The organism is Acinetobacter sp. WU_MDCI_Abxe161 (assembly GCF_025514355.1).
Lineage (GTDB): Bacteria > Pseudomonadota > Gammaproteobacteria > Pseudomonadales > Moraxellaceae > Acinetobacter > Acinetobacter pittii_E.
The window spans coordinates 1-50576 of sequence record NZ_JAHPTU010000019.1 but is presented as its reverse complement, the minus strand read 5'-3'; the positions used below and the strand labels follow the sequence as shown (position 1 = coordinate 50576).

Below are 50576 nucleotides of genomic sequence, written 5' to 3'. Positions count from 1 at the left end.
AATCAATCAATGAAAATTATTTCGATTAATCAATCAGTAAAAATCCACACAAGTTGTTCTTCAATTCTCTTAATGATTTTTCTGCTCTTCGTCAGAGACAGAATTCAACGCAATACTAAGCTTTCATCTTAACCCTGTAAGCTAAGATATTCTCGTGTATCGCGTCGGGATGAGTGCATTATAGGGAAAAAAAACTGGTACGCAAGCACTTTTATAAATATGCTCGCTCGACCGGTTCTTTTTCAGCCAAATAAAATCTCAAAAATACACAACTGACTGATTTATATAGTTAATTTATTTTTGAAGAGTTTTAATCTTTATATCTACTATCTTTATAGGCTGTTTTGGTACGTTTTGATGCATACCATAGTTTGATGTAGGGACCTGAACAATACGGTCAACCACATCCATTCCTTTAATTACTTTTCCAAAAACTGCATAACCAGGATTACCCGCAGAACGATTTAAAAAATTATTATCTGCAACGTTTATAAAAAACTGACTAGTAGCTGAGTCAGGGCTTGCTGTACGGGCCATTGCCAAAGTTCCTCGTGTGTTAGCAATTCCATTTCCAGCTTCATTTTTGATAGGTGCTCGCGTAGTCTTTTCCTGCATATTTGCAGTAAGCCCACCGCCTTGCACCATGAAACCAGGAATTACACGATGAAATATCGTATCTTTATAAAAGCCCGACTTTATATAGTCTTTAAAATTCTTCACACTGTTTGGTGCTTTATCATCATAAAGTTGTATTTCAACGTTGCCTAAGTTCGTTTGCATTTCAACTAAAGTGTCAGCCCATACTGAATGACTGCTTATACCCAAACAACATAACATTAATAATTTTTTCATATCTTCCCTACAACAAAATGCCAAACTTAATGAAGGGTAAATTTAATCATCTATATAAAAGAATTCTAGTGAGTATTTATTATCTTTTATTTAGTGCTTTTATATTTTGGATTAAAGTATTAGTCCACGTTCCACGTGAAACATGGACTAAGCTTTTATTTAACTATTTTTATCCCAGAACTTTCTGAAGTTTTTACTGATCTCGATGGTATAGCGTTTTGCCTTTTTCGAAATAGGTGTCAAATTTATAAAACCATGGGTTTGATCCGGATATTCTTCATAATGCATTTTGACGCCATTTTGTCTTAGCTTATAGCTATAAATTTTTGCTTCGTCATGCAGTACGTCATGACCAGCCGTAATCACAAAAGCTGGTGGATTCTTTTTCAAATTACCATAGGTTGGAGAAATAATTGGATCATCTAATTCTACATTATGCTGAATTGCATAATATTGAGTGACATAATTAATATCGCTATCCGTCAAAACTAATCCTTCGTTATAAGCATAAAAAGAAGGATGTCGGCTTTTAAAATCAACTGTAGGATAAATGAGAAGCTGTGCTTGTGGAGCATAAGGTTTGTTTACTGATCGTTGAGCTACAACCGTACTGATATTTCCGCCTGCACTATCCCCTGCTACAGCAATACGATTTTTTAATATTTTTAGCTGTCTACGATTTTGATAGACCCAAGCCAATGCATCTTCGCAGGATTGAATTAAATGTTGAGGTGAGACTTCTGGGGCAAGAGGATAATCAATGCTGAGTACTTGTACTTTTGCGTATTTCGCCAATATGCGGCACACCTCATCATGAGTATCTAATCCACCCACGACAAAACCTCCTCCGTGATAGAAAACCAGTAGAGGTAATTTTTTATTAGGTGCCGGGTGATAGTGTCTTGCGAAGATAGTTCCGCTTTGAAGAGGTAAGCGAATATCTTCTACAGAATCAACTTCTGTTGATTTCTGACGGATAGCCAACATTTGTGTATCAAATTGGCGTCTAGAATCAATAGGATCTGAACCAATAAAACCGATACGTCCCTGTTTAATTTGTACGGCCATCATACATTTAGTAAATGAGTCGAGATCTGGGTATTGGTAGGAATATCCAAGAATTTTGGCAAGTGATTCTTGAGCCAAACGAGGTAACTTATCAAGAGCTCGAGCAGCAGGCCCTTGGCCCTTATCTAGCAATGTTTGAATTTTTTGATTAAATGCTGTCATGCCTATCTCCATGAATTCCTTTTATCCTTCATATTTTCTACAGAATTCTTTGTCGTTTGACTATATTCGCATACAACTCATGTAATCAAGATACAAAGGTAAAAACCAATCTACGCTAATCTGATTTATAGCAAATGTCATTAACAAATCTGTCGTTTAAAACAGGACTTTTTTGCCAATTATTGTTAACAAGACAAAGGAGATTGTGCTATGTCAGCAAAACTAGTTGTTACTTTGTTAGCAACCAGTCTTTTAACTGTAGGCTGTGTTGCTTATACAGATGACCCTTATTATCGCGGTGGTTATGATTACCATGATCATGATGATGATCGTTATGACCGTAACGATGGACGTCGATATAGTGATTGGGAGCGAAAACGTTGGGAAGAGCGTAAAAGAATATACGAACAACAACGTAAAGATGCTCGCGAACAGGACAAGAATCGTCGGGATTGGGAAAAAAGACATCGTGAATGGGAAAAAAAACGCTTAGAAGATAGAGATCATGACCATCGAGATTATCGTCATGATGACTAATCTCATTACTATATAAAAAGCCCCAAAGAGATAAGGCCTTTTGGGGCTTTTTTGAGAATTCTAAATTCTCTTAATTATAGAGTAATGAGTAGCAGCTCACTTCATACATAAATCGGCATCTTAAATATATGACTCTATAATTTTTTAACTGTTCTTATCGCTAAGAATTACTGCGCTGTCGCAGAACCTGAAACAGAACCAGAAGCACCAGCATCAACTTGACCTGGTTGTGCTTGACCAGAAACACCAGCATCTACACCTACACCAGCTTGTACGCCAGATGGGCTAGCGCTAGTTTGAGCAGAACCTGATGCGTTTAAACCAGCTTCAGATGCACAACCAACAGCTGTAAAAGCAACACCAGCAAGTACTACAGAGATAAGACCTAATTTTTTCATAATCGCTTTCCTTTCATTACGACAAACATTTAAATGCAAAGTTCATCTTCGCGCTGCCTATAATTCACAATTTTTTTTTCTGGCGTGCGTATCATTGGTTGTCTTTTGTAGTAATAGAAGTACAAATTGTGCAATTTTTTATTAAAATCTCTTCCTTAGCCTCACCTCTACCTTTTATATGGAAGCCACAACTTAAGCTTTTGTTTAATTTTATCAATTTCTAATTTTTATCTTAGCCTTTTACTCTAGTCAAAAATTTTCTCTTTATAGAAACGCTATATAAGGTGCGTAGAATGTTACAGAGACTTTTTACTTAAAAATGTCTTATCCCATCGAAAAAAGCCGGGTATAGACCGCGGCTTTTTTGATTTTTTTTTAGCGCTTCACCTTAAATTATGGCCATTGCATCTCGCCTTTTACAACTTTTGCGCCTAGCTCAAGGCTATCCACACTCTTTAGTGTTGGATATTGTTTTTGCATGAGCTGACTGAGCTCACCCGCATTTTTACTTACTTTAACCGCTTTCTCATAGCTCTTGAGATAGTCGATAGAAAAGTTAACTGCATCTAAACCTTGTGGAGCTCCCTCAACCATATGAGCTGGAACAACTGTTTGAGGTTGCAATGCTTTAATATTTTCTAAAGTTTGAATCACTTCATTGCGGTCTTTAACTTTTGGTGTATCCGCCATCCATAAATGAATGCCTGAAGAGACAGGAATACCCCCTACTACTGCTTTAGAAGAAGGAATCCATAAATAAGTAAGTTCTTTCTTACCTTTAATTTCGATTGACTCATTTTCTAACTTTAAAGTTTTAGCAGTATAAACTTGAGGCACAATAATTTGGCTAGGCGCATTTGCACCCATTTGTGGACCCCAATATTTCACTTTAAGCGCTTGAGTATCTTGGATATGTTTAACAGTTTCCGGCGTTGCGACAATTTGTACATTTGGGAAGTATTGTTTAAATACATCTAAACCAAAGTAATAGTCCGGATCGCCATAACTTACGAAAATTGTCTTTAGTGTTTTACCACTATCCAAAATATCCGCAGCAATACGTAATGCTTCAGATTTTGAGAATTGCGCATTCACCAATAGAACTTCTTTATCGCCTTCAATTAAAGTAGAAGTCACACCGAAATGTTCGGGTTTAGCCAAGAAACTTTGGATTTTCAAATCTTGCGCAAAAGCTGAGGAAGTTACTGTTAAAGCAGTAGCAGTTGCTAGGGCTGAAGCAGTTAATTTAAAAAATTTCATTATGTATTCTCCAATTTCATGAGAAACACTTTAAATTGCAATTCCTGTAAGGTAAATGCACTAAATTAAGATAAACTGTTGCATACATTGTAATAATGATAAAGCATATGGACACATTAAAAGCCATACAAGTCTTTGTTTCTATTGCTCAGCATGGCAATTTAACCAAAGCAGCAGAACACCTAAATTATTCACGTGCCATGGTTTCTCGTTATCTTGAGCACCTAGAACACACATTCTCAACTCGACTATTTCAAAGAAATACCCGAAAAATATCTCTCACCCCAGCAGGTGAAAAAGCCCTGCTCTACTGCGAGAATATTTTACAACAACAACAACTTTTACAAGAGCTAGCCGCACCTGAACAACATAATGGTACGATTCGTTTTACCTGTGGTTTATTTTTATTTCAATTAGGGGTTGGAGAATGTATTCGCCAATTTAAACAGCAACATCCGCATATTCAATTTGATGTATATCTGACTGAAAATACGATGGACTTAATTGATGCACAGGTCGATTTAGCCTTACGTATAACACAAAAAGTTGCAGACGGATTAATTGCGAGACCAGTCTGTCAAATCGAGTCCGTTTTCTGTGCTCATCCTGATTATTTAAAACAGCACAGTCCCCTCTCCCATCCAAGACAACTGATTCAACATGACTGTTTAGCTCACCATAGCCAACATCAATTTTGGACTCTTTTTGATAATGAACAGCAGCCTCAAAACTATCCTTTGAACGTTACCTTTAAAAGTAATGATGTAAATGCTGTTTATGACATGTGTGTACATGCTCAAGGGGTGGCGATGCTACCTACTTTATTAGTTAAAAAAGATTTAAAAGAAAAACGATTAGTTCCTTTATTTAAAAACTTTTCAGCTCCTGAGTTAAGCTTATCGGTGGTATATGCTTCAAGACAACATTTACCCAAAATAACGCAAGAATTTATTGCTTTTATGATCGAAAATTTAAATTTTTACTTAAAACCGCAAAATTAAAAGTTTTAAATTGCCGTGTACGCTTGAATTTTTAGGCAATGCCCATACTTCATCCCTATTAATGAATTACAGCATATGCATGGCAGTTCAGGTTTTACCCAGTAAATGCTGATGCCAAAAGGACTGTACATGTTTAAAAACCCATTTAAACGGAGATCATCAATGGCTAATGAGCAAAATGAGCAAGCTCAAGACATTCAACACGAGCAAGCAGAGCAATCTAATGAGCAAACTCAGGCTGAAGGTGTAGAGCAAGCAAACGACGTTACCGTTGAATCTTTACAAGCGCAAATCACCAAATTAGAAGAAAGCCTAAAACTTGAAAAAGCACGTACTGCGAATGCAGTTTACGAAGCACAAAAAAGTGTAGAGCGTATTCAACGTGAGTCTGACAAGCATAAAGAGACTGTGCTTGAAAAATTTGCAAAAGAATTACTAGATTCTGTTGATAATTTAGAGCGTGCAATTCAAGCAGCTGGCGATGAAGAAACACCAGTACTTGAAGGTATTAAACTGACCTTGAAGTCGCTGTTAACCACACTTGAAAAATTTGGTGTTGTAGAAGCTGATACAAAAAATGGCTTCAATGCAGATTTACATCAAGCTGTAGGTATTGACCCAAATGCTAAAACGAATGAAATCGGTAGCGTTTTACAAAAGGGCTATACATTAAACGGTCGCTTATTGCGCCCTGCTATGGTTATGGTCGGTCAATAAATAATTTTTTGAGAGTTTTTAGATTTTTTTTCGCTAAAACGCTTGAAAAAAATAGATTCACTCTCATATCGGATAACAAGCAAAAACATTGCAAAAGAATTTTTGAGGAAAACGTCACATGGCAAAAATTATTGGTATTGACTTAGGTACTACCAACTCATGCGTTGCTGTACTTGAAGGCGATAAAGTAAAAGTAATCGAAAACGCTGAAGGCGCACGTACAACTCCATCGATCATTGCTTATAAAGATGGCGAGATCTTAGTTGGTCAAAGTGCTAAGCGTCAGGCAGTAACTAACCCGAAAAATACATTATTCGCTATCAAGCGTTTAATTGGTCGTCGTTATGAAGATCAAGCGGTACAAAAAGATATCGGTCTTGTACCTTATAAAATCATCAAAGCAGACAATGGCGATGCTTGGGTTGAAGTAAACGATAAAAAATTAGCACCTCAACAGGTTTCTGCTGAAATCTTGAAAAAGATGAAGAAAACTGCAGAAGACTATTTAGGTGAAACAGTTACTGAAGCAGTTATTACTGTTCCTGCTTACTTTAACGATGCTCAACGTCAAGCAACTAAAGATGCTGGTAAAATCGCTGGCTTAGACGTTAAACGTATCATCAACGAACCAACTGCTGCTGCACTTGCGTTCGGTATGGACAAAAAAGAAGGCGACCGTAAAGTTGCAGTTTACGACTTAGGTGGTGGTACTTTTGATGTATCAATCATTGAAATCGCAGACCTTGATGGCGACCAACAAATCGAAGTTTTATCAACAAATGGTGATACTTTCCTTGGTGGTGAAGACTTTGATAACGCGTTAATTGAATTCTTGGTTGAAGAATTTAAGAAAGAACAAAGTGTGAATTTGAAAAATGATCCACTTGCGTTACAACGTTTAAAAGAAGCTGCTGAAAAAGCAAAAATCGAGCTTTCTTCATCTAACGCAACTGAAATCAACCTTCCATACATCACTGCTGATGCAACTGGTCCTAAACACTTAGTGATCAATGTAACACGTGCGAAACTTGAAGGTTTAGTTGCTGATTTGGTTGCTCGTACAATTGAGCCTTGTAAAATCGCTCTTAAAGATGCTGGTCTTACGACTTCTGACATCTCTGACGTAATCTTGGTTGGTGGTCAGTCTCGTATGCCACTTGTACAACAAAAAGTACAAGAATTCTTTGGTAAAGAACCACGTAAAGACGTAAACCCTGACGAAGCAGTTGCAATCGGTGCTGCGATTCAAGGTGCAGTATTGTCTGGTGACAAAACTGACGTTCTTTTATTAGACGTAACACCATTAACTTTAGGTATTGAAACAATGGGTGGTGTATTAACACCAATCATTGAGAAAAACACGACGATTCCTGCGAAGAAATCACAAGTGTTCTCTACTGCTGCTGACAACCAGCCTGCTGTAGACATTTCTGTTTACCAAGGTGAACGTAAGATGGCTCAACAAAACAAATTGTTGGGTAACTTCCAATTAGGCGACATCCCACCTGCTCCACGTGGTGTGCCACAAATTGAAGTATCTTTCGACATCAATGCTGATGGTATCTTGAAAGTTTCTGCTAAAGATAAGAGCACTGGTAAAGAGCAATCGATCCAGATTAAAGCAAACTCAGGTTTGTCTGATGCTGAAATCGAAGCAATGATTAAAGATGCTGAAGCGAATGCTGAAGAAGATCGTAAATTTGAAGAACTTGCAAAAGCTCGTAACGAAGCTGATGCATTAATTTCAAGCTCGAACAAAGCAGTTAAAGATCTTGGTGATAAAGTTACTGAAGATGAAAAAACTGCTGTGAGCACTGCAGTTTCTGAACTTGAAACAGCAACTAAAGAAAACGATGTTGAAGATATCAAAGCGAAAACTGAAGCTTTACAAAACATCTTGATGCCTATCACTCAACGTGCTTATGAACAAGCACAACAAGCTGGTGGCGCTGAAGGTTTTGATCCAAATGCATTCCAAGGTGGCGATGCGGGTCAACAAAAAGCAGATGATGGCGTTGTAGATGCTGAATTTACTGAAGTTAAAGATGACAAAAAATAATTTGTTTCTTTAATAAAAAACCGCGCTTAGGCGCGGTTTTTTATTAGTTACAAAAAATAACAATACATTTTTCAGTATATTTTTAAATTGTTTAATGTCAAAAAGATCAATCATAAAAATTAAGTTATTAATTTTAATTAAGATTTTTTTATTAAAAAACCACTGCTATTTATTACATTAATTATTCCATTATTGCCAAATCTAAAAACTTCTTTTGTAATTTTTTTATCAAGATCACACACCTTACTAATCTATTGAAGCTTTTATCATTTTGACGAATTAAATTAACTAGCTAACAATAAGATTTATTTATATTTTTTATTTTGCCATGAAAAAATTTCTATGGTGGGGATTGAGCTTATGCTTATGCATGGGCTTACAAACAATGCTATTTGCTCAAAGCAACCTTTCAATCAGCTCATCTCAAGAACCTTTAAAATATCGAATTGCCTTTATTGATCCGCGGTTTCAAATCACCAAAGAACAATTTATTGAGGTAAGCCAACAAGCGGCTGAAATCTGGCAAAAAGAGACTGGGAAAACCTATTTTATTTACGATTCACAGGCTCAACTGTCAATTAACTTAATTTATGATGACCATCAAATGATTAAAGATGAGCAGCAAAACAGTTTGAATACACTTTTGCAAAAGCAGGAAATATGGCGTTTTAAAAATGAGGAAATTATTTTAAATAAACAAGAGGTTGCACAACTATCAACTGATTTGAATAAGAAAAAGATAAGTCTAAGAGCTGAGTTTGAACAATATCAACAAGACGTAATACGCTTTAATCAAGGAGAATATCAGCACTATCGGGCCGATAATTTAAAAGAACGGCAAAAACAACTAGAGCAAAAATCAGAAAGTATAAAAAATGAATCAAACGATTTAAATTCTAAAATTCAAATACTTAATACAAAAATCAAGGAATTAAATCAAGAGCAAAGTGATTTAGCTGCTTTAAAAACACAATTTAAACTAGAACAAAAAACCAATATTCAGCCCTTCCATAAAGGCTTATTCAGTCAAAACCAAATTCAGATTTATGGTTACGCCTCATTAAATGATTTACGTTTGACCCTTGCTCACGAACTTGGCCATGCTTTAGGCCTAAAACATACTACTGATCCTAAATCTTTAATGTACCCCTATTTAAAAGAGCAAGACATTCATAATTTTAAATTAACAGATTCTGATTTAGATTTATTAGGGTCAATTTATAGGACTAATTAAGGAAAATCATTAAAGTTAAATGATTAAAAAAACTAAACAAAACTAGATATATTAAATTTTTTCTAAAAAACAATTTGGCATTTAGTAAAAAATAATGAGACTAAAGTCTCACTTATTTGTCTGAATTGTACGTTTTTTGATTGATTTTTCATTTTATATTCTTATAATACGTTTTTTTTCAAATCTCCCCTTCGATTATGCGTTTAACATCTTTGTTATTAGGCGTAGCCTTCGCTTTTTCTAATTTTCAGGCTAATGCTAATCTTGCTACCCCAGCTCATACTCAAATCCAGCAACAAAAAGGTCAGCATTTGACTTATAAAATTGCTGAAGTTGATCCACGTTTTGGTTTAAGCCAAGACCAATTAATTCAGATTAGTCAACAAGCTGCGGACATTTGGAAGCAAGGGACTGGTCAGGATTATTTTACTTATGATCCAAATGCAAAGTTAGAAATTCGTTTAGTTTACGATAATAGCCAAAGTCGTTCTGAACAGCGTCAAAAAATCGCTGCACAGTTCCAACAAGAACAGCAACGTGTAATTGATGAACAGCAACAAATTAAGCAATTGAAGCAATCTTTAAGTCAAACCCAGTCTGACCTTGAAAATAAAAAGCAGATTTTGAATGGCAAATTGAAAAATCTTGACCAGCAAATGATGCAACTTAATCAAGGTAAATTAGCACCTGAATATAGTGCTAAATCTCTGGCTAAAACCCAAAAAGACTTGCAAAAACAAACTGTAGCTTTGAAAAAAGAAATTGCTGCATATAACCAGCAAGCTAAAGATTTAAATGTCAAAGTGACTCATTTTAATCAAATTAATAATGAGTTTAATAATTCATTGAACCAATTTAAGCAAAATGCTCAAGCGGATGTCTTTAAAAAAGGTATCTATAACGGCAAACAAATTGTGATTTATGAGTTTAAATCTATTGATGATTTACGTTTAACGATTGCTCATGAGTTAGGTCATGCGCTTGGCTTAAAACATAGTGATCAACCAAATGCATTGATGTACTCAGTACGTAAAGATGGTGACAAAAAAATCACTGGACTTACGGATGCTGACCGTGATCTATTAAGTGCTTTACCTCAATAATTAAAAGCTTGATATAAAATGATGTATCTATTTCTGGATAGATACATCGAAATTGGTATCAAAGTCATGTTATTGTGGTTATAAGAGCTAACGAAAATAGAATGGAGATCAAGATGAGTTATTATCATATCCTGATTGAAGTAAATGATCATATCAGCACAATTGAACAGACAAGAGATATTGAACTGTTTGATATTATTGAAATTAAACCATACCTCCATTCTATTCTAATTCCTTTTTTCAATGAGCATGAAATCGAGCTTGAAGATGAAAATATCGAATATAAAGATATTCTGCATCTTGAAGTAAAACAAACTCTGTTACCGATTGAACATTTAATTGAAGAAGAACAAAAGCAGTTACCAAGTGATACTGATGTCACCATTACTGCCTATGAAATCTTTAATGACCGTGACTTAAGCCAAGATGTTACTTCGGTTATTTTTGATATTTTGGAAGCGGTTAAATTAGAGTAGTAAGCTTACATAATTGTCTATAAAAAGGTCTGCATAAGCAGACCTTTTCTATTATTTTCAATTTATTGCATCATTTTTTGCGCTTGTTCTTGACGGAATGCGCGTAAAATTTGTTGCCCTGCCCGTCCGGTTGGATTTAAACCTAAACGAGTTTGCTCCTGACGAATAGCCACACGGGTTTTATCACCAATAAGGCCATCAACTGCACCAATATCATAGCCACGATTAATTAAAAACTGTTGGATTTCACGACGCTCGGCACGTGAAGTTCCTGGATCATCAGTTGGCCAAGATGAAACAAATGGACCAGCACCTCTTAAACGATCAGATAAATGGGCAATCGCAAGTCCATAACTTTCCGCAGCGTTATAGCTGTAAATAGCATCAAAATTCTTAAATACTAAAAATACTGGACCATTTACTCCTGCAGGTGCCATTAAACCCGCTGAAGTACTGCTAGATAAAGCCCCTTGAACAAGTGGAGAACCATCAATTCGAGTAACGCCTCGTGCACTCCAGCTACTTAAAGATTTCTTTGAACGTCGCCCTTCTCCATCAATTGACATACCTTGAGGCACTTTTACTTCAAAACCCCATGGCATTCCGGTTTGCCAACCTGCTTTATTTAAGAAATTAGCCGTTGAAGCCAGCGCATCAGCTGTACTAGAAACTAAGTCTCGACGACCATCTCCATCAAAATCAACCGCTAAACGTTCATAAGTAGACGGCATAAATTGGGTATGACCAAATGCCCCCGCCCATGAACCCTTTAATTGATCTTCGGTTAAGTCACCACGTTGTAAAATACGCATAGTGGCAAAGAATTCAGTACGGAAATAACTTTGTCGACGACCTTCGCAACTTAAAGTTCCGAGTGCTTGCAATAAAGGATATTTTCCAGAAATTTCACCAAAATTACTTTCCACGCCCCACACTGCTACAATTGTTTCTGGTGGCACACCATAGACTTGAGAAGCACGGTTTAAAACATCTCGATGTTGTGCCAGTTTTTGTTTTCCAAGCTCAACACGCTCTTCATCAACTAGACCAGAAAGATAATCCCAAATAGGCGTCGAAAATTCTGGTTGATAATTTAATTTATCAATAACGGAATAATCTGGAGTTAAATTTTGGGTATATCGATCATAAGTCGTACCAGACACACCAGCAGCAATGGCTTGAGAACGTAAATTTGCCAAACAGCTTTGGAAATTATTATTAGGCGTATAATCTTCGCTCGTCACTACAGGAACAGTAGCACTACTAGATATTGTAGAACCATTAATTACGAGCTCTGCTTGAGCCTGAGTCATCGCCAAAAATACAGAGCCAACAATACAAGAAAAACGTCGCATATTATCCTAGTTCAATTTTTAAATTTAAATTTGTAAGTACCATACCATTATGAGTCCAAAATTTCAGAGAGAAAACGTAAATTTGAATTCATAATCTCTACTTTAAATTCATTCCGCATGTTTTAAATTCAAATTTTCTGCTTTATTTTTAAATTTAAAAATTCCTTAATCCAAATTATAAGTTTTGAATTCAAAAAATAACCTCAGGTTTAAATTCAAAAGTACTTCTTTAAATTTAAACCATAAATATTTCTTTTTTGTGGATAACTTTATCCACAATACGGCAAAAAGCTTCTATTTCTTAATACTATTCCATATTCTCTTATTATTTATTAAATATTATGACCCAACACCATCACAGCAATTCGCACTTTTAAATTTAAAATCAGCCCAAAATTTTAAATTCAAAACACCATATCAATAGACCACTAGTTTTGAATTTAAAAACCCACTCAACTTTCTCATTTAAATTTAAAAAACACCTTTGTGGATAACTAATTTTAAATTCAAAAACACCATGGGCAGCTATTTTAGGTTTTAAATTCAAATTATAGTAGCTTTTTTAAATTCAAAAGTTCCAATTAAAGTTATCCACAACACCAAAATATGTGAGTTCTCTTATTTTTAAATTTAAAAGACAAAAAAAGCGATCCGAAGATCGCTTTTTTTGAGTTAAAAATATTTTAGAGGTGCATATCTGCTGTTAAAGCGAGTGGTTCTGGTAAAATTTTTGCCAATTGACGGCATAAAGTCGTCAATTCATTACTATCCACAGGCATTAAAGTGATATGACCTAATTTTCGGCCAGCACGTTCTGACTTATTATAAAGATGGAGATGAGCACCATTTAAGGCAAGCACATCTTCAGTTTTAGGATGTTGACCAATAATATTGATCATAACCGTTGGGCGAATAACTTCTGTTGAGCCTAGTGGTAAACCTGCAACAGCTCGAATATGGTTTTCAAACTGTGAACAAACAGCACCTTCAATTGACCAGTGGCCTGAGTTATGCACACGCGGTGCCATCTCATTTGCACATAAACCTTGTTCAGTCACAAACAATTCTAGAGTCAGCACGCCTACATAGTTGAGATGATTCAACAAACGAGTAATGTAGTCTTGAGCTACAGGCTGTAAAGCTTCACTGTTCGGCGCAGGTACAATTGAGTGCGATAAAATACCGTTGTGATGATGGTTTTCAGCCAATGGCCAAGTTTTTACTTCACCATTTTGACCGCGCACTGCAATAATTGAAACTTCGCGAGAGAATTTAACAAAGCTTTCAGCAACTAGACTTTTTGCAGGACCAAGTTCAGCCCAAGCAGTATCAATCTGGTCTTCTGAACGAAGTACAAACTGGCCTTTGCCATCATATCCACCAGTTGCAGTCTTAAGTACAATCGGCAAACCAAGCTCAGCAACAGCCTTTTTCAAGCTTTCTAGACTATCTACTGCACGATACGGCGCAACAGGAATAGCAAGCTCATCAAATAATGCTTTTTCTGACAAACGATTTTGCGCAGTTGCTAAAGCAACACGAGGAGGGTGCAATGCTTTGGTTTGTGTTAAAACATCCACATCTTCAACAGGCGTATTTTCAAACTCAAGACTAAAAACATCAGCACTTTCAATAAACTGCTTTAAGCCTTGCTCATCTTGGCTAGAAAAGACTTGACCTAAAACACCTGCAGGACAATCTGTATTTGCTTCAAAAAAAGTACACTGAATATTTAATGGTAACGCTGCTTGAGCCATCATTCGGCCCAGTTGCCCACCACCAAAAATACCGATAGTTTTATCCATCTCAGCCTCTTACACCTGACCCGGAATATTTTTGCTTGCAACTTTATCAGTTTGCGCAGCGCGGAAATCAGCAACATTTTTTGCGATTTCAGAACGAGTTAAACCTAAGATTTGTGCAGCCATAATTGCTGCATTCGTCGCACCAGCCGGACCAATCGCCAAAGTTCCCACTGCAATACCTGCTGGCATTTGTACGATTGAAAGTAAAGAATCTACGCCATTTAAAATTGATGATTTAACTGGTACACCTAAAACAGGTAAATCAGTTTTTGCGGCACACATTCCAGGTAAATGCGCTGCACCACCAGCACCAGCAATAATTACTTGAATACCGCGATCACGCGCAGTTTCTGCATATTCAAATAAACGATCTGGAGTACGATGAGCAGATACCACTTCCGCTTCAAATGGGACACCAAGCTGTTTAAGCATATTGGCTGTGTTTTCGAGAGTTGCCCAATCAGATTGAGAACCCATAATAATTCCAACGAGAGGTTGAGCGTCTTGTGCTGCGGCCGCATTCATTGCTAATGTTCCAGAGACAAAAGTAAAAGAAGATAAATCTCGACGAGAGCCAAGTTTTAAATGGTTCGGAAGCCCGTTATTATAGACTGATTTTTCATCTCACGAAAATTTAACTGACCAGCTCTGCGAATATTTTTATTCCCATAGAAAAATTGTCATGGTTTAACGGTGACACTTTCTCAAATTTTATTCATATTATTTAAATATCCTGCAAAATCATCAAAGATCTGGAAGAGTAAGAGCTTGTATTAAATAATTGATTCTCTACAAGCTACTACAACTTATTGGCTTCTAAATACGAAATAAACACAACCAAATAGACATAACATCGCCCATAAATAATCAAGTTTAAATGGCTGTTTAAACAAGAAAATCATAAATGGTACAAACACAACCAGCGTGACCACTTCCTGAGTGATCTTCATTTCACCGAGTAACCAACCTTGTGCACTCAGTATACGAGTAGCTGGAATCATAAAACTGTATTCAAGTAAGGCAATAATCCAACCGAATAGGATTGCTTGCCAAATGGGAGCATGGTGTAAAAATTTGAGATGCCCGTACCATGCGAGCGTCATAAAGCAATTAGAGATAATTAAGAAAGCAAAAGCTAAAACCGTTGGGCTCAAAGGCACATCCTTCATCATCACGATGATTTAAGAATTAATATGGATCAAAATATTATAAAAGATAAAACTGTAATTCAGCTTAAATCCAAAAAATAAAGCTGGAGTTTTATTAGGGCCTCAAACACATAGAACAACAACGATTTTTGACTATCTTTTCGAGTTTAGCCTTGCTATCGTTGCTGGCAAATTTATCAATAATGCACACACAGCAATTCATATTAATGGTGTGTACAAAAGCAGTGGAGAAGGCGAGCAATGCATCTGCATATCTTGGGTATTTGTGGCACTTTTATGGGCTCTTTAGCACTTTTAGCTCGTGATTTAGGGCATAAGGTAACTGGTTCCGATTTAAATGTTTACCCACCAATGTCTACCCAGTTAGAAAACGCAGGCATTACACTCATGCAAGGCTACGACCGTAGTCATTTACAGCCTCATCCAGACTTGGTTATTGTCGGAAATGCCATGAAACGTGGTATTGATGCCGTTGAATATATGCTGAACGAAGGCTTGCCTTATATTTCTGGCCCACAATTCCTTGCCGATCATGTTTTACAAGGTAAACACGTGCTTGGTGTAGCGGGTACTCACGGCAAAACAACCACAACGACTATGTTGGCTTGGGTACTTGATCAGGCGGGATTAAATCCAGGCTTTTTAATTGGTGGGGTTCCACTTGGCTTTAGTGAAAGTGCTCGTTTAGGTGGTGGCAAATACTTCTGTGTTGAAGCCGATGAATATGACTCTGCTTTCTTTGATAAACGTTCTAAGTTTGTTCACTATCATCCGAAAACGGCGATTTTAAACAACCTTGAATTTGACCATGCTGATATTTTTGATGACCTAGCAGCAATTCAAAAGCAGTTCCATCATCTTGTGCGTACCATTCCAAGTGAAGGCCGTATTATTGCGCCAATTACTGAAACTCATATTGATGAAGTACTTGAAATGGGCTGCTGGACACCCGTGATTCGTACCAGTTTAGAAGCAAATGAAAAAGCGGCTTTATCGGCTGAACTCATTTCAATTGATGGTAGTCATTTTAAAGTACTTGAAAATGGTAATGTGGTTGGCGAAGTGAAGTGGAGCATGACAGGGCAACATAGCGTAGCGAATGCTTTGGCAACGATTGCAGCTGCTCAGCATGTAGGTGTTACGCTTGAACAAGCTTGTGAAGCTTTGTCTAACTTTGGCGGTGTAAAACGCCGTATGGAGTTACTCGGTACAGTTAATGGTATTGAGGTTTATGATGACTTTGCTCACCACCCAACTGCAATTGACACCACTTTAGATGGCGCACGTAAACGCTTAGGTGAACGCCGTTTATGGGCCATTATTGAACCACGTTCAAATACTATGCGTATGGGCAGTCATAAAGATGGCTTAGCACATTCAGCGCGTTTAGCAGATGACGTTATCTGGTATCAGCCAGAAGGTTTAGATTGGGATTTACAACCTGTGATTGAAGCTGCTTCTAACCGTGCTCAAGTCAGTCGTTCACTTGATGAAATTATTGAACGTATTGTCAATGAAGCAGGTGAGGGCGATGCTGTTGTAATTATGTCTAACGGTGGTTTTGGTGGCTTACATCAAAAATTAATGAGTGCATTAAAAGCGAAAGCTGCTTAGCTTCCGCTTTAGATGATTCAATAAAAAACGGGTTTCAAATTGAAACCCGTTTTTTATTTTTCTGTTTTTAAACCTTTTCTGGTTCTATATTATCCAAAAATTTATTAGAAACGATTAAACGTAAACTATAGACAATCCCCATCGCAAAAACACTATATCCCACGTTGTTACAAATAAACGGAATACATAAAATAATCAGGGCTGTGATCGGGTAAAACCATTTCGTGATTCCAGATAAGCATTGGAACTCGTAAAGTATCCAAATACAGGTGGTATAGAGCACCACACTCACCGCAACGACTATTCCCATATATAAATCAGAAATATGCGCATGATGGGTTGTGACATCCACAGCAGCAGCAAGCGCCGCACCTACCGCAGCGATACTGACAAAAACAAAATAATGGCCGTATCCCCAAACGAAAGGGCGTACACCTTTAACATGATGGTGTTGTTCGCTACGGTCAAAATAAGCCCACCACATGGCAAACATCAGCATTAATCCACCAATCATCAAGAAGACAGCAGGGATATTCATGGACTGAGCTGCTAAGGCATTACGTATTGCATTAAAACTACCGACAATCGACTCACCCAACACAATAATTGTGAGTAGGGCATAGCGCTCTACAATATGATGAGGGTGCCACGGCGTTGGAGAATATTTCTCTGCATAGATGGGAATAAATAGCTCTAGCACTACTAAAAATAAAAAAACGGGGATAGAAAGTATGTGCGCGAAATTAGCAACGAGCCAACCTACCTGAACTAATACAATGCCTATTGCATAGCGATAAGCTGTAATTCGTCGTTCAGGGTCATGTTTTGCGGCTCTCAGCCACTGGGTAACCAGCGCTAAGCGCATAATCACATAGCCTATAATAATGATGTCAAAATCCTGACTGTGAAACACATCAGGAATACCCGCAGCCATGACCAATGAACCTATAATCTGCACAAAGGTAAGGCAGCGATACAAAGCATCATCATTGTCATATGCTGAAGCAAACCATGAAAAATTCATCCATGCCCACCACAGCGCAAAAAATACCATCAGGTAGCTTGGCAGTGCATGCCAGAGGTGATTTTCAATAATCGCGTGGTGTAACTGCTGACCAGCTGTTGCAATTGCAACCACAAAAATTAAATCAAACAATAATTCGAGGGGAGTCGCTGCTCTATGTGGTTGTTTTGGATCTCTTGGAGATAGGGGCCTCAAACTTAATTTTTTCTGTTTTTCTTGAGTAGTCATGAAATAACGTTCTCGTATAAAGTGCCGACACGTTAACACTTTAATCTCAACGCCCAGATCACGCATTAAAAATTATCTAGACCTGTTGTTTAAACTTTACCCATCAACGAACTATATTTCACTTTTGTGACAATTCTTTATCAAGACCTTAAGCTTAATTCTTTATCATAGTTCACGTTTTTGTTCTTGTTTGGAATATGAATGTCTTTAGAAACACTCAACCTTAGCTTATTCCATGTAATTAATGGGGCTCAGGATGCGAGTCAATTTATCATTCGTCTTGCTATCTTTTTTGCTAATGATCTCCTCTATATTCTTTTATTCATCCTTACATTCTTATGGTTTTATGGCGATCAAGATTTAAAAAATAGGGTCATTAAATCTGTCTTTTTAACCTGCGTATCGCTTTTAGTAGGCTACGTTATTTCGCTGTTTTACCACCACCCAAGGCCATTTGTGATGGGGGTGGGTACAACTTTTATCGAACATGCGCCAACAGCATCTTTTCCAAGTAATCATATGCTGATTTTTAGCACCATCGCTCTGTCTTATTTGTTTGCTCAGCGCAAAATGATTGGAATTATTCTGCTATTTTTGTCATTTGTAGTGGCGTGGTCACGTGTTTATTTAGGTGTTCATTTCCCTTTAGACATGTTGGGCGCTTTTATTGTCGCGCTACTGGTCAATATAGCGGGTTATTACTTCTGGAACATGTATGGTACGCCTTTAACAGCATTCTTTATTCATCTTTACCAAATTATATGCAAACCGCTTTTAGACCGTGGTTTGATTAAATAACCTAGAGATTTTTTGCATTAAAACCACCACATTAAGTTCAGTTGCGTAATACAAAAAAATCTGCCATTCTATGTGAACTTGGATATGTTTTATCCAATACAGAATTTAGTTTGACAAGGGGAGTAGCCTCCTCCAAACATAACAGCAATGTTATGTGTCAGATATCGTCAATACACTTTTATTAAAAAGTCGGTATCTGAGCATCGTGAAATTCATGATGTAGGCAAGACCTTGATCATGTTGATACAGATGTTTAATTCATCTGGCAACTGGTCGAGGTTTTTTTATGCCCAATTGCCGGATGTATGGAGGATTTATGGAAACAATCGGCAATTTATGGCTGTATATAGCATTCTTTGGCATCGTCATTGTGATGCTCTTAATTGACTTTTTAGGCTTTAAGCAAAAGCAAGGACAGGATGTCTCAATTAAGCAAGCTGCTTACTGGAGTGTGGCGTGGGTAAGCGTCGCAGCCTTATTTGGTGGTGGTTTATGGCTTTACCTACAACAAACGGTTGGGGTGACCTTAGCAAACCAAAAAACCATGGAATACTTTGCAGGTTACCTACTTGAAAAGTCCCTCGCAATTGACAACGTTTTCGTGTGGTTAATGATTTTTGCAGCTTTTGCTATACCAGCTGCGCTGCAACGTAAAATTTTGCTCTACGGCGTATTAGGCGCAATTGTACTGCGTACCCTCTTTATTTTTATTGGTGCATGGTTCGTTCAAGAGTTCTCTTGGGTGCTTTATATTTTCGGTGCGTTCTTGGTATATACAGGTTTCAAGTTCTTAAAAGGTCAAGAAGAAGAAACCAATATCGAAGACATCAAAATTTTAAAATGGTTACGTAATCATATGCGTATTACCCCACAGCTTGAAGGCGACAAATTCTTTGTACGTCAAAACGGTTTATTGTGGGCAACGCCGTTATTTTTAGTATTGATTTTGGTTGAAGCTTCAGATGTGATTTTCGCAGTAGACTCTATCCCTGCTATTTTCGCGGTAACGAGCGATCCATTTATTGTTTTAACAGCAAACCTAATGGCAATTTTAGGTTTACGTGCAATGTTCTTCTTACTTGCTGGCGCCGCGACTAAATTGCATTATTTACCATATGGCTTAGGCATCATCTTATTGTTCATTGGTGCAAAAATGTTGTTGCTTGATGTATTCCACATGCCAATCTGGATCTCATTAAGCTTTATCGTAATAGTGTTAGCAATCACTGCTTACCTCTCTTTACGACACAACAAAAAGCAATTGCAGTCTTAATTCATCACAACAAGGCATCTACATGTGAGATGCCTTGTCATCTAAATCTTCAAAAGAGACTGTACTTTAAAAAAACAGATTAATATCATATGCCAACCTAAAATTTATCTTTTCTAATCAGAAACATAATAGATAACAGCTATTCGGTATTTTATGCCGAACATACTTATTAAAATGTGTGGAGTCTCATGCGTTCTAAAAAAATTAATCTCGTCGTTGTTCCGCTATTACTCACGGCATGTAGCCATAATGATGGACCTTTAGTACAAGACGTATATAACAACCAATATGACTGTGCTCGCGACTGGAATACCCAAACTTGTAAAGAAGAAAATAGCTCAAGTGGACATGGTTCTAGTTATGCCGGTAGCCGCTATTTAGGGCCTGCGTATTATCGAAATAATCGGGAAGTTTCTTATCATGGCAATACATTACACCCTTATAGCAATTTGAGTGTAGGTCGCCCCATTATTTCAAGTACGGTGAAAAGCGCTTCTTCTTCATCCCCAATTCGTGGTGGTTTTGGCCGTAGCGGTTTTTCTTTTGGCGGCTAAGTCTTTAGGCATTCACTTAATATGAAAAGAAAAATATTTACTCCGCGCCCAGACTGGCAAGTGGAGCATCAAAATATTGGTTTCGATTATTTTAATTTACCTTCTCTTGATGGCTCAATTTACTGGTCAGAAGGGGTTGCGTATGAGTTTACCCTTAAACAGATTGAACAACTGGAAGATGCGGCAAATGAACTACATCAGATGTGTTTATCGGAAGTAGGAGATCTCATTCAACGCGGGGACTATCCAGCTTATTTTCAAATTCCAGAAACAGCCATAAGCCACATTGAACATTCGTGGAAACAAAATGCACCCATGCTCTATGGTCGCTTTGATTTCGCTTACGATGGGCGAAATATCAAAATGCTGGAATATAACGCAGACACACCGACTGGCTTACTCGAAGCTTCTGTCGCGCAGTGGCTGTGGATAGAACAGGTCTCAGGCATTACAAACCGAGATCAATTCAATAGCATTCATGAAGACCTGATTAAACGCTGGAAGACAATTTTACCGCATGGTAGCCATGTGCATTTTGCTGCCTGTCAGGAAGCAGGGAGGGAAGACTGGGGTAATTTAGAGTACTTGATGGATACGGCTTACCAAGCTCATCTACAAGTTTCCGAGCTTTCTATGGAAAACATAGGTTGGAATGGACAAGATTTTGTTGATCTGCATAACCGTCCTCTTCAAAACATATTTAAGCTCTATCCATGGGAATGGATTTGGGAGGAAGCCTTTTCTCAATATATTCACCCACAAACACAGTGGATTGAACCCTGCTGGAAAATGTTACTTTCAAATAAAGCGATTTTGGTTGAGCTTTGGAAGCGTTATCCAAACCATCCATTGTTGGTAGAAACCCATACCTATGACCCGCAACAAATTTTGTCTGGCAAATGGGTGAAAAAGCCGATTTTGGCAAGGGAAGGGGCCAATATTCGAATTTTACAAGATGGTCACGACCAAGGCTCAGCTTCTGGTAGCTTTTATTTTGATGACTATGACAAATACGGATATGTTGTACAAAAATGGGTAGATACCCCATTATTTTCAGGACAACTACCTACACTCGGTTTATGGATGGTTGGACATCAATGTGCAGGCATGTCTATCCGTGAAGATTGTTATGACATTATCGGTAATGATGCTCACTTTGCAGCACATTATTTTGTCGAGTAAAAACGCATAGAGATTTATAAAAAAGCACTTTAAAAGTGCTTTTTTATTATGCTTGGTCCGCAATCAAACAGTGCATTTTAGATATATAACAAATAATGAATATTTATTTTTAAAGCTAAATTAGAACAAAAATTCAAAAATATAATAATTTAATCTTATGAATTTTAAAAACATTATTCTCATTTTCAAAATTAAAAAGTGATATTGGCAAGCTCTTTGCATCTCCTAAAAAGAAAAAAGCCTAGATTTTAAGGGCTCGCGAGAGCCCTGATTTTTTTAAGGAGTGATGCTATGAATGCTATTCCAACTTTAACGCCACTTGCCATGCCATGTGACAGCAGTTTTGATGCAAAAGATTGGGAAATTTTATCAAGTCATTGGTATCCAGTTGCCCGTATTCAAGATGTCTCTACCGTGCCTCAACGCGTCACGCTATTAGACGTTAACATGGCACTCTATAAAACAGAAAGTGGTGAAATTCATCTGGTCCGAGACATTTGTCCTCATCGCGGTGTTCCTTTAACCAAAGGTTGGGTCGATGGTGATGATATTGTGTGTCCTTATCATGGTCTACGCTATAACACCGAAGGCAAATGTATTCAAATACCAGCTCAACCCGAGTTAACCAAAATTTCTGATCGTTTTTCTCTGACCAAATTTCCGGTTGTGCAAAGATACGGCCTCATTTGGACCAGTATTCATGGTCGTGATGTTACTCAAGCCAATATTCCTGTATTAGATACTTGGGACCATGCAGAGCATCAAGCGATTTTACCGCCTTTTGTGAATATTGGCGGCTCTAGTGGACGTCAACTTGAAGGGTTTATTGATGTCGCTCATTTTGCTTGGGTGCATCACAACGCCTTTGCGAGTCGTGATAATCCCGTCGTCCCTAAATATCACACTGAACGTACTGAATATGGCTTAAAAACGGTCTATATCAGCAATGTCAGTAACTATCCGCATGAGCTAAAGCATCTCGAACCAGAAGGCTTTTTATGGAAGCGCACCTTTGAAGTCTACCCACCTTTTTCAGCCGTGCTTACAGTCGATTTTCCAGAAGGTGGGGTCTTAAAAATCTTAAATGCGTGCTGTCCTATTTCGAGCAATAAAACCCGTTTATTTGTTCCACTCACCCGTAACTTTGATCAGACAGGTGATTTAGAAAAGGTATACGCATTTAATGCTCAAATTTTTGCCGAAGATCAAGACATGGTCGAATCACAAAAGCCAGAAGAACTACCGCTTGATTTAATGATGGAAGCACATTTTGAAGCAGACCGTTCATCAACGACTTATCGACGGATTTTGGCTGACTGGGGACTAAGTAAACGTTATACCGTTTAAATCTTGGCTAACTGGGGTACAATCAACCGAAAAAAGTGAAAATATATAGGCTTTCCATGTCATCGATTGCAAATACCACCGTTGTGCGTGGTCGTTTTTTAGATATTCAACAAACTGTCTCTGAGCCAACTGATATTCCAAATCAAGTACGTTATTTGGAAGATGGTGTATTGATTAGTGAACATGGAAAAATCAAATGGTTTGGAGCATGGGAAGACGCTCAAGCGCATCTACCGGCTGGAGTTGAGGTTCAACATTATCCAGAACAATTGATTGTACCTGGCTTTATTGATACCCATATTCACTTCCCACAAACTGAAATGGTTGGAGCATACGGCGAACAACTTTTAAGCTGGCTCAATACTTATACATTCCCAACTGAAATCCAGTTTCAGGACAAAGCGTATGCAAGTGAAATTGCCCAGTTCTTTGTTCAAGAACTCTTAAAACATGGTACAACCACAGCACTGGTTTTCTGTACAGTTCATCCTGAGTCTGTTGATGCCTTATTTGAAGCCGCAGAACACGTTCAGATGCGTTTAATTGCAGGTAAGGTGCTTATGGACCGCAATGCCCCTGAAGCGCTGTGTGACACACCAGAAACGGCTTACAGCGACACCAAAGCACTCATTGAAAAATGGCATGGTAAAGGCCGTGCTCTGTATGCGATTACGCCACGTTTTGCACCGACCTCTACACCTGAGCAATTAGAAAGAGCAGGGCAGTTAAAACAAGAATTTCCGGATGTTTACGTACATACGCATTTAAGTGAAAACAAAGATGAAATTGCTTGGGTAAAATCTTTATTTCCTGAACAAGCAGGCTATTTAGATGTTTATCAACATTATGGCCTGACTGGTAAGCGTTCTGTATTCGCGCATTGCGTTCACTTAGAAGATGAAGAATGGCAATGCATGCATGATACGCAATCTGCTATCGCATTTTGCCCAACTTCAAACTTGTTCTTAGGCAGTGGTTTATTCCCATTGAAAAAAACATGGGAAAAACAAGTAAAAGTGGGCTTGGGTACAGATATCGGTGCCGGTACATCGTTTAGTTTACTGCAAACCGTTAACGAGGCTTATAAGGTACAGCAGTTACAAGGCGACAAACTTTCAGCTTATGAAGCGCTCTATCATGCAACTTTAGGTGGAGCAAAAGCGCTTGATTTACAAGATCAGTTAGGCAACTTCAATGTCGGTAAAGAAGCAGACTTTGTTGTATTGAATCTTAAGCCGACCGCATTACAGCAACTGCGCCAGTCTAAATCCAAATCTGTTGAAGATTCGCTGTTTGCTTTATTCACTTTAGGTGATGACCGTAATATTGAGGCGACTTATATTTATGGAAAACGTGCTTATCAAAAAGAAACAGCCCAATAAAAATCGGGTGGTTAAGTTTTTGTTATTATTTGGAATATGTGCTGTTTTGTTAAAACGTGATCGCCATAATCCGCAAAATGATAAAATTTCAAAGCCATCAAAGAGTGCATGAAACGTCATTTTGCTTTAAAATTTTACCATTAACTCAGATTTTCGAGGTGTTGCAGGTCAACACCTTTTTTATTTTTTCTTTTATATCTTGTAGGAATCTGCCATGACTGTTGCAATGAGCATCATGATTTCAACCGAAGAAATTCAAGCAAAAGTCAAAGAGCTCGGCGAGCAAATTAACGCTCACTATGCAAATAGTGATAAAGAATTAGTCCTTATTGGATTACTTCGTGGTTCTGTTATTTTCATGGCAGACTTGTGCCGTACAATTACCAAACCGCATGAACTCGACTTCATGACAGTGTCTAGCTACGGCGGCGGTACGACTTCAAGTCGAGATGTTAAAATCTTAAAAGATCTTGACGGTGAAATACGCGGTAAGGATGTACTGGTTGTCGAAGATATTATCGACTCTGGCAATACCTTAAGCAAAGTAGTTGAAATGTTGCAAACTCGTGAGCCAAATTCGATTCAACTTTGCACATTAGTGAGTAAACCATCTCGCCGTGAAATTGATCTCGAAGTTAAATTTTTAGGTTTTGAAGTAGAAGACAGATTCATTGTAGGCTACGGCTTAGACTACGACCAAAAATATCGCCACTTACCTTTTATCGGTGAAATTGGTTTATAAATTTTATAAAAATAGCACCGCCAGATGCTATTTTTTATATAAAACCTTAGCTTTGAACAAAAAAGACACAAAAAGTCGCAATCTGCTACAGACAAAATAGACAGCTCTACCGCACGATAGAATATGAAGCAAAATCATTAACTTCATCAAAAAAACAACTGGAGAACAAATATGTGGTCACTTATTGTCGCTATTGTAGTTGGTTTCTTTGCTGGCTTAATCGCTCGCGCTTTGCATCCAGGGGATGATAAAGCAGGTTTCATCGTAACTACCTTGATTGGTATTGCAGGTTCACTTTTAGCCACTTATGGTGGTCGTTTACTTGGACTTTATGGCGAAAACTCAGCTGCGGGCTTCATCGCATCCGTGATTGGTGCCATCGTTATTTTGTTTATCTACAATTTGATTGCACGAAAAAGCTAAACTTTAATTCATTTATAAAAAAAGCACCTTGGGGTGCTTTTTTTAATTTATTTTAAAGGCCTAACTCTTTCCAAACTGCCTGAATTTCTTCAGCAGAGCGTGCGCCCACCAGCTTAAAACCATTTGCAAAAATTAAGGTAGGAGTGCCATTAAAACCTAGTTTTTTTCCTAATTCCAAATTACGGTCAATTGGGTTTACACAGCTCGCAGCTATTGGTTTAACCCCTTGCTGAATCAGTTTTTTCCATGAATAAGATTGATTCGGTGCACACCAAACCTGTCTAGAAACCACAATAGACTGAGGCTTTAGAGGATAGATAAAGGTATAAATAGTTACGTCTTTAAGCTTATCGAGTTCAGGTTCGAGCTGCTTGCAATAAGGGCAGTTTGGATCAGAAAAAACAGCTAAAACATGCTGTCCATTACCTTTGACTGTTTTAATGGCATCTTTTAAAGGCAGCTGTTTCCAATCAATTGAGTTTTGTCCTAATACCAAATCTTTGGTTAAGTTCTTCTGGTCTTTTAATCTAATCATAGAACCTACAAACATATACTGCCCATCTTCACCCACATAGATGATTTGCTGATCGAGATTAGCGCTATATAGCCCAGGCATTTCGGTTTTCTGAATATTACTAATTTTCAAATTAGGATATTGTTTTTTAAAATTTTCCCTAACAGTATCTACATTAGCGAAACTCATAGTTGCAGTTAAGCTAAATAACGCCAATATTCCTAATTTTTTAAGCATAAAACCGACTCTAGGTAGGAGAGGAGATTATTTTAATCAGTTCTGTTTTCAAAAGCTGAATTGATTACCGAGTTATAACCAAACTGCCACTCATTTATGCCAATGTTTCACGTGGAACATAAGTAGGTTTTAAAATATTAATTTCTACTGATATATGTACAATTTCATCATGAATCGATAAAGCATGACGAACTTGGTCTGCATTTAAAGAAATATCATCAGTCTCTAGGGCCAAAATACAAGAAAACTTACCTTTGGCGACTTTCCAAACATGAAGATCCGTAATTTCAAGGTTCTTAGGAAATTCAGCAATCACTTCACGAATTTCTTCTACCACTGGATGATCCATTTCTGCATCTAGAAGTGTTTTCCCTGTCTCTTTCATTAAGCCAAGAGACCATTTTGCAACCAAAATAGCACCTAAAATCCCTAAAAGTGCATCTAAAAAATCCCATCCGAAATATTTACCTGCGAAAAGCGCAACAATTGCAAAAACAGAAGTGACTGCATCTGCAACCACATGTAAAAAAGCAGCTTTTTGATTTAAATCATGGTGATAATGCCCATGGTCATGATGGTGATGGTGATGGTGATGGTGTCCATCATCGTGAAGTAACCATGCGCAAATCAAGTTAATGACCAGACCTAAAATTGCAATAGGAATCGCTTCATTATAAAAAATCTCAACTGGATTAAATAAACGTTGTATCGACTGAAATGCCATAAAAATAGCGACAACCATCAGCAAAATTGCACTGCTATATCCCGCTAAAATCTCGATTTTCCAAGTTCCAAAGCTAAAACGACGATCTTTGGAGTAATGACGAGCCGCACGATAAGCAAAATAGGCTAAACCGAGTGCCAACATATGTGAACTCATATGCCAACCATCAGCCAGAAGCGCCATTGAATTAAAAAACCATCCACCGAATATTTCTAACGCCATCATGGATGCCGTTAAAATTGTTGCAATCAAAATACGTTTTTGTGCAAGTGGATTTCCTTCATCAAACTGATGTTGATGATGACGTGATACACTATGTTCCTGCATAAAATTTAAACCCAATATACTCCCTACCAGTATATTAAATTATACAAGAGAACACAGATGAGTCACGTCGGTCAGGATAAAAAAATAGTTAATCGTGTAAAACGACTAAAAGGGCAAATTAATAGTATTGAGCATGCTGTTGAGCAACCAGATATTTCATGCATAGAAATACTTCAACAAGTTGCTGCAATTAAAGGGGCAATAAATGGCCTGATGAGTGAATTGATGGAACAGCACTTACACCACCACGTGCTCAAAGAAGCAAAAGTCGATCAGAATGAATTAGATGAGTTTTTAAAGGTTTTAAAAAGATACGGTTAACAAAATGACTGAATGACACAGCTAAGTGCATCATTCAGAGTTTTTTTAATTATTTTCCAATACAAAATGAACCAAAGATTTTGCCTAAAAGGTCATCGGCACTAAAGTCGCCAGTAATTTCACCTAAAGCATTTTGAGCAAGACGTAGTGATTCAGCAACCAGTTCACCTGCGTTAAATACAACGAGTTGCTCGCGTGCTTCTGAAAGATAGAGCTGTGTGCGCTTCATTGCGTCTAAATGACGTGTTCTTGCAATAAAGGTGTCTTCCTCAGGGTGAAAGCCTGCATGCGCTGTAATCGCATCTACGAGGCCTTGTACGCCCATCTCTTGTTTCGCTGAAACTGTAATATGACGGAACCCTTGATAATCGCCTATTTCAGCTAATTGACCAGTTAAATCGCATTTATTACCAATTAACATTAAACGACGTGGTTCAATGTGTTCAGCAAAATATTCTTGAGCAAGTTTTAATGGGTCATCACCTTGATTTAAATCATAAACCAGCAATAACAAATCAGCTTGTTCAATTTCTTTGATTGCTCTACGAATCCCTTCTTTTTCAACGATGTCACCTGTTTCACGTAGGCCAGCTGTGTCTGTTAAGGTGATTGGTAGGCCATTTAAGCTAATTTTTTCATGCAAAACATCACGAGTTGTACCGGCAATATCAGTCACAATTGCACGCTCAACACCAGCTAGCGCATTCAACAAGCTTGATTTACCCGCATTTGGTTTACCTGCAATAACAACTTGTAAACCTTCACGTAGTAATTGACCTTGTCGTGCAGAGGTTTGAACGGCATGTACCGACTGCCGAACATCTTCAAGTAAAGCTAAAATTTTGCCATCTGCCAAGAAATCGATTTCTTCTTCAGGAAAATCAATTGCGGCTTCAACATGTAAGCGTAAATGAATCAGTTTTTCTAAAACTGTATTAATTTTTGTTGAAAAAGCGCCTTGTAAAGAACGAACTGCAGAGCGCGCCGCAGCTTGCGAAGTCGCATCAATCAAATCAGCAATAGCTTCCGCTTGTACCAAGTCCATCTTGCCATTTTCAAAAGCACGCATGGAAAATTCGCCAGCTTTTGCAGCGATTGCGCCCAGCTCAAATAGACGTCCCAGCAAGGCATTTTGAATGACTGGACCACCGTGACCTTGTAGTTCTACAACATCTTCACCTGTAAACGAGTGAGGATTGGGAAAGCATAGAACAATCCCTTCATCCATAATGCTGCCATCAGCATCATAAAATTTACGAAAACCCGCCATACGCGCTTCTGGCAAGTTCTTTTGTGTCAGTTTTTGAGCAATTTCATAAGCCTTAGGTCCAGATAGGCGAATCACGCCCACACCACCACGCCCTGGTGGCGTTGCAATTGCGGCAATCGTGGTTTGACTTTGCATATTATTCACCTAAAAACCTAAAATCCAGCCAAAGAAAAATCCGCCTAAGATTACCATCTTAAGCGGATTTATTCAGCAAAAGTTCAACGATTAAGAAGCTGATTCAGTCTTATTGATACGACCTTTTTCAACGCTCTTATTAATAAACGACTGCTGTAAAATAGTAATACTGTTGTTCACGATCCAGTACAGCACGAGACCTGCAGGGAAGAACAACATAAATACCGTGAACATAATCGGCATAATGCGGAACACTTTTGCCTGCATTGGATCAGCGGGTTGTGGGTTCAACATTTGCTGCGCAAACATGGTAGCACCCATGATTAACGGCAAGATGAACCAAGGATCCATTGCTGACAAGTCTTGAATCCAGCCTAACCATGGTGCATGACGTAATTCCACACTTTCCATGAGTACCCAGTACAAAGCAAGGAAAATTGGCATTTGTAGCAATAATGGTAAACAACCTGAAAGTGGATTTACTTGTTCACGCTTGTATAAAGCCATCATTTCTTGCGAGAAGCGCATACGGTCTTCACCGAACTCTTCTTTCATGCGTTGCATTTCTGGTGCAATCACACGCATTTTCGCCATAGAACGATAACTTTTTGAAGATAAAGGCCACAAGATCATCTTCACCATAATGGTAAGCAAGATGATTGACCATCCCCAGTTACCCACAATGCTATGGAAGAATTGAAGACCTAAGAACAAGAGTTTAGCAATTGGCCATAACCAACCATAATCAACAGTCTGATTTAAACCTACAGCTAAATCTTTTAATTCAGATTGTACTTTTGGACCTGAATAAAGTTTTGCATCCACTTCCATTGAAGTGCCTGCCGGAACATTAATCACTGGTGAGGTAAAACCAATGATATTCATGTGATCAGCAGATTGACGAGATTCAAGCTTAGCTACATAAGGCTGACCATTGGCTTGAGTCAACTTAAGATTTCCAGGAATCCAAGCACTTACAAAGTAATGCTGAACAATTGCTACCCATCCACCCTTCGCTTCAGTATTTACTTTTTCTTCTGAGAAATTAGCAAATTTAAGCTTATTGTAATGTGCATCAGGTGTTCCCCAAGCTCCCCCTAAGAAAGTTCCTAGAGTGAAAATACCTTGAGAAGACTTACCAGGATCTTCAGAATTATCGCGCTTTAATTGTCCAAACATCTGACCTTGCCAGCTTTGTTGGCTACGGTTAATGACTTGATGTTTTACAACAATTGGATATTGACCTTGAGTAAAGGTAAAAGTCTTAATAATTTCAACGCCTTCAGGTGTTTTAAATACCATTGGAACGTTTAAAACTTTTTCAGATTGACCCTTTTGGTCCTGTACACCCTTAGCATCAGCCAAAGTATATGATGTCTTTTCAACAGCATATAATGGACGACCACCACGACTACTATCTGGTCCATTCAAACCAATTAAGCCAGATTGAGCAACATATGTACGCTTGGCATCATTTTCAAGCATAACAAAAGGTTGATCGCTGTCTTTGCTTTTGTCGTGTGAGAGTAATTCAATACGAACAATATCACCACCTTTTGGATTGATCCAAATATGGTAAAGGTCAGTTTGTACTGAAATAAGCTGTTGATTCACAGGTGCAGTTGCATCTGTGGTTTGTGACTGCGCAATATTTGCTTGTGGCACATCGGAAGCCACTGTTGCATTTTTAGCATTTGGCAAATCAGCAGATACTTCATGCGAGCTTACAGCCGCCGCTTGTTGTTGCGGTGCAGTTGCAGCATTTCCATAATCTTTTTGCCAAGCCAAAATGAGCAAATATGCGGTGACAAACATGGCCCCGAGAATTGCAAACCTGGCCCATTGTTGCATATCTATTACCCCAAATGGTTAGAGAGATTTTGCTTCAGTAAACGATCACGAAAGGGTACAGCAACATGATGCGTTTGAGAATCTATTTGATGAAACGAAATAAAACGAATTGCTTTTGGCGGTACCGGATCATATCCAGATCCTCCCCACGGATGACAACGACAAATCCGTTTAGAAGATAACCAAACGCCTTTTATCGCACCATGAGTGTGCAATGCTTCTATCGCATATTGGGAACAAGTCGGGATATAACGACAACGGGGTCCAAGAAGCGGACTAATCGCAATTTGATACAGTCGAATCAACCAACGTAGAAAACGGACCATTGGCTATCTCTTAATTCTGCGAGGTTGTGCCAACTTTAGAATGTTTTTTTGCTAAGCGCTGTAATTTTTGCCAAGCAAAATCTAATTGTTGATATAGCTCAGCATTCGTAATCGTTTCTATACCAACTTTCGGCATCACTACAACATCTATGTCTGATCCAAAATTCGGCTGATGTAGACGAAAGCTCTCACGAGCAAGACGTTTTATTCGATTTCTTTCATGCGCTCGGCGCACTTTTTTCTTAGCAACAACAATACCCAAACGGCTTTTAGGCTGTTCGGTTAATTTTGCAAGAAATAAAAAATGGGGTTGATGCACTTTAAAAAGCGCACCATCAAATACACTTTTATAATCTGCAGCACAGCGTATTCGCACGTCTGTGCTAAAACTGTAAAGTGTCATCACACCCAAGTCTGGTCAGCGTAACAGTATTAAACAGTTAAGCTATGACGACCTTTTGCACGACGACGAGCTAATACTTGACGACCAGCTTTAGTTGCCATACGAGCACGGAAACCATGAACGCGTTTACGCTTTAATTCAGATGGTTGGAAAGTACGTTTCATATTGAAACTCCCAAAAATGATCTTTCTATAAAGGTCCGCGATTTTATTGTGCAATGTTTACGCTGTCAATGAAAAACCAAGAAAGTTTTGTATTTAACCCAAATTTTTAATCTTTTTACTTCTTTTTATTCTTTCCATAATTTAGGGCAATATATAGCTTTAAAAGTTATACACAAAGTAATTGTCTATTTTTATTAGAACTTTTAATATATACACACCTTATATACATATTTATCAACAAAACAAGATATCATCTTGGTTTTGATTTACTGCATTTGAATTTAAATTCATATTTTGCAGTTATCCACAAAAGATCACCCTCCTATTAAATAAATTCAAATTTAGAAATTTAAATTTATTCTTATTAGGGGTAACTTTTTCTGTGGATTTCGCACTTTTAAATTTAAAAAACATGTATTTGGGTTGTTGATAACTCTGTTTTTATTATATTTATGGATTGTGGATAAGTTTATGTGTTAATTTATCCACAGGTTGTGCAAAAAGTTATGCACAAGCCGATTTGAATTTAAATTTATTCACAAGAGATTTCTTTTTAGACAAAATCAAACGAAATCGTCATGACAGATGTGGATAACTTGGTTAGAATGGCGACCCCTTCTCATCAGGAAGGGTTAATCTTTAGATTATTTGAATTTAAAAACGCAGAAATAGGGGATACACATGCTGTGGACAGACTGCTTAACTCGCTTGCGACAAGAGCTCTCTGATAACGTCTTTGCGATGTGGATTCGCCCATTAGTTGCTGAAGAAGTAGAAGGTATACTGCGTCTTTATGCACCTAACCCTTATTGGACGCGTTACATTCAAGAGAACCATTTAGAATTAATTTCTATATTGGCCGAACAGTTATCAGAAGGGCGTGTGCGTCAGGTTGAGATTTTAGTTGATTCTCGTCCTGGTAGTATTTTGTCATCGAGTGAACAGCCAGCAACTACAACGGCTGCTTTACAAACTGCGCCTCAACAAAGCTTTAAAGTAAAAAAAGAACCGGATGCTATTTCCAATACACCTACTACTAATAGTGTAGTAAACCCAAAAACACCGAAAAAGAAGCTATTAAATCCTCAATTTACTTTTTCTTTATTTGTTGAAGGCCGTTCGAACCAGATGGCTGCTGAAACATGTAGAAAAGTATTAACACAATTAGGTGCTTCTCAGCACAACCCTTTATTCTTATATGGCCCGACAGGCTTAGGTAAGACTCACTTGATGCAGGCAGTTGGTAATGCTTTATTACAAGCCAAGCCTAATGCACGGGTGATGTATATGACCTCGGAGAGTTTTGTTCAGGATTTTGTAAGTTCTTTGCAAAAAGGCAAAGTGGAAGAATTCAAGAAAAATTGCCGTTCTTTAGACTTACTGTTGGTTGATGATATTCATCTCTTAGCAGGTAAAGAAGCAAGCTTGGTTGAGTTCTTCTATACATTCAATGCCTTACTTGATGAATCGAAACAAATTATTTTAACTTCAGATCGGTACCCGAAAGAATTGACCGAGTTGGATCCTCGTTTGGTATCTCGCTTTTCTTGGGGGCTTTCTGTAGGTGTTGAGCCACCAGATATTGAAACTCGTATCGAAATTTTATTGAAGAAGGCTGAAAATAGCGGCGTTGATTTACCTCGAAACTGTGCATTATTCATTGCACAACAAGTGGTTGCCAACGTCCGGGAACTTGAAGGGGCACTCAATAAAGTCGTCGCGATTTCTCGTTTTAAAGGTGCGCCAATCGATCTTGATGTTGTCCGTGAATCTTTAAAAGATGTATTGGCAATCCGTGCACGTACAATTAGTGTAGAAAATATCCAACGTGTGGTCAGTGAATATTTCCGAATTCCTTTAAAAGAATTGGTAGGACCAAAACGGACACGAATCTATGCTCGACCGCGTCAGTTAGCAATGGGTCTTGCTCGTGAATTGACGGGTGATAGTTTTCCTGAAATTGGAATGGCTTTTGGTGGGCGTGACCATAGTACGGTGATGCATGCTTGTGAAAAAGTTGTGAGTCTTCGAGAGGAAGATCCGATTTTTGACGAAGATTATAAAAATCTACTGCGTCTACTTCAGAGTTAATGAAATAATAAGACGTTGTTGCAAAGTCTACGTAAGTGCAGCATAGTACACAGCTAAAAAATGAAATATTTGCTCCAAGTTGCTAGAGGAATGAATCGTGCGTTTGAAAATCGCTAAAGAAAGCTTACTCAATGTTTTATCGCATGTTGTCGGTGCGGTAGAACGTCGTCATACATTGAATATTCTTTCAAACGTCAAAATTCAGACTAATGCTCAGGCACTCACCATTACTGGTTCTGATTTAGAAGTCGAACTGGTTGCCAGTACTGTTTTAACAGAAGGGGCATGCATTGAAGCAGGTGAAACAACTGTTCCTGCTCGTAAGTTGATGGAAATTTGTAAATCATTGCCTACAGCTGCATTGATAGATTTACAAATTACTGAAGATCAGAGATGTATCTTAAAGTCTGGTAATAGCCGTTTTGTATTAGGTACTTTACCGGCAGAAGATTACCCGTTATTAACCACTGAAAATAGTCAAGGTACACAAGTACAGGTTACTCAACGTGAGTTAAAGCGTTTATTTGAAAAAACAGCTTTTGCTATGGCTGTACAGGATGTGCGTTTCTATTTAACTGGTACTTTATTAGAAATTGATGAAAATCAATTACGTGCAGTAACAACAGATGGTCACCGTTTAGCACTTTGTGAAATCACTGCTTCTTCTACATCATCTCAATTGGTTCAAGCAATTGTGCCTCGTAAAGCTGTGGGTGAATTGCAGCGTTTACTCAGTATTGAAGATGAACAATTAACATTGCTCATCGGTCGTGAATTGTTAAATGTCACGATTAATACACCGAGCCGTGACAAAGAGCAGGGCGATATCACTGTTCGTTTTACGACGAAATTGATTGATGGAAAATTCCCTGATTATCGTCGTGTAATTCCACGTGGTGGCGATAAACATGTGTTAATTAGCCATGATGTGTTCAAACAATCATTACAACGTGTCGCAATTTTGAGTAATGAGAAGTTACGTGGCGTTTTCTTGAATTTTAATCAAGATTCTTTACAGCTACGTGCAAATAACCCTGAACAAGATGAAGCGATTGAAGATTTAGCAATTCAGTACCAAAACATACCGCTTGAAATGTCGTTTAATGCGCAATATTTGCTAGATGTTTTAGGTGTGCTTGATGGTGATGATGTAAATATGAGCATGACTGAAGCAAACCAGTCTGTATTGGTTCAAGATCCGGCACATCCTGACCAGACGTATGTCGTAATGCCAATGCGTGTATAATTCGGCTGATTCATATGCATCTTACGCGTTTAAATATTGAACGTGTGCGTAATTTAAAAACGGTTGCACTCCAAGGGTTGCAACCGTTTAATGTATTTTATGGCGCTAACGGTTCAGGAAAAACTTCAATTCTGGAAGCAATCCATTTGCTTGCAACAGGGCGGTCATTCCGTACCCATATACCCAAAAATTATATTCAATATTCTGCCGAAGATGCGATTGTCTTCGCCCAGTCCGCAACTGAAAAAATTGGCATGCAAAAGTTAGCCTCTGGTGAGCAGTTGATGAAGGTCAATGGCGATACGGTGGCTACACAAGGGCAACTCGCGAAACTGCTGCCTTTGCAACATATTGACCCACAAAGTACAGATATTATTGATCATGGGGCAAAACCTCGCCGTCAGCTTTTAGATTGGCTGATGTTCCACGTGGAACCTGAGTTTTATTTTGCTTGGCAATATTATTCTCGTGCATTAAAACAGCGTAATACCTTACTTAAAACCAGACGGAATATTTCTTTAGCGGATTTAGAGCCGTGGAACAAAATGTTGAGTGATTATGGGGAAATTTTACACTCTCAACGTTTAAGTATTGTGGAACAATGGAATATCTTTTTTCAAAATGATTTAAGTCAATTATTACCTGATCTGGAGATTGAACTGGAATATAGTCCGGGTTTTCATACAGAGCAGGGGCTTATGCAAGACTTGCTGAATCAACACCAAAAAGATATCGAAAGACGCTATACCGAATATGGTCCACATCGTGCAGATTTGCGCTTGAAAACCCCGTTTGGACATGCTGACGTTGTTTTATCAAGAGGTCAGAAAAAACTGCTGATTATTGCCTTAAAACTGTCACAAATTGCAATGTTGCATGCGAGTAATAAGGAAACTGTGGTATTATTAGATGATCTGACAGCAGAATTAGACTTAACCGCACAACAACGTTTAATTGAACGATTAAGCCAACTTGGTAGCCAGGTTTTTATGACAACTTTAGATCATGCATCGGTAAAAAAACACTTACATGATCTGTCTATTTCATATCAATTATTCAATGTTGAATCCGGTCAAGTTAGTCTTGCTTCACCATAATTTTTTGATGTTACCCATCTTTGAATAAACCTATATTTGCTAGGGAGAAACCATGAGTTCAGAGTCTCAATCAGCCTCTCAAACAGAACAAACCAATGAAAAGGCTTATGATTCCTCTAGTATTAAAGTATTACGTGGATTAGATGCAGTTCGTAAACGTCCGGGGATGTATATTGGGGATACAGACGACGGTACCGGTTTACACCATATGGTATTCGAGGTTGTCGATAACGCAATCGATGAAGCTTTAGCGGGACATTGTGATGAAATTATTGTCACGATTCACGAAGATGAATCGGTAAGTGTTTCCGATAATGGTCGTGGTATTCCAACCGATATTCACCCTGAAGAGGGGGTTTCTGCAGCAGAAGTAATTCTTACGATCTTGCACGCAGGCGGTAAGTTTGACGACAACAGCTATAAAGTTTCAGGTGGTTTGCACGGCGTAGGTGTTTCGGTTGTAAATGCGCTTTCAAGTAAATTGCATTTAATTATTAATCGCGCTGGCCAAGTGCACGAACAAGAATATCACCACGGTGATCCGCAATATCCATTACGTGTGATTGGTGAAACGGATAAGAGTGGTACAACTGTACGTTTTTGGCCAAGTGAACTAACTTTTAGTCAAACCATTTTTAACGTTGAAATTTTAGCGCGTCGTTTACGTGAGCTTTCATTTTTAAACGCGGGTGTGCGTATTGTTTTACGTGATGAGCGTATTAACCTTGAGCATGTATATGACTACGAAGGTGGTTTATCTGAGTTTGTAAAATACATTAACGAAGGTAAAACTCATCTAAATGAGATTTTCCATTTCACAGCAGATACCGAAAATGGTATTGGTGTAGAAGTTGCATTGCAGTGGAATGAAAGTTATCAAGAAAATGTGCGTTGCTTTACCAACAATATTCCTCAAAAAGATGGTGGTACGCATTTAGCTGGTTTCCGTGCGGCTTTAACACGTGGTCTTAACCAATATCTTGAAAATGAAAATATTCTCAAGAAAGAAAAAGTCAATGTGACAGGTGATGATGCTCGTGAAGGTTTAACGGCGATTATTTCGGTCAAAGTACCTGATCCGAAATTCTCATCTCAAACGAAAGAGAAACTGGTATCGAGTGAAGTAAAACCAGCGGTTGAGCAAGCAATGAACAAAGAGTTCTCTGCTTACTTACTTGAAAATCCACAAGCTGCAAAATCGATTGCCGGTAAAATTATTGATGCTGCACGTGCACGTGATGCTGCGCGTAAAGCTCGTGAAATGACGCGTCGTAAGAGTGCACTTGATATTGCTGGTTTACCAGGTAAATTGGCAGATTGTCAGGAAAAAGACCCAGCACTTTCTGAATTATATCTAGTCGAGGGTGACTCTGCGGGCGGTAGTGCTAAGCAAGGTCGTAACCGTAAGATGCAGGCTATTTTACCGTTGAAAGGGAAAATCCTGAACGTTGAACGTGCACGCTTTGACAAAATGATTTCAAGTCAGGAAGTGGGTACTTTAATCACTGCACTTGGCTGTGGTATTGGTCGAGAAGAATATAATCCTGATAAGCTTCGTTATCATAAAATCATTATCATGACCGATGCCGACGTCGATGGTTCTCACATCCGTACCTTGTTGTTAACCTTCTTCTTCCGTCAAATGCCGGAATTGGTTGAGCGTGGTCATATTTATATTGCTCAGCCACCTTTGTATAAATTGAAGAAAGGTAAACAAGAACAGTACATCAAAGATAATGATGCATTAGAAACGTATCTCATCTCAAATGCGATTGATGAGCTATCTTTGCATACCAATGCTGAAGCTCCTGCAATTACAGGTGAAGCACTTGCGAAAGTGATCCAAGACTATCAAGTTTCACAAAAGAGCTTACAGCGTTTAACTTTACGTTATCCAGCTAGCTTATTGGATGCTTTACTTGAAGTAGAAGCATTCAAGAGCGATCAGAACCATGATGAAGCTTATGTACAACAATGGGCTGATCAGGTACGCGATATCATTACCAGATTACAGCCAAGCTTACGTCCAGAAATTTCATTAGAGGCATTTGAGCGTGAAAATGCTCAGGGTGAAAAATCTGCACATTACTGGCCACGTATTACGGTGTATGTACATAACTTGCCACATGCGTACTTGCTTGATGCAGCTTTATTGAATTCGGCTGAATATGCACGTTTGTTAAAAAACTCGAAGAGTTGGTTCACTTTAATTGAAGATGGTGCTTATTTACAAAAAGGTGATCGCCGTATTCAGGTGGCTAACTTCCATCAAGTTTGGCAACATATTTTGCAAGATTCTCGCCGCGGTATGATGATCCAACGCTATAAAGGTCTTGGAGAAATGAATGCTGAGCAGCTGTGGGAAACAACAATGGACCCTGAAAACCGTAATATGTTACAGGTGACCATTGATGATGCGATTGAAGCAGATCGTATGTTCTCTTGTTTAATGGGTGATGATGTTGAACCACGTCGTGCATTCATCGAAGAGAATGCTTTAAATGCGGATATTGATGCTTAATTCATAACATGATTCTAAATCAGTCTAGGGAGAGAATGATGGGTCAGAAATTATTAGCTAGTCTGTTAATTTCATGTGCGATTTTAGGAAGTTCTGCTGTTTCGGCGGCAGACCTAGAAATGAATATGAAAACTTTAGCTAAGAGTACTAAAGCATTTGCTGAAGCGAAAGATACTGATAACGCGAAACAACAGCTTGTTGTAATGCGTGAAGCAGCTGTTTCTTCTAAGCAATATTTACCGCATAAACTCGAAGGTTTGCCTTCAGAAAATGTACAGGTAAAAGAGTATCAAGCCGGTTTAGATCAGCTTGTTGCCGAGATTGATAAAGTAACTGCTTTGGTTGAGCAAGGACAATTAGATCTAGCCAAAACTGAAGCAATCAATTTAGTCACAATACGAAATGAAAATCATAAAAAATTTAGATAATTGTTTATGATGATTGAAGAAAAGGCTTTGTTTAGTTTAAGACAAAGCCTTTTTTTTGGTAAGGACTGAAATTTTAAACTGCTATTTAAGTGGTAGTTTTTATTTATACCAAGAGAATATAATTTTGAAAAAAACTCACATACTCTTATGCATTGGGATCATTTTTTTTAATTGTTTATTTCAACTGCATGCTGCAATAGCCCCAACCTTTTACGGAAAATTAGTATTTCATCGTTATAGTGATTATGACGCATGGGACAGTAAGCTTTATTTGTATAACTTCACAACACAGCAGACTACATTACTGGGTACAAATTGGAAAATTGACCATATGATGAATGGCCATTTCTCTCCAGATGGAAAATGGTTAACTTTCATGGGAGTGAACTCTGGACAGCATTATGGCGATGCATGGGATGTGTATGTTTGGAAAGTCGGAAGCACTGAGTTACCTATTAACTTAACTCAGGGTAATAATAAGCGCGATGAAGATCCTAAATTTATAGATAATCAACGTATTATTTTTAAACAAAATGGCGATTTAAAAATCGTCAAAATGACTGATCGTACGATAACTTCTGTCACGCAAAATGGTTGGGACATAGAAGAGTCGATGCCTTATCCAATGGTGAATACTACTCAAATCTTATATGCGAAAGGTGCGGGAAATAATTCTCGAATTTTCAGTATTGATCAGTCGGGTGCCTATGATACACAGCTGACTAATATCGCTTCATATTATCCAATATGGTGGCAAGGAAGTCGCTTCTTATATGTACGCTGGTACAGTCCAACAAATGCTCATGATCAGGTCTATATTTATGATATGGCGAATAAACAAACCACACGTTTGCCATTTAACAGCACTAATTATGATACTTCCGACCCCGCTCCTTTAGATCAGCGTTACATGGTAGTGTCTCTTGCAGGACAAACAGGAAGTCGAGGTGGTTATGATTTATATATCGCTGACAGTCTATCAAGCAATGTTTGGCCTTTACCGATCAATACCAATTTAAATGAATTAGGGGCTTTTTATACGCCTTATTAACGAATAAAAAAGCCGATTAAGAAATCGGCTTTTTTATTTTAGAAAATGGATTAATCAAAAGAAGCTTCCATCTCTTCCAATTCCATCATGAGTTCTAATAGCTGCTCTTCATATTGTTCAAGTTTAGCTTTTAGCTCTGTCTGTTCATTCATAAGTTTGAGCAAATCATCCTTACGTGCAGCGTCATATAAAGAAGTATCTGCCAAGGATTCTTCAATTTTGGCAAGCTGCGGTTGTAGCTTTTCAATTTGAGACTCAACTTTTTCAATATTTTTACGAATAGGTCGAGTCTGTTCACGACGACGAGCCGCTTCTTTACGCTGCGCTTCTTTATCAACTTTAACAGGCGCAGGAGCGGCAGAGGATGAGTTATTCTGTGCTATAGCAGTCTGAGCATTAATTTGTTGCTGGCGTGCTTCACGTAGCCATTTAGCATAATCCTGTAAATCACCTTCGAATTCAGTACATTTACCGCCGTGTACTAAAAGAAGCTCGTCACAAACGCTTGCAATGAGTTGGCGTTCATGGGAAACCAGGACGACAGCTCCTTCGAAATCTTGTAATGCCATGCTCAGCGCATGACGCATATCAAGATCTAAATGGTTTGTCGGTTCATCGAGAATTAAAACATTTGGACGCTGCCATACAATGAGTGCTAGGGCTAAACGAGCGCGTTCTCCACCAGAAAAGCTTTCACATGGCGTATCCATGCGTTCACCACTAAAGCCAAAACTACCTAAGAACGAACGTAGAGTGGCTTCACTAATTTGTTTATCTGCTATACGGGCAAGCTGTAGCATTGGACTAGCATTGCCATCTAAAGCATCCATTTGGTGCTGTGCAAAGTAACCAATGTTAAGCAGCTCGGAAGCTTTACGTTCGCCTGCCAAGAGTGGTAAATCACCAACCAAACTTTTAATTAGTGTTGACTTACCTGCGCCGTTCATCCCAAGCAAACCAATACGTGAGTTTGGTGTAATTTGTAATCTGATTTTTGCAGCTATTTGCTTATCACCATAACCAATGCTGGCATTGTCTAAAGTCAGCAAAGGAGAGCTCATTTTGGTCGGTTCACGGAAACTAAAAGTAAACGGCGTATCAATGTGAGCTGGTGCAAGTTGCTGCATGCGTTCAAGTTGTTTAATACGACTTTGTGCCTGACGAGCTTTAGTCGCTTTTGCTTTAAAACGGTCAATAAACTTTTGTAGATGAGCACGTGTTTCTTGTTGCTTCTCAAAAGCTTGTTGCTGCTGGGCAAGACGTTCACTACGTGTGGTTTCAAATGTAGAGTAGTTTCCGGTGTAAAGCGTGAGTTCTTGATTTTCGATGTGAAGAATATGATCTGTAATCGCATCTAAAAAGTCACGGTCATGCGAAATTAAGATGAGAGTACCTTCATAGGCTTTAAGCCAATCTTCTAACCACAAAATTGCATCCAAGTCTAAGTGGTTGGTTGGTTCGTCTAGTAATAGTAAATCTGAACGACTCATCAATGTACGCGCTAAATTTAAACGCATACGCCATCCACCTGAGAAACTCTCAACGTTTAAACGTAACTGATTTTCTAGAAAACCAAGACCCGCCATGAGCTGAGCAGCTTTAGATGGAGCTGAATAACCATGAATTTCATCAAAGCGGCCATGCAATTTAGCCAGTTCAAAATCAGTCAGTTGATCGGGTTGAGCAAGCTTATTTTGAATATCCCAAAACTCTTCATCACCTGAAAGAACAAAATCAATTGCAGGCATATCTAGGGCTTTTACTTCTTGCGCCATATGCGCCACGGTCCAGCCTGTCGGACGAGTAAGTGAACCTTCATCGGCCCCTAAACTGCCAAGTAATGCAGCAAATAAGGTCGATTTACCTGCACCATTTACCCCAGTTAGACCAATCTTCCAACCTGGGTGTAATTGCATAGACGCTTTTTGAAATAGAACACGTCCACCGCGGCGTAAAGAAACTTGGTCAAATTGAATCATCTTATTGTATCGAGGTGAGTTAGGGATGCTGTATTTTAAAGAGAACTGCCGATGAAAACAAAACATTCCGGATTTTAGTGAGTAGCTGTTAATAATTGCATGTATCAAGATAGCCTAAATTTCGCTATTCATCCGAAATTTCCAAAATATTGAACAAGATAGAACATATTTAAAAAAAATGTGGCTAAAATAAAAACAGTTTAAAGTTTGGTTGATGAATGAGCTACTAATAAAACTAGACTAAGGAAAGTCAAATGAAAAAAAGATTGGGGATAATTAGTGCAGTATTTTGCTGTGCTATGGGAACAGCACATGCAGGACAAAATGTCTGTGTGTTTGATTTATTAGGAAAGTCAGGTGAATCCTATAAAATGATGGAAGAGTGGGCGCTTGCGGCGAAAGAGTGGCAAGCAGATATCACTTTAATTCCATTTCAAGATGAAGGTTTGGTTGACCGTAGATTACGTGAGGGTAAATGTGATGCCGCATATATGACCTCCATGCGGGCGCGAAATTACAATAAATTTGCAGGTTCGATTGATGCGATTGGCGGGGTAAGCAGTAATGCAATTGCCCAAAAAGCAATCAGTTATGTTTTAGATAAACGTAATAAACATCGCATGGTGACAGCACAAAATGGAACCAATTACGAAGTTGTTGGCATTGTCCAGATTGGATTAGCTTATTTATTTGTGAAGGATAAAAACCTCAATTCAATTGAAAAAGTACGTGGAACTAAGTTTGCTATTTTGCAATATGACGCAGCGCAGAAAATTATGGTGGAAAGTGTAGGTGCCCAGCCTATTCCTTCAGAAATTACCGATTTTGTGAAAAAGTTTAATAGTGGACAAGTCGATACAATTGCTGCGCCAGCTTATGCTTATAAACCTTTAGAGATTGGTAAAGGCGTTGGAGTGAAAGGGGCAATGTTTACTTTCCCCGTAGTTAACGTTACGGGAGATTTAGTTGCTCGAAGTGATAAGTTTCCCACAGATTTCGGTATAAAGTCGCGTGCTTGGTTTATACAACAATTACCCCAGAATTTTGCCATGATAAAACGGCTAGAAATGGGCGTACCCTCAAAAATAAAAATGAATTTTTCAGCAGAAGATAAAACCAAGTATCAAAAAATTTTACGCGAAGGCCGCCTCAGCTTAACAAAACAAGGTGTATATGATGCAACTATGATGAGTGTGCTTAAGCGTGCTCGCTGTACAGTTGAACGGACAAATTTTGAATGTACGCTCAATGGGGAGTAGTTTATTTTTTAAACACAAAAACGCTACATATATTTCAAACCTGAATATGGGTATGAAAATTGTGAATATAAAAAGTAACTTATGGAAACTTAGTCATTTTTGCCCCTAATAAATAATTTAAATTGAACAAACAATGGTTCAATGAGATAAAAATATTTGAGTAAAAGCTCTATTTTTTTCTAAAAAACATGATTAATATCTGTGTTTGAAAGGAAACTTCAAACAAAAAATCTGTTCCGTGGAAGGATGAAGAAAATGAAAAAAATCGTACTTGCTATGGCTGCCGCTTCTGTTGTTGGTTTTTCTGCTTCAGCGCAAGCAGCGAGTACCGTATGTGTATTCGACCTCTTAGGAAAAGCAGGCGACTCATATAAAATGATGGAAGAATGGGCTCTTGCTGCAAAAGGCTGGGGTACTGAAATTAACTTAGTTCCTCGTCAGGACGAGGCTGTTGCTGATAATGATTTTAAAGCGGGTAAATGTGATGCTGTAGCAATGACAGCAATGCGTGCACGCCAATATAATAAATTTGCAGGATCTATCGACTCACTCGGTGGTGTTCCAAACAACCAAATCGCTCAACGTGCAATTACTTATGTATTAGATGCGCGTAATGCAGCAAAAATGACCACAAATATGGGTGGTAAAAAATACGAAGTTGCTGGTATTTCTCCGCTAGGTTCAGCATTCATCTTCGTACGTGATAAAAACATCAACTCTGTTGAAAAAGCTGCGGGTAAAAAATTCGCTGTATTGGGTTATGACGATGCACAAAAAATTATGGTGCAACGCGTAGGTGCTCAAGCAGTTCTTTCTGATATCTCAAACTTTGCTGCTAAATTTAACAATGGTCAGGTAGATATGGTAGGTGCGCCTGCTTATGCTTACAAACCATTAGAATTAAATAAAGGTTTAGGCGCAAACGGTGTAATGTGGAACTTCCCTGTATTACACGTTACAGCAGATCTAGTATTACGTTCTGATAAATTCCCAGCTGGTTTTGGTCAAAAATCTCGTGACTGGTTTGTTAAACAGTTACCGAAGAGCTTTGCAATGATCAACCGTTTAGAAGCACAAATTCCTGGCAAATACAAAATGAACTTAAGTGCTGAAGACAAACTTAAGTATCAAAAAATGTTGCGTGATGGCCGTATGGACTTAACTAAACGCGGTGTTTACGATGCAGGAATGATGTCTGTATTGAAAAAAGCACGTTGTTCTGTAGACAAGGCTAACTTTGAATGTTCAATGTCTGGTGAATAATCCTAATTTTTTTCAGAAAGCCTAGACTGAGTTCTAGGCTTTTTGTTTTCTATGTCCCGTCAATTCTGCCATTGTTGTTGGTTAGAAAGACGTTAAGCTAAATTTAGATAAAAACTTCATAAGGAAGCATGAAGGGTATAAAAATGGATCAAGGACTTGAGTGATTAAAATAATTGCTAATAGATAGATCAATCGCTATCTATTTTTCATGGAAATAAAATCATAAAAGTAAAGAGGGTCTATACAAATATTCCAACATGATTTTTATATGAGGCATATCCGATTCATACCTTATTGGTGTGAAATTTCTTGGTATCGAAAAACAAAAACTCCACAAGGAAAGGAAAAAGAATATGCAATTTTCCAAAACGCTATTACTTGCGATGGGACTTACCACAGTTTCTTTTGCAGCTCAGGCTAAACAAACAGTATGTGTTTTTGACTTTGTTGGTAAAAATGGCGATGTCTATGCACTGATGAAGGATTATCAACTTGCCGCTAAAAACTGGGGCGCTGATATCGAACTTAAAGTAAACCAGAATGAAGCCGTGATTGCTGAAGATTTTAAAGCGGGTAAGTGTGATGGTATCAGTGTATCAGGGATGCGTGGCCGCCAATTTAACTCATTTACTGGGTCATTAGACGCAATAGGGGCCATTCCTGACCTCAAGCTTGCTGTAAAAGTGATGCAAGGTTTAGCAAGTCCGACTTTTAGTAAATATATGGTTAATGGACGCTATGAGGTTGTTGGTGTTATCCCGGTTGGTGATGCTTATCTTTTGGTAAATGATCGCAGCATCAATACAGTAGCGAAAGCTGCAGGTAAGAAAATTGCTGTTCTTGACTATGATGAAGCACAAAAAATTATGGTTCAGCAGGTTGGGGCACAGGCTGTGAGTGCTGACGTAACAAATTTCGGTGCGAAATTTAATAACCATCAAGTTGATATTATTGGTGCGCCAGCAGCAGCATTTAAACCTTTGGAACTACAAAAAGGTTTAGGAACTAAAGGTGCAATTGTAAACTATCCGATCTTACAGGTCACAGGAAATATCATTATCCGTCCTGACAAGTTCCCGGCCGGTTTTGGCCAGAAATCTAGAGAATGGGTTTCAGGTCAGCTACCACGTGCTTTTACGATCTTGGGTAAAATGAAAGCTGATATTCCACAAAAATACTGGATGGAGGTTCCGGCTGCTGATAAACCGGGCTACCAAAAGCTCATGCGTGAGTCTCGAATTAACCTTACACAACGTGGTGTATACGATAAACGCATGATGAAACTACTATGGCAATTCCGTTGTAAGCAAGATGCGAAAAACTTCGAATGTGGCTTACAAGACGAGAATTACAAATAATCTTGATAAAAATACTCAAGATTCGCTTTAAACTTCGAAGACAGACCCTATATTGATTATGCTATACTCAATATAGGGTCTTTTTTATTTTGAAAGGCACAGCAAAATCCGAGGAACAATCATCATGAATGCCCAAGCTCTAGTTTTGACAGATAATGCTGCCAATAAGGTACGCCAACTCCGTGATAGTGAAGGGAATGACGATCTCATGTTACGTGTATATGTAACGGGAGGCGGGTGTTCAGGGTTTTCGTATGGCTTCAATTTTGCTGAAAGCGTAAATGAAGATGATGCAGAATTCGTAAATGGCGATGTGAAAATGCTGGTTGACTCATTAAGCTACCAATACCTCATTGGTTCAGTAGTTGACTACGTAGAGGGCCTAGAGGGTTCGCGTTTTATCGTACAAAACCCGAATGCAACAACAACATGTGGTTGTGGTTCTTCATTCTCGATTTAACAGAATTTTAAAATTTAAAAAACCTCTCCATGACGAGAGGTTTTTTTATTGAGCAAATTATTATTTTTCACGGACAGATTCTAAAAAAAATTGCACGAGTTCAGGTGCATTCTGATAGGGAATCCAATGCGACGCATCCATAAAAACTGCGTCATAACTATTTTTAAAATAACGTGAGTTTAGCTCGGCACTTTTTTCTGTAATGGCAATATCATGTTTACCCCAAATAAAAAGAGTGGGGACGTCTATGGCTTTAAATGGGTTTTGGGGTTTGTCCCAAAAAAAGCCACGATACCAATTCAACGCCGTCGTTAATCTATTTTCCTTTATAAACTCAGCCTCGAATATTTCAATTTGCTGCTTAGTCATGCCAGATGATTTAAGAAATGTACGGCCCAATTTAGGTAACTTTTTAAATAAAAGCTCGGGCAGAATCGGTAGCTGAAAAATTGCAAAATAATAAGATTTAAAAATTTGTCTACTGCTTAAACAAGCTTTTAAAAAAGCGGCTTGATGGGGGACAGAAACTAAGGTGAGATGTTGAATATATTGTGGATACTTCATCGCAACGCCCGAAGCGATTGCTGAACCCCAGTCATGCCCCATTAAATAAACTGGCTGACCCAACTGCTTAATTAAACTGGCCACATCTTCTACAAGTTCACTTAGTGAATATTGAAATCGGCTTTGAGGCCTAGCGTTTAAACTATAACCGCGTTGATGGATCGCAAGCGTTCTAAATTGATGCTGATGCAATAACTCAGAGGTTCGCTCCCAACTATAGGCAGTTTCTGGAAAACCATGTAATAAAACAACGATTGGACCATCTATAGGGCCTGAATCAATTACATCGAATGTCCAAGCTTCATGTTTATATTGATGAATACGTTTGGTCAGATCCATAAAAACATGCCTTAAATTATTTTTGTTGGCATTTATCATGAGTTTTTATGCTCATTTAAATAACAGCATTTCGGGTCAGTAAATGTGCTATGAGGTCGAATCTGACCAATCAAATCGATAAATAGCTTTATACCGCCGTGATCGTACCTAGAATTCTGAAATCCGAAGCACCTGTTACCGCTGGCAAATTACCACTTAAACCCTCTACAAAGCGCATTGCTAACCATGCAAATGCTGTAGCCTCGACCCAAGTAGGGGAAAGTCCCAAAACATCTGTAGGTTGAACAGACCAATTGTGCTTACGAAGACGCCAGCGTAATTGTTCTAATAAATAAGAGTTATAAGCACCGCCACCACAAACATATACTTCGCCTGTTTCCATTTCAGATCGATAAATTGCTTTTTGAATAGCACGCACAGTAAGTTTTAATAAGGTTGCTTGGATGTTTTCAGGTGTATCTTCTAACTCATCATAAGTTAAATCATTTCGCCAATCGATTAACTGGTCATCCAACCAGTCAATATTAAAGTCTTCACGTCCTGTGCTCTTAGGTGGTTCTTTAGAAAAATACTCATGAGCATAAAGGCGGTCGAGTAAAGAGCGAATAGGGTGTCCATAAGCAGCCCAGTCGCCATTTTCATCATATGGATGGCCTGTATGGCGATGGCACCATGCATCCATCAAAATATTTGCAGGACCTGTATCAAAACCAAATACGCCGTCACTGTTATTGGCAGGCAGCATACTCACATTGGCAATCCCACCTAAATTCAGAATCACACGATGAATACTTGGATGTTGAAATAATGCTTGATGGAAAGCTGGAACTAGTGGCGCGCCTTGGCCCCCCGCTGCCATATCTCTACGACGAAAATCTGAAACGACCGGAATTTGAGTAATTTCAGTAATAATATTTGGATCACCAATTTGTAGCGTAAAGCCATGTTCTGGACGATGACGAATAGTTTGTCCATGTGAACCAATTGCTTTTATTTGGCTACGGTCTAATTGGTGCTTTTCAATGAGAGTATTAATCCCATCGCCAATCATTTTGGCTAGAGCAACATCAGCTTTACCCATGCGGTCAATTTCATTGTCATCGGGTAAAGTTAATGCCATAAGCTCATCACGTAACTCGGGTTCGAATGGAACTGTAAGTGTGGCATGAAGCTGTAGTGGCTCAAATGAAGCCGCAACAATATCCACACCATCCATACTAGTGCCAGTCATTACGCCGATATAGATTGCGCTCATATGCAACTTCCCCTGCAAGACGCTGAAAAAATGTTAGTATATCGCACAAATTGAATAACTGATGTGTTTAGGTTTTGTGATGTCAAATTTCTTGCCCGCCGAAGAACAGCTTGCCCTCATCCAACGAGGCACGCACGAAATTATTTCAGAAGAAGATTTACTGAAAAAGCTTAAAGAGAATCGCCCTCTTAAAATTAAAGCTGGTTTTGACCCTACAGCACCAGATTTACATTTAGGCCATACGGTTCTTATTAACAAACTAAAAACTTTCCAAGATTTGGGCCATGAAGTTACCTTCTTGATCGGTGACTATACAGCGATGATCGGTGACCCAACTGGTAAAAGCGCAACTCGTCCGCCGTTGTCACGTGAACAGGTAGAAGCTAACGCTAAAACTTATCAAGAACAAGTTTTCAAAATATTAGACCCAAATAAAACAAAAGTACGTTTTAACTCAGAATGGTTTAATCAAAAGTCTGCTGCTGACCTTATCCAATTGGCAAGCCAGCAAACCGTATCTCGCATGTTAGAGCGTGATGACTTTACAAAGCGTTATAGCAACCATCAGCCGATTGCAATTCATGAGTTTTTATATCCCTTAGTTCAAGGCTATGACTCAATTGCGCTTGAAGCTGACGTTGAGTTAGGCGGTACAGACCAGACCTTTAACTTACTTATGGGCCGTACTTTACAAAGTCGTTATGGCCAAGAATCTCAAGTGTGTATCACTGTGCCGATTCTAGAAGGTCTAGATGGCGTAAATAAAATGTCTAAATCTTTAGGTAACTATATTGGTGTATTTGATACACCAGGGGCAATGTACCAAAAAGTTTTATCAATGCCAGACTCTTTAATCGAACGCTATTTCGATTTATTAAGTTTCAAATCTCTTGATGAGATCAAAGCTTTATTAGATGAAATTGCTGCTGGTCGTAATCCGCAGGAAGTAAAACGTATTCTTGCACTTGAGCTCGTTGAACGCTTCCATGATGCAGAAGCTGCTGCTAATGCCCATAAGAGTGCGGGTAACCGTATTACAGAAGGTGAAGTACCTGAAGATACACCGGAAGTAACTATTTCACGTGGTGAATTTGGTGGAGAAATCTTTATTGCTACCATTCTACGTGTAGCAGGCCTAAATCCGAATGCAGCTTCGGCTAAAGATGCAGTAGCTCGTGGCGCAGTTAAAGTTGACTGGAATGCGGTTGATGCAAGCTTCTCTGTAAAAGAAAATGGCAGCTTTATTATTCAATCGGGTAAGAAAGCAATTGCACGTGTAATTTTCACTGATTAATAAGAAAGTTATATAGTGATAAAAGCAGGAGTAATCCTGCTTTTTTTATTTTAGAGTTACCAAAGTAATTAAGCGTTCCACGTGGAACCATCTAGATATAATTAATAATAAAAGAAGTATATTAAAAAATAAGAAGAAATATAAAGTGGGGTAGAGTATTTACTCTATTATTTCTTTGGAATCTTTGGAATCTTTGGAATCTTTGGAATCTTTGGAATCTTTGGAATCTTTGGAATCTTTGGAATCTTTGGAATCTTTGGAATCTTTGGAATCTTTGGAATCTTTGGAATCTTTGGAATCTTTGGAATCTTTGGAATCTTTGGAATCTTTGGAATC

Annotated in this window: 46 protein-coding genes and 1 pseudogene; 28 read left to right on the top strand and 19 right to left on the bottom strand. The window is 38.4% G+C overall.

The genetic code is table 11. The features are described 5' to 3' along the window. Positions 1 to 294: 294 nt before the first annotated feature. Together KTI78_RS16250 and KTI78_RS16245 are read right to left on the bottom strand one after the other, a co-directional pair. The gene (locus KTI78_RS16250) at positions 295 to 852 is read right to left on the bottom strand and encodes a peptidylprolyl isomerase (RefSeq protein WP_262446741.1); all 558 of its coding nucleotides are present in this window, start codon (positions 850 to 852) and stop codon (positions 295 to 297) included. 159 nt (positions 853 to 1011) lie between these two features. Then, on the bottom strand, positions 1012 to 2082 hold the full coding sequence (locus KTI78_RS16245) for an alpha/beta hydrolase (RefSeq protein ID WP_262446740.1): 1071 nt from the start codon (positions 2080 to 2082) through the stop codon (positions 1012 to 1014). Positions 2083 to 2292: 210 nt separating this feature from the next. On the opposite strand from KTI78_RS16245, the gene KTI78_RS16240 reads away from it, so the two are divergent. Beyond that, positions 2293 to 2619 carry a hypothetical protein gene (locus KTI78_RS16240; protein WP_262446739.1) on the top strand — a complete coding sequence of 109 codons (327 nt, stop codon included), beginning with the start codon at positions 2293 to 2295 and terminating at the stop codon, positions 2617 to 2619. 167 nt (positions 2620 to 2786) lie between these two features. Here KTI78_RS16240 and KTI78_RS16235 read toward each other — a convergent pair whose 3' ends face one another. After that, complete coding sequence (locus KTI78_RS16235; RefSeq protein WP_000733015.1) at positions 2787 to 3017, bottom strand: hypothetical protein; 231 nt, start codon at positions 3015 to 3017, stop codon at positions 2787 to 2789. Between the two features lie 393 nt (positions 3018 to 3410). Then, a complete protein-coding gene (locus KTI78_RS16230; protein WP_224993808.1) occupies positions 3411 to 4277 on the bottom strand; it encodes an MBL fold metallo-hydrolase in 867 nt (288 codons plus the stop codon). 107 nt (positions 4278 to 4384) lie between these two features. Here KTI78_RS16230 and KTI78_RS16225 point away from each other — a divergent pair, with 107 nt between their 5' ends. From KTI78_RS16225 to KTI78_RS16200, 6 genes and pseudogenes are all read left to right on the top strand, one after another. Further along, positions 4385 to 5278: a LysR family transcriptional regulator gene (locus tag KTI78_RS16225; RefSeq protein WP_224993807.1), complete on the top strand. Its 894-nt coding sequence runs from the start codon at positions 4385 to 4387 to the stop codon at positions 5276 to 5278. 162 nt (positions 5279 to 5440) lie between these two features. Beyond that, entirely contained in the window at positions 5441 to 5995 is a 555-nt protein-coding gene (gene grpE / locus KTI78_RS16220) for a nucleotide exchange factor GrpE (protein WP_262446738.1), read from the top strand. A gap of 118 nt (positions 5996 to 6113) precedes the next feature. Further along, positions 6114 to 8054: a molecular chaperone DnaK gene (gene dnaK, locus KTI78_RS16215; protein ID WP_262446737.1), complete on the top strand. Its 1941-nt coding sequence runs from the start codon at positions 6114 to 6116 to the stop codon at positions 8052 to 8054. Between the two features lie 328 nt (positions 8055 to 8382). Then, positions 8383 to 9288: a matrixin family metalloprotease gene (locus KTI78_RS16210; RefSeq protein WP_262446736.1), complete on the top strand. Its 906-nt coding sequence runs from the start codon at positions 8383 to 8385 to the stop codon at positions 9286 to 9288. 124 nt (positions 9289 to 9412) lie between these two features. Beyond that, positions 9413 to 10391 (top strand): annotated as a pseudogene (locus KTI78_RS16205) (M57 family metalloprotease). Between the two features lie 101 nt (positions 10392 to 10492). Beyond that, the gene (locus KTI78_RS16200) at positions 10493 to 10867 is read left to right on the top strand and encodes a hypothetical protein (RefSeq protein WP_014207668.1); all 375 of its coding nucleotides are present in this window, start codon (positions 10493 to 10495) and stop codon (positions 10865 to 10867) included. A gap of 62 nt (positions 10868 to 10929) precedes the next feature. Here the strand turns inward: KTI78_RS16200 and KTI78_RS16195 are convergent, their stop codons facing one another. The 4 genes from KTI78_RS16195 to KTI78_RS16180 form a co-directional block, all read right to left on the bottom strand. Beyond that, positions 10930 to 12222 (bottom strand): lytic murein transglycosylase, encoded by a 1293-nt coding sequence (locus KTI78_RS16195; protein WP_262446734.1) that lies wholly within the window; start codon positions 12220 to 12222, stop codon positions 10930 to 10932. Positions 12223 to 12905: 683 nt separating this feature from the next. Next, positions 12906 to 14027, bottom strand: a complete 1122-nt coding sequence (locus KTI78_RS16190; protein WP_262446733.1) for a 5-(carboxyamino)imidazole ribonucleotide synthase — start codon at positions 14025 to 14027, stop codon at positions 12906 to 12908. Between the two features lie 9 nt (positions 14028 to 14036). Then, entirely contained in the window at positions 14037 to 14552 is a 516-nt protein-coding gene (gene purE / locus KTI78_RS16185) for a 5-(carboxyamino)imidazole ribonucleotide mutase (RefSeq protein WP_262446732.1), read from the bottom strand. 281 nt (positions 14553 to 14833) lie between these two features. Beyond that, on the bottom strand, positions 14834 to 15196 hold the full coding sequence (locus KTI78_RS16180; protein ID WP_081399724.1) for a DMT family protein: 363 nt from the start codon (positions 15194 to 15196) through the stop codon (positions 14834 to 14836). A 240-nt stretch (positions 15197 to 15436) separates the two neighbouring features. Here KTI78_RS16180 and mpl point away from each other — a divergent pair, with 240 nt between their 5' ends. Next, entirely contained in the window at positions 15437 to 16810 is a 1374-nt protein-coding gene (mpl, locus tag KTI78_RS16175; RefSeq protein WP_262446731.1) for a UDP-N-acetylmuramate:L-alanyl-gamma-D-glutamyl-meso-diaminopimelate ligase, read from the top strand. 67 nt (positions 16811 to 16877) lie between these two features. Here mpl and KTI78_RS16170 read toward each other — a convergent pair whose 3' ends face one another. Next, positions 16878 to 18128 (bottom strand): low temperature requirement protein A, encoded by a 1251-nt coding sequence (locus tag KTI78_RS16170; RefSeq protein WP_262446730.1) that lies wholly within the window; start codon positions 18126 to 18128, stop codon positions 16878 to 16880. A 135-nt stretch (positions 18129 to 18263) separates the two neighbouring features. Here KTI78_RS16170 and KTI78_RS16165 point away from each other — a divergent pair, with 135 nt between their 5' ends. From KTI78_RS16165 to KTI78_RS16130, 8 genes are all read left to right on the top strand, one after another. Next, on the top strand, positions 18264 to 18860 hold the full coding sequence (locus tag KTI78_RS16165) for an undecaprenyl-diphosphatase (RefSeq protein ID WP_262446729.1): 597 nt from the start codon (positions 18264 to 18266) through the stop codon (positions 18858 to 18860). Between the two features lie 316 nt (positions 18861 to 19176). Then, entirely contained in the window at positions 19177 to 20133 is a 957-nt protein-coding gene (locus tag KTI78_RS16160) for a TerC family protein (protein ID WP_009392840.1), read from the top strand. Between the two features lie 188 nt (positions 20134 to 20321). Then, the gene (locus KTI78_RS16155) at positions 20322 to 20687 is read left to right on the top strand and encodes a hypothetical protein (protein WP_262446728.1); all 366 of its coding nucleotides are present in this window, start codon (positions 20322 to 20324) and stop codon (positions 20685 to 20687) included. 21 nt (positions 20688 to 20708) lie between these two features. Next, positions 20709 to 21869 (top strand): glutathionylspermidine synthase family protein, encoded by a 1161-nt coding sequence (locus tag KTI78_RS16150; RefSeq protein ID WP_262446727.1) that lies wholly within the window; start codon positions 20709 to 20711, stop codon positions 21867 to 21869. A gap of 291 nt (positions 21870 to 22160) precedes the next feature. Next, positions 22161 to 23216 carry an aromatic ring-hydroxylating oxygenase subunit alpha gene (locus KTI78_RS16145; protein WP_262446726.1) on the top strand — a complete coding sequence of 352 codons (1056 nt, stop codon included), beginning with the start codon at positions 22161 to 22163 and terminating at the stop codon, positions 23214 to 23216. Positions 23217 to 23272: 56 nt separating this feature from the next. After that, positions 23273 to 24598, top strand: a complete 1326-nt coding sequence (gene guaD / locus KTI78_RS16140; protein WP_262446725.1) for a guanine deaminase — start codon at positions 23273 to 23275, stop codon at positions 24596 to 24598. A 214-nt stretch (positions 24599 to 24812) separates the two neighbouring features. Further along, the gene (gene hpt / locus KTI78_RS16135) at positions 24813 to 25340 is read left to right on the top strand and encodes a hypoxanthine phosphoribosyltransferase (RefSeq protein WP_002115408.1); all 528 of its coding nucleotides are present in this window, start codon (positions 24813 to 24815) and stop codon (positions 25338 to 25340) included. A gap of 171 nt (positions 25341 to 25511) precedes the next feature. Further along, complete coding sequence (locus KTI78_RS16130; RefSeq protein WP_002115476.1) at positions 25512 to 25763, top strand: GlsB/YeaQ/YmgE family stress response membrane protein; 252 nt, start codon at positions 25512 to 25514, stop codon at positions 25761 to 25763. A gap of 52 nt (positions 25764 to 25815) precedes the next feature. Here KTI78_RS16130 and KTI78_RS16125 read toward each other — a convergent pair whose 3' ends face one another. Then, positions 25816 to 26514 (bottom strand): DsbC family protein, encoded by a 699-nt coding sequence (locus KTI78_RS16125; RefSeq protein ID WP_262446724.1) that lies wholly within the window; start codon positions 26512 to 26514, stop codon positions 25816 to 25818. A gap of 94 nt (positions 26515 to 26608) precedes the next feature. Next, positions 26609 to 27580, bottom strand: a complete 972-nt coding sequence (dmeF, locus tag KTI78_RS16120; RefSeq protein ID WP_316249980.1) for a CDF family Co(II)/Ni(II) efflux transporter DmeF — start codon at positions 27578 to 27580, stop codon at positions 26609 to 26611. A gap of 42 nt (positions 27581 to 27622) precedes the next feature. Between dmeF and KTI78_RS16115 the strand changes: the two genes are divergently transcribed. After that, positions 27623 to 27886, top strand: a complete 264-nt coding sequence (locus KTI78_RS16115) for a metal/formaldehyde-sensitive transcriptional repressor (protein WP_062849388.1) — start codon at positions 27623 to 27625, stop codon at positions 27884 to 27886. Positions 27887 to 27935: 49 nt separating this feature from the next. Here the strand turns inward: KTI78_RS16115 and mnmE are convergent, their stop codons facing one another. The 5 genes from mnmE to rpmH all read right to left on the bottom strand — a co-directional run bounded on the left by mnmE (position 27936) and on the right by rpmH (position 32035). Next, positions 27936 to 29291, bottom strand: coding sequence for a tRNA uridine-5-carboxymethylaminomethyl(34) synthesis GTPase MnmE (gene mnmE / locus KTI78_RS16110; RefSeq protein ID WP_016142630.1), 1356 nt, complete (start codon positions 29289 to 29291; stop codon positions 27936 to 27938). 90 nt (positions 29292 to 29381) lie between these two features. Next, positions 29382 to 31142: a membrane protein insertase YidC gene (yidC, locus tag KTI78_RS16105; RefSeq protein WP_016142631.1), complete on the bottom strand. Its 1761-nt coding sequence runs from the start codon at positions 31140 to 31142 to the stop codon at positions 29382 to 29384. 5 nt (positions 31143 to 31147) lie between these two features. After that, complete coding sequence (gene yidD, locus KTI78_RS16100; RefSeq protein WP_016142632.1) at positions 31148 to 31468, bottom strand: membrane protein insertion efficiency factor YidD; 321 nt, start codon at positions 31466 to 31468, stop codon at positions 31148 to 31150. Positions 31469 to 31478: 10 nt separating this feature from the next. Next, positions 31479 to 31871, bottom strand: a complete 393-nt coding sequence (rnpA, locus tag KTI78_RS16095) for a ribonuclease P protein component (protein ID WP_005063921.1) — start codon at positions 31869 to 31871, stop codon at positions 31479 to 31481. Between the two features lie 29 nt (positions 31872 to 31900). After that, complete coding sequence (rpmH, locus tag KTI78_RS16090; RefSeq protein WP_000831329.1) at positions 31901 to 32035, bottom strand: 50S ribosomal protein L34; 135 nt, start codon at positions 32033 to 32035, stop codon at positions 31901 to 31903. 681 nt (positions 32036 to 32716) lie between these two features. Here rpmH and dnaA point away from each other — a divergent pair. From dnaA to KTI78_RS16060, 6 genes are all read left to right on the top strand, one after another. Continuing rightward, positions 32717 to 34126 (top strand): chromosomal replication initiator protein DnaA, encoded by a 1410-nt coding sequence (gene dnaA, locus KTI78_RS16085; RefSeq protein ID WP_262446722.1) that lies wholly within the window; start codon positions 32717 to 32719, stop codon positions 34124 to 34126. Positions 34127 to 34223: 97 nt separating this feature from the next. Beyond that, a complete protein-coding gene (gene dnaN / locus KTI78_RS16080) occupies positions 34224 to 35372 on the top strand; it encodes a DNA polymerase III subunit beta (RefSeq protein ID WP_002115478.1) in 1149 nt (382 codons plus the stop codon). Between the two features lie 14 nt (positions 35373 to 35386). Then, entirely contained in the window at positions 35387 to 36469 is a 1083-nt protein-coding gene (gene recF, locus KTI78_RS16075; protein ID WP_262446721.1) for a DNA replication/repair protein RecF, read from the top strand. Positions 36470 to 36521: 52 nt separating this feature from the next. Then, positions 36522 to 38990, top strand: coding sequence for a DNA topoisomerase (ATP-hydrolyzing) subunit B (gyrB, locus tag KTI78_RS16070; protein ID WP_262446720.1), 2469 nt, complete (start codon positions 36522 to 36524; stop codon positions 38988 to 38990). Between the two features lie 35 nt (positions 38991 to 39025). After that, the gene (cybC, locus tag KTI78_RS16065) at positions 39026 to 39418 is read left to right on the top strand and encodes a cytochrome b562 (protein ID WP_262446719.1); all 393 of its coding nucleotides are present in this window, start codon (positions 39026 to 39028) and stop codon (positions 39416 to 39418) included. Between the two features lie 124 nt (positions 39419 to 39542). Continuing rightward, positions 39543 to 40469, top strand: coding sequence for a hypothetical protein (locus tag KTI78_RS16060; RefSeq protein WP_224993788.1), 927 nt, complete (start codon positions 39543 to 39545; stop codon positions 40467 to 40469). A gap of 50 nt (positions 40470 to 40519) precedes the next feature. On the opposite strand, the gene KTI78_RS16055 is transcribed toward KTI78_RS16060, so the two are convergent. Further along, a complete protein-coding gene (locus tag KTI78_RS16055) occupies positions 40520 to 42448 on the bottom strand; it encodes an ATP-binding cassette domain-containing protein (RefSeq protein WP_224993787.1) in 1929 nt (642 codons plus the stop codon). A 254-nt stretch (positions 42449 to 42702) separates the two neighbouring features. Between KTI78_RS16055 and KTI78_RS16050 the strand changes: the two genes are divergently transcribed. The 4 genes from KTI78_RS16050 to erpA all read left to right on the top strand — a co-directional run bounded on the left by KTI78_RS16050 (position 42703) and on the right by erpA (position 46788). Further along, on the top strand, positions 42703 to 43707 hold the full coding sequence (locus KTI78_RS16050) for a putative solute-binding protein (protein WP_262446718.1): 1005 nt from the start codon (positions 42703 to 42705) through the stop codon (positions 43705 to 43707). 255 nt (positions 43708 to 43962) lie between these two features. Then, entirely contained in the window at positions 43963 to 44970 is a 1008-nt protein-coding gene (locus KTI78_RS16045) for a putative solute-binding protein (protein WP_262446717.1), read from the top strand. A 353-nt stretch (positions 44971 to 45323) separates the two neighbouring features. Next, positions 45324 to 46328, top strand: coding sequence for a putative solute-binding protein (locus KTI78_RS16040; protein ID WP_262446716.1), 1005 nt, complete (start codon positions 45324 to 45326; stop codon positions 46326 to 46328). Positions 46329 to 46452: 124 nt separating this feature from the next. Continuing rightward, positions 46453 to 46788 carry an iron-sulfur cluster insertion protein ErpA gene (gene erpA / locus KTI78_RS16035; RefSeq protein ID WP_002115421.1) on the top strand — a complete coding sequence of 112 codons (336 nt, stop codon included), beginning with the start codon at positions 46453 to 46455 and terminating at the stop codon, positions 46786 to 46788. A 60-nt stretch (positions 46789 to 46848) separates the two neighbouring features. Here the strand turns inward: erpA and KTI78_RS16030 are convergent, their stop codons facing one another. Both KTI78_RS16030 and KTI78_RS16025 read right to left on the bottom strand, forming a co-directional pair. Further along, the gene (locus KTI78_RS16030) at positions 46849 to 47691 is read right to left on the bottom strand and encodes an alpha/beta fold hydrolase (protein ID WP_262446715.1); all 843 of its coding nucleotides are present in this window, start codon (positions 47689 to 47691) and stop codon (positions 46849 to 46851) included. A gap of 127 nt (positions 47692 to 47818) precedes the next feature. Continuing rightward, the gene (locus tag KTI78_RS16025; protein ID WP_262446714.1) at positions 47819 to 48946 is read right to left on the bottom strand and encodes an anhydro-N-acetylmuramic acid kinase; all 1128 of its coding nucleotides are present in this window, start codon (positions 48944 to 48946) and stop codon (positions 47819 to 47821) included. Positions 48947 to 49007: 61 nt separating this feature from the next. Here KTI78_RS16025 and tyrS point away from each other — a divergent pair, with 61 nt between their 5' ends. Then, entirely contained in the window at positions 49008 to 50240 is a 1233-nt protein-coding gene (tyrS, locus tag KTI78_RS16020) for a tyrosine--tRNA ligase (protein ID WP_262446713.1), read from the top strand. Positions 50241 to 50576: the final 336 nt, after the last annotated feature.

Coding starts and splice junctions, on each gene's coding strand:
- erpA (WP_002115421.1), top strand. CDS start 46,453: ATGAATGCCCAAGCTCTAGTTTTGACAGATAATGCTGCCAATAAGGTA.
- guaD (WP_262446725.1), top strand. CDS start 23,273: ATGTCATCGATTGCAAATACCACCGTTGTGCGTGGTCGTTTTTTAGAT.
- KTI78_RS16235 (WP_000733015.1), bottom strand. CDS start 3,017: ATGAAAAAATTAGGTCTTATCTCTGTAGTACTTGCTGGTGTTGCTTTT.
- cybC (WP_262446719.1), top strand. CDS start 39,026: ATGATGGGTCAGAAATTATTAGCTAGTCTGTTAATTTCATGTGCGATT.
- rnpA (WP_005063921.1), bottom strand. CDS start 31,871: ATGACACTTTACAGTTTTAGCACAGACGTGCGAATACGCTGTGCTGCA.
- KTI78_RS16245 (WP_262446740.1), bottom strand. CDS start 2,082: ATGACAGCATTTAATCAAAAAATTCAAACATTGCTAGATAAGGGCCAA.
- KTI78_RS16195 (WP_262446734.1), bottom strand. CDS start 12,222: ATGCGACGTTTTTCTTGTATTGTTGGCTCTGTATTTTTGGCGATGACT.
- rpmH (WP_000831329.1), bottom strand. CDS start 32,035: ATGAAACGTACTTTCCAACCATCTGAATTAAAGCGTAAACGCGTTCAT.
- tyrS (WP_262446713.1), top strand. CDS start 49,008: ATGTGTTTAGGTTTTGTGATGTCAAATTTCTTGCCCGCCGAAGAACAG.
- mnmE (WP_016142630.1), bottom strand. CDS start 29,291: ATGCAAAGTCAAACCACGATTGCCGCAATTGCAACGCCACCAGGGCGT.
- mpl (WP_262446731.1), top strand. CDS start 15,437: ATGCATCTGCATATCTTGGGTATTTGTGGCACTTTTATGGGCTCTTTA.
- dnaA (WP_262446722.1), top strand. CDS start 32,717: ATGCTGTGGACAGACTGCTTAACTCGCTTGCGACAAGAGCTCTCTGAT.
- KTI78_RS16115 (WP_062849388.1), top strand. CDS start 27,623: ATGAGTCACGTCGGTCAGGATAAAAAAATAGTTAATCGTGTAAAACGA.
- KTI78_RS16210 (WP_262446736.1), top strand. CDS start 8,383: ATGAAAAAATTTCTATGGTGGGGATTGAGCTTATGCTTATGCATGGGC.
- KTI78_RS16240 (WP_262446739.1), top strand. CDS start 2,293: ATGTCAGCAAAACTAGTTGTTACTTTGTTAGCAACCAGTCTTTTAACT.
- grpE (WP_262446738.1), top strand. CDS start 5,441: ATGGCTAATGAGCAAAATGAGCAAGCTCAAGACATTCAACACGAGCAA.
- KTI78_RS16180 (WP_081399724.1), bottom strand. CDS start 15,196: ATGAAGGATGTGCCTTTGAGCCCAACGGTTTTAGCTTTTGCTTTCTTA.
- KTI78_RS16025 (WP_262446714.1), bottom strand. CDS start 48,946: ATGAGCGCAATCTATATCGGCGTAATGACTGGCACTAGTATGGATGGT.
- KTI78_RS16030 (WP_262446715.1), bottom strand. CDS start 47,691: ATGGATCTGACCAAACGTATTCATCAATATAAACATGAAGCTTGGACA.
- hpt (WP_002115408.1), top strand. CDS start 24,813: ATGACTGTTGCAATGAGCATCATGATTTCAACCGAAGAAATTCAAGCA.
- KTI78_RS16250 (WP_262446741.1), bottom strand. CDS start 852: ATGAAAAAATTATTAATGTTATGTTGTTTGGGTATAAGCAGTCATTCA.
- KTI78_RS16155 (WP_262446728.1), top strand. CDS start 20,322: ATGCGTTCTAAAAAAATTAATCTCGTCGTTGTTCCGCTATTACTCACG.
- KTI78_RS16225 (WP_224993807.1), top strand. CDS start 4,385: ATGGACACATTAAAAGCCATACAAGTCTTTGTTTCTATTGCTCAGCAT.
- KTI78_RS16200 (WP_014207668.1), top strand. CDS start 10,493: ATGGAGATCAAGATGAGTTATTATCATATCCTGATTGAAGTAAATGAT.
- KTI78_RS16160 (WP_009392840.1), top strand. CDS start 19,177: ATGGAAACAATCGGCAATTTATGGCTGTATATAGCATTCTTTGGCATC.
- KTI78_RS16230 (WP_224993808.1), bottom strand. CDS start 4,277: ATGAAATTTTTTAAATTAACTGCTTCAGCCCTAGCAACTGCTACTGCT.
- KTI78_RS16190 (WP_262446733.1), bottom strand. CDS start 14,027: ATGGATAAAACTATCGGTATTTTTGGTGGTGGGCAACTGGGCCGAATG.
- KTI78_RS16150 (WP_262446727.1), top strand. CDS start 20,709: ATGAAAAGAAAAATATTTACTCCGCGCCCAGACTGGCAAGTGGAGCAT.
- KTI78_RS16055 (WP_224993787.1), bottom strand. CDS start 42,448: ATGATTCAATTTGACCAAGTTTCTTTACGCCGCGGTGGACGTGTTCTA.
- KTI78_RS16050 (WP_262446718.1), top strand. CDS start 42,703: ATGAAAAAAAGATTGGGGATAATTAGTGCAGTATTTTGCTGTGCTATG.
- yidD (WP_016142632.1), bottom strand. CDS start 31,468: ATGGTCCGTTTTCTACGTTGGTTGATTCGACTGTATCAAATTGCGATT.
- KTI78_RS16165 (WP_262446729.1), top strand. CDS start 18,264: ATGTCTTTAGAAACACTCAACCTTAGCTTATTCCATGTAATTAATGGG.
- yidC (WP_016142631.1), bottom strand. CDS start 31,142: ATGCAACAATGGGCCAGGTTTGCAATTCTCGGGGCCATGTTTGTCACC.
- KTI78_RS16130 (WP_002115476.1), top strand. CDS start 25,512: ATGTGGTCACTTATTGTCGCTATTGTAGTTGGTTTCTTTGCTGGCTTA.
- dnaK (WP_262446737.1), top strand. CDS start 6,114: ATGGCAAAAATTATTGGTATTGACTTAGGTACTACCAACTCATGCGTT.
- purE (WP_262446732.1), bottom strand. CDS start 14,552: ATGAATGCGGCCGCAGCACAAGACGCTCAACCTCTCGTTGGAATTATT.
- KTI78_RS16170 (WP_262446730.1), bottom strand. CDS start 18,128: ATGCGTGATCTGGGCGTTGAGATTAAAGTGTTAACGTGTCGGCACTTT.
- KTI78_RS16045 (WP_262446717.1), top strand. CDS start 43,963: ATGAAAAAAATCGTACTTGCTATGGCTGCCGCTTCTGTTGTTGGTTTT.
- recF (WP_262446721.1), top strand. CDS start 35,387: ATGCATCTTACGCGTTTAAATATTGAACGTGTGCGTAATTTAAAAACG.
- gyrB (WP_262446720.1), top strand. CDS start 36,522: ATGAGTTCAGAGTCTCAATCAGCCTCTCAAACAGAACAAACCAATGAA.
- KTI78_RS16125 (WP_262446724.1), bottom strand. CDS start 26,514: ATGCTTAAAAAATTAGGAATATTGGCGTTATTTAGCTTAACTGCAACT.
- KTI78_RS16145 (WP_262446726.1), top strand. CDS start 22,161: ATGAATGCTATTCCAACTTTAACGCCACTTGCCATGCCATGTGACAGC.
- KTI78_RS16040 (WP_262446716.1), top strand. CDS start 45,324: ATGCAATTTTCCAAAACGCTATTACTTGCGATGGGACTTACCACAGTT.